Source organism: Aeromicrobium sp. Root472D3 (assembly GCF_001426485.1).
In the GTDB taxonomy this organism is placed as follows: domain Bacteria; phylum Actinomycetota; class Actinomycetes; order Propionibacteriales; family Nocardioidaceae; genus Aeromicrobium.
The window spans coordinates 1,376,424-1,433,310 of record NZ_LMET01000001.1; the positions used below are offsets into that span (position 1 = coordinate 1,376,424).

The window sequence follows — 56,887 nt, forward strand, 5'->3', positions numbered from 1 at the left end:
CGCGTCGACCTGCCCGAGACGGCGACGCAGGCCGAGGTCGAGGACGCGATCGACGGGCTCAACGCCGATCCGGCGTGCACGGGATACATCCTGCAGCTGCCCCTGCCCAAGGGCCTCGACGAGAACGCCGCGATCGGCCGGATCGACCCGCTCAAGGACGCCGACGGCCTGCACCCGACCAACCTGGGGTGGCTCGTGCTGGGTCGCGAGGCCCCGCTGCCCTGCACGCCGCGCGGCATCATCGAGCTGCTGCGGCGCCACGACGTGCCGATCGCGGGACAGCACGTCGTCGTCGTGGGTCGCGGCATCACGGTCGGACGTCCGATGGGCCTCCTGCTGACCCGGCGCAGCGAGAACGCCACCGTCACCCTGTGCCACACCGGCACGACCGATCTCGCCGCCGAGGTGCGCCGTGCCGACATCGTCGTGGCCGCCGCGGGTGTTCCCGGCATCATCTCGGCCGACATGGTCAAGCCGGGTGCCGCGCTCCTCGACGTCGGCGTCAGCCGCGACGAGAACGGCATCGTCGGCGACGTCGACCCCGCCGCCCACGAGGTCGCGGGCTGGATCTCGCCCAACCCCGGCGGCGTGGGCCCCATGACCCGCGCCCTGCTGCTGGCCAACGTCGTCGACACCGCGGAGCGCCTGAACCCGTGAGGGCACCGCGCAGCCGTGGGTCGCAGTTCTACCTGCTGCAGCTCGTCGCGGTCGTCGCGGGTCTCGCGCTCATCGCGCTGGGGCAGTGGCGCCTCGGCGTCGGCGGCATCGGGCTGGCCTTCGTCGCGGGAGCCCTGGCGCGCTCGGTCGTCCCGATCGACCACACCGGCATGCTGCGGGTGCGGGGCAAGGCCTTCGACATCGTGTGGATGACGACGCTGGGCGTGGCCCTGCTGGTGCTGCCCTTCCTGATCCCCAACCAGCCCGGCTGACCCACCGGTCGCGAGTCACCCACGCCCGCTCGCGAGTCACGCACGCCCGCTCGCGAGTCACGCACGCCCGCCGACGAGTCACCGGCGGCGATCCGACAGTGACTCGTCGGTCGGCGTGGGTGACTCGTCGGCGGGCGTGGGCGACTCGTCGGCGATTCGGGTCAGATGAGGCCGAGCTCGGTGACGGCGTCGCGCTCCTCGATGAGCTCCTGCGCCGTGGCGTCCATCTTGGCGCGCGAGAAGTCGTCGATCTCGAGGCCCTGGACGATCTCCCAGTCGCCGTTCGAGGTCGTGACGGGGAACGAGTAGATCAGCCCCTCGGGGACGCCGTAGGAGCCGTCGGACCGGACGGCCATCGACGCCCAGTCGCCCTCGGGCGTGCCGGTCAGCCACGTGCGGGCCGCGTCGATCGTCGCGGACGCCGCGGAGGCCGCCGACGACGCGCCGCGCGCCTCGATGATCGCGGCACCGCGCTGCGCGACGGTCGGGATGAACGTGTCGGCGATCCACGCCTGGTCGCCCACGACCTCGGCGGCGTTCCGGCCACCGACCTCGGCGTGGAAGATGTCGGGGTACTGCGTGGCCGAGTGGTTGCCCCAGATCGTCAGCTTCTTGATGTCGGCGACCTTCGAGCCCGTCTTGGTCGCGAGCTGCGAGATCGCGCGGTTGTGGTCGAGGCGCGTCAGCGCCGAGAACCGCTCCTGCGGGATGTCGGGGGCGTTGTGCATCGCGATCAGCGCGTTGGTGTTGGCCGGGTTGCCGGTCACGCCGATGCGGACGTCGTCGGCCGCGTGGTCGTTGAGCGCCTTGCCCTGACCCGTGAAGATCGCGCCGTTGGCCGACAGCAGGTCGCCGCGCTCCATGCCCTTGGTGCGGGGACGCGCGCCGACGAGCAGCGCGAGGTTGACCCCGTCGAAGATGTGGTTGGCGTCGTCGCCGATCTCGACGGAGTCGAGCGTCGGGAACGCGCAGTCGTCGAGCTCCATGACGACGCCCTCGAGCGACTTGAGCGCCGGGGTGATCTCGAGCAGCCGCAGCTGGATGGGAGTGTCGGGGCCCAGCAGGGCACCGCTCGCGAGGCGGAAGAGGAGGCTGTAGCCGATCTGGCCGGCTGCGCCGGTGACGGCGACCTTGACGGGGGTTGTGCTCATCGTGAGGTGCTCCTTGCAAGACGGGGCGTAGTGACGGGCTTCACTCCCGAAACTAGCGCAGGTCGACCTGTTCGACGCGCCGGGGCGAGCGGGGGCCCACGTGCCAGACCCGTGAGCCGACCGCGACGACCCATCGGCGGGCGCCGCCGCGACGGTCCGTCGCGCGCCGGGCCCGGCGCCGGTACACGCGCTCGACGGCGCGGATCGAGGCGAGGGGCTCGGGCAGCGGCCCGTCGTCGGACGCGAGGAAGTCGACGACGTCGTCGTGCACGCACCCGCGTCGCGGTGTCGTGGCCGCCCACGCGTCGAAGCGGACGACGAGGTCGTCGACGTCGCGCAGCATCGGGACGGCGGCGACGGCCTCGCTGCGGCGCTTCGTGCGCAGCGTCCGGATCGTCAGGTCGGCCGAGCGGGCCTCGAAGCCCTCGGGCACGTCGCCCCGCAGCAGCGCGGCCAGCACGTGCTGCTGCCGCACCCTCAGTGCGTCGCGGGTCATGCCGGCAGCCCGGCCCGGTCGACGGCGTGCTGCAGCCGGTCGAGCTCGTGGCGCACCACCTCGGCCGAGACGTCGGTGTCGCGCTCGAGCAGCACCGGGGGCCCGTCGGGGCCGAGGGTGTCGACGACGTGCGTCACGAGGTCGAGGACGTCGTCGGTCATGTCGTGGGCGTGGGTGTCCCAGTAGACCCCCTCCGGGTCGGTGAAGCCGCCCGCGACGTGCACGTACGCGACGTGGTCGAGGGGCATCCGGTCGAGCAGGTCGCGGGGATCGCCGCCCAGCGCCGAGCAGGTCGCGTGGAGGTTGGCGACGTCGAGCAGGAACAGGCAGCCCGTCGCGTCGGTCAGGGCCGTGAGGAGCTCGGCCTCGTCCATCGTGCTCTCGGGCCAGGCGAGGGTCGCGGCGATGTTCTCGAGCGCGAGCGGCACGGGCAGCCGGTCCTGCGCGGCGCGGACGTTGTCGACCAGCACCGCGAGGGCGTCGGACGTGCGGGCCGCCGGCACGAGGTGGCCCGCCTCGAGGACGTCGGTGTGGACGTCGTCCGGCGCGGGCGCCCCGGCCCTGACGAAGGCGATGTGCTCGCTGACGAGCGGCGCCCCGAGGGCCCGCGCCAGCGACGCCAGGTGGTCGAGGCGTCCGGGGTCGGGCGCGTCGGCCCCCGCGAGCCCGAGGGTCACGCCGTGCGGGACGACCGTGAGCCCGGCCCGCACGGCCTCGGCCAGCGGCTTCGGCAGGGCACCGGGGGTCACGTTCTCGGCGACCACCTCGGAGAACCGCATGCCCGACCGGGTGCGGGCGAGCAGCTCGTGCGCGATCGCCGGCCGCCAGCCGGCGCCCACCCCGAGGCCCGCGACGGGGGAGCGGGGCATCAGCTTCCGCCGCCGCACCCGCCGCCCCCGCACGACGACCCGCCGCCGCACGACGACGACCCGCCACCGCAGGTGGGTCCCGCGTCGTGGCCGCCGCCGGAGGAGTCGCCGCCGAAGTAGGCAGCGCCTCCGCCGGTGGCCCCGTACCCGCCGGCGGAGCGGCGGCGCCTCGACGAGCGGGCCGACGTGTCGCGCGTGAAGAACGCGAACCACACCAGGCCGCCGAGGGCGAGCAGGGCGACGACGACGATCACGGTGATGCCCATGGGAACCTCCAGAACGATGTGGCCCGGGTCCGTCGTCCTCGACGTGACGTGTGAGGTGGATCGTGCCACCTCGCGGGCGTCCGTGGAAGGGGAACCGTCGCCGAGGGGACGGGAGCACACGTCCCCGGGTGAGTTATCTTGATGTCAAAAGATTCTTCGCCCGTCCCGATGGGATCAGTCGGGCATCCACACGTAGGAGCTGCCGCACCCATGGCCAAGATCATCTACACCCACACCGACGAGGCGCCGGCACTGGCGACCTACTCCTTCCTCCCCGTCATCGAGGCCTACGCCTCGACGGCCGGCGTCGAGGTCGAGACCCGCGACATCTCCCTGGCGGGCCGCATCATCGCCCTGTTCGGCGACCGTCTGACCCCCGAGCAGCAGATCGGCGACGCCCTCGCCGAGCTCGGCGAGCTGGCCAAGCAGCCCGAGGCCAACATCATCAAGCTCCCCAACATCAGCGCGTCGGTGCCGCAGCTCAAGGCCGCGATCGCCGAGCTGCAGGCCCAGGGCTACGCCCTGCCCGACTACCCCGACGAGGTGCGCTCCGACGACGACAAGGACGTCCGGGCCCGCTACGACAAGGTCAAGGGCAGCGCGGTCAACCCCGTCCTGCGCGAGGGCAACTCCGACCGTCGCGCGCCGCTGTCGGTCAAGAACTACGCCCGCAAGCACCCCCACTCGATGGGTGCGTGGAGCAGCGACTCGAAGACCGACGTCGCCACGATGGGCGCCGACGACTTCCGGTCGAACGAGAAGTCGGTCGTGATCGACGCCGACACCACGATCTCGATCCAGCACGTCGACGCTGACGGCGCCACGACCGAGCTCAAGGCGCCCTTCCCCGTGCTCGCCGGCGAGATCGTCGACGGCACCGTCATGAGCGCGGCCGCGCTCGACGCCTTCCTGGCCGAGCAGGTCGCCCGCGCCAAGGCCGACGGCGTCCTGTTCTCGGTGCACCTGAAGGCCACCATGATGAAGGTCTCCGACCCGATCATCTTCGGCCACGTCGTCAAGGCGTTCTTTCCGGACGTCTTCGCCCGGTTCGGCGCCGACCTCGACGCCGCGGGCCTCAGCGCCAGCAACGGGCTCGGCGGCATCCTCGCGGGGCTCGACGAGCTCCCGAACGGCGCCGAGATCAAGGCCGCCTTCGAGAAGGGCCTGGCCGACGGCCCGGCGCTCGCGATGGTCGACTCCGACAAGGGCATCACGAACCTGCACGTGCCGAGCGACGTCATCGTCGACGCCTCGATGCCCGCCATGATCCGCACGTCGGGGCACATGTGGGGTCCCGACGGCGCCGAGGCCGACACGCTGGCCGTCATCCCCGACAGCTCGTACGCCGGCGTCTACCAGACCGTCATCGACGACTGCCGCGCCCATGGCGCGTACGACCCCACCACGATGGGCTCGGTGCCCAACGTGGGCCTCATGGCCCAGGCGGCCGAGGAGTACGGCAGCCACGACAAGACGTTCGAGATCGCCTCGGCCGGCACGGTGCAGGTCGTCGACGCGTCCGGCACGGTGCTGATCGAGCACGCGGTCGAGGCCGGCGACATCTGGCGCGCGTGCCAGACCAAGGACGTCCCCGTGCGCGACTGGGTCAAGCTCGCGGTCACCCGCGCCCGCGCCTCCGACACCCCGGCGATCTTCTGGCTCGACGAGACCCGCGCCCACGACGCCAACCTGATCGCCAAGGTCGACGCGTACCTGCCCGAGCACGACACCGACGGCCTCACGATCGAGATCATGTCGCCGGCCGATGCGACGCAGTACTCGATCGACCGCATCCGCAAGGGCGAGGACACGATCTCGGTCACCGGCAACGTGCTGCGCGACTACAACACCGACCTGTTCCCGATCCTCGAGCTCGGCACGAGCGCCAAGATGCTGTCGATCGTCCCGCTGATCAACGGCGGCGGGCTGTTCGAGACGGGTGCCGGCGGCTCGGCGCCCAAGCACGTGCAGCAGCTCGTCAAGGAGGACTACCTGCGCTGGGACAGCCTGGGCGAGTTCCTGGCCCTCGCGTCGAGCTTCGAGCACATGGCGACGACGACGGGCAACGCCCGCGCGCAGATCCTCGCCGACACGCTCGACCGGGCCACCGGCACGTTCCTCGACGAGAACAAGTCGCCGGGCCGCAAGCTCGGCACGATCGACAACCGCGGCAGCCACTTCTACCTGTCGCTGTACTGGGCGCAGGAGCTCGCGCAGCAGACCGAGGACGCCGACCTGGCCGCCGCCTTCGCCGACGTCGCGGGCGAGCTGGCCTCGAACGAGCAGACGATCGTCGACGAGCTGCTCGCCGTCCAGGGCAACCCGGCCGACATCGGGGGCTACTTCCACCCCGACAGCGAGAAGGTCAACGCCGTGATGCGCCCCTCGGGCACGTTCACGTCGGTGCTGGCCGACCTGCAGTCGCGCGTCGTCTGAGACCGCCGCGAAGGCCCCGCTCCCGTCCGGGGGCGGGGCCTTCGTCCGTCCTGAAGTCAGGACTCGTCCCGCGTCATGATGGGCCGCCCGCGCTCTCTTCATCAAGGCCGGACGGATCGACGTGACCGCCGGCTCACGACTCGTGGACGAAGGTGGCCGGTGAAGAAGCTCGTGGGTGCACTCGGGACGGCCGGAGTCGTCCTGACCCTTCTCGTCGGCCCGTCGGCGACCCAGCAGGCCGTCAGCGCCGGCGTGCCGAAGGTCGCCGTGTCGGGCACACCGGCCGTCGGCTCCGACCTCGAGGCCGTGCCGGCCACGTGGGGCACGACGCCCGACGTGCGCACCTACGAGTGGCTGCGCGACGGCGAGGGCGACGTGCTGAGCCGCGCCCAGGACTACGTGCCGTCCGAGGCCGACCTGGGCCATACCCTGGTCGTCGTCGAGCGCGTGCGCTTCGGCGCGACGCAGGACGAGTCGTCGTCGACGCCGGTCGCGATCGCGGGCGCTGCGGCCCCCACCGCTGCCCCCGCGCCGGCCCCGGCCCCGGCGATCGTCCCCGCCGTCAACCAGCGGCGCCCCACGATCAAGGGCACCGCCAAGGTCGGCAAGAAGCTCTCGGTGCGGTCGAAGGGCCGGTGGGTCGCGCCCGGCCACCGGTTCACGTACCAGTGGCTGCGCAACGGCAAGCCGATCAAGAAGGCGTCGAAGACGTCGTACCGGCTGACGACGAAGGACCGCCGCACGAAGATCACGCTGCGGGTCTCGGCGCAGCGGGCGGGCTACCCGACCGTCACCGCGAGGAGCTCGGCGTCCAAGAAGGTCAGGTAGTCGCGCCGACGCCGGTGTGACAGAGCCCGCAGGCTCTCGATGGAAGCATTCGCGGGCCGAGGCACTTGAATGGACGTGTGACTGCTCTCGCCACGCCCTCCCGTCCCCGCACGCGCCACGTGTCGCTGGCGCTGATCGCGCTCGCCCTGGGCGGGTTCGCGATCGGCACGACCGAGTTCATGACGATGGGCCTGCTCGAGGAGATCGCGGACGGCATCGACCGCACGAACGCCGAGACCGGCCACATCATCACGGCCTACGCGTTCGGCGTCGTGGTCGGCGCGCCCGTCATCGTCTCGCTCGGGGCGCGCCTGCCCAAGAAGGAGCTGGCGATCGGGCTGATCCTGGCACTCGGCGTCGGCAACGCCATCACGGCGGTCGCGAGCGGGTACGTGCCGGTCATGGTGGCGCGCTTCGTCGCGGGGCTGCCCCACGGTGCGTACTTCGGCGTCGCGTCGCTGCTCGCGGCGTCCCTCGTGCGTCCCGAGCTGCGCGGCCGCGCGATCAGCTCGGTCATGCTGGGCCTGTCGGTCGCGACGGTCGCGGGCGTGCCGGCCAGCACCCTGCTGGGGCAGACGCTGGGGTGGCGCAGCGCCTACTGGGCGGTGCTGGTCATCGCGATCGCCGCAGCCGCGATGATCGCGGTGTTCGTGCCGCACTCGCCGGCCAACACCGACGCGTCGCTGCGCGGCGAGCTGTCGGCGCTCAAGCGTCCGCAGGTGCTGTTCGCGGTCTCGGCCGGCATGGTCGGCTTCGGTGGCCTGTTCGCGATGTACAGCTACATCGCGCCGATCGTCACGCAGGTCATCGACCTGTCCGACGCGTGGATCGCGGCGTTCACGCTGGCCTTCGGCATCGGCTCGGTGCTGGGGTCGTGGGCGGCCGGGCTGCTGGCCGACTGGGACGTCGAGCGGACGGTCATCGGCGGCTTCGTCGCGACGTCGCTCGTGCTGGTCGCGTTCTACTTCGCCGCGTCGTACGTCGTGCCGGCGCTGGTGCTGGTGCTCGCGGTGGGCGCGCTGGGCTCGATCGTCGCGATCAACCTGCAGATCCGGCTCATGGACGCCGCGGGCGACGCGCAGATGCTGGGCGCGGCCCTCAACCACTCGGCCCTCAACATCGCCAACGGCCTGGGCGCGTTCTTCGGCTCGGTCATCATCTCGGCCGGGTACGGCTACCGCGCGACGAGCTGGGTCGGCGTCGTGCTGGCGACGTTCGGGCTCGCGATCTTCCTGCTCGGCCTCGCGTACCAGCGCCGCACCGCCACCCCTCGCTGATTCCGAGGTGAACCTGGGAATCAGCGGCCGGGGTCAGCTGACGACGGTCTCGGCGCCCGCGCGGGGACGCAGCCACACCTGGGCGCCCTCGTGGAGCTGCAGGGCCGTCGCCTCGGTGCGCGTCACGATGACCTGCACCGGATCGGGGTGCAGGACGTCGTCGGGCGTGACCTCGAGCCGGATCTCGAAGCCGACCCGCGTCCACCGCGTGATGCGCCCCGTCGCGGTCGCGGCGTGCTCGTAGCGGGTGATGTCGATGTCGTGGGGGCGGATCAGGGTGTTGCCGAGGCGGGTGACGGGCCCGAGGAACGACAGCACGAACTCGCTGGCGGGCCGGTCGTACAGGTCGTCGGGCGTGCCGATCTGCTCGATGCGTCCCTCGTTGATGACGACGAGGTTGTCGGACACCTCGAGCGCCTCCTCCTGGTCGTGCGTCACGAACACCGTCGTGACGTGCACCTCGTCGTGCAGGCGACGCAGCCACTCGCGCAGCTCCTTGCGCACCTTGGCGTCGAGGGCGCCGAACGGCTCGTCGAGCAGCAGGACGCTGGGCTCGATCGCGAGCGCGCGGGCCAGGGCCATGCGCTGGCGCTGGCCGCCCGACAGCTGCGACGGCAGGCGGTGCGAGAACTGCTCGAGGTGCACGAGCTCGAGCAGCTCGGCGACCCGTCGCCTGACCTCGTCCTTGGGCTTCTTGCGGATCTCGAGCCCGAAGGCGACGTTCTTCTCGACCGTCATGTGCTTGAACGCCGCGTAGTGCTGGAACACGAAGCCCACGTTGCGCTTCTGCGCCGGCAGGCCGGTCGCGTCGAGGCCCTCGATCTCGATCGTCCCGCTGTCGGACGACTCGAGTCCCGCGATGATGCGCAGCAGCGTCGACTTGCCGCCGCCGCTGGGCCCGAGCAGGGCCGTGAGCTGGCCGCTGGGGATGCTCAGGTCGATGTCCTGCAGGGCGACGAAGTCGCCGAAGTTCTTGCTGACGCCGCGGATCTCAATCCCCATCAGTGTCGTCCTTGGGTCGAAGGATGGTCACGACGACGAGCGCCGCGACCGCGATCAGTGCGAGCAGGAACGACGTCGCGTACGCCGAGCCCTGCTCGAAGTCCTGGTACTTCTGCTCGACGACGAGCGTCGCGGTCTGGGTCTGCTGGGCGACGTTGCCCGACACGATCTTGACGGCGCCGAACTCGCCGAGCGCACGGGCCAGGCTCAGCACGACGCCGTACACGAGCGCCCACTTGATCGAGGGCAGCGTGATGCGCCAGAACGTCTGCCAGGGGCCCGCGCCGAGGCTCGTGGCGGCCTGCTCCTGCTCGGTGCCGATCTCGTGCAGCACCGGGACGATCTCGCGGATCACGAGGGGCAGGCTGACGAAGGCCGTCGCCATGACGATGCCGGGGGTCGCGAAGGCGACCTGCAGGCCGACGTCCTGCAGGGCCGGGCCGAAGGTGCCGTTGGTGCCGCCGTAGGCCAGCAGCAGGGCCAGGCCGACGACGACGGGGGAGACCGACAGCGGCAGGTCGATCAGCGCCGACAGCACCCCGCGACCCGGGAAGTCGTAGCGCACCAGCAGCAGCGAGATGCCGACGCCGAAGACCGTGTTGATCGCGACGGCCCACAGGGCCACGACGACCGTCAGCTGCAGCGCGTCGGTGACGACGGGGTCGGACAGCGCGGTCTGCAGGTTGTCGAGACCGCCCTCGAACGTCTTCTGCACGACGAGCGCGACGGGCCAGATGACGAGCAGGAACAGGTAGGCGACGACGAGCAGGCGGCGCCCGTAGGTGCCGGCCGTCCTCGGCTGGCGCAGACGACTAGCCACGGCGTGCCACCCACTTCGAGACGACCTGCAGCAGGACGATCGCGGCCAGCGCGACGAGCAGCAGGATCGTCGCGACGGAGGCGGCCGCGGCCTCGTTGCCGTTCTCGATGTACGTCAGGATGCGCACCGACGCGACCTCGGTCTTGAGCGGCAGGTTGCCCGACAGCAGCACCAGCGAGCCGTACTCGCTGATGCCGCGGGCGAACGACAGGGCGGCGCCCGCGGTGATGGCGGGCGCGAGGCTCGGCAGGATGATGCGCCGCAGCGTCGTGAACCGGCTGGCGCCGAGCGACGCCGCGGCCTCCTCCACGTCGCGGTCGAGCTCCATCAGCACGGGCTGCACGGTGCGCACGACGAACGGCAGCGTGACGAACAGCAGGGCGAGGAACACCGAGCGCTCGGTGTTCGCGACGTTGACGCCCAGCGGGCTGTCGGGACCGTACAGGCTCAGCAGCACCAGCCCGGCGACGATCGTCGGCAGCGCGAACGGGATGTCGATGACGACCTCGAGCAGCCGCTTGCCCCAGAACTCGTCGCGCACCAGGACCCACGCGATCAGCGTCCCCATCACGACGTTGATCACCGTGACGATCAGCGCCTGCGTGACGGTCAGCCGCAGGGCCGCGGCGGTCTGGGGGTTCGTGAGGGTCTCGCGGAACGTCGTCCATCCGCCGTCGACCGACTGGATCACGACGAGGCACAGCGGGATCAGCACCAGCAGGCTGAACCACGTCAGCGCGATCCCGAGGCCGATGCCCGAGGACCGCGTCAGCGGAGCGCCCGTGCCCCGGGCACGGCGCCTGCGCGCGGTGCCCGGGGCGAGCGAGGAGGAGTCGACCGTCACGAGTTGCCGGAGTCGGCCAGCAGCTTCGTGATGATGCCGTCGTTCTCGTCGAAGAACTTCTTGTTGACGGCCTCCCAGCCACCGAGGTCGTTGTCGATCGTGAAGAGCTTCTCGGGGGCCGGGAACGGGTCGGACTCGTCGTTGGCGCCCTTGACGGTGCCGACGTCGACGCCGTCGACCGACTCGAGCGGACGGAAGCCCTTGGCGACGTACTGCTCCTGGCCCTCCTTGGTCAGCACGAAGTCGAGGAAGGCCTTGGCCTTGGGGTCGGCGTCGGTCGTGACGGCGGCGGGGTTCTCGATCTTGAGCGTGTCGGACGGCACGACGTAGTCGATGTCCTCGCCGTTCTGGCGGGCCAGGATGGCCTCGTTCTCGTACGAGATCAGCACGTCGCCCGTGCCGCCCTGGAAGGCCGTCGTCGCGTCGCGTCCGCTGCCCGGCAGGGCGTCGACGTTGGCGAACACCTTCGCGAGGTAGTCGGAGGCGTCCTGCTCGCTGCCGCCCTGGCCGATGATGTGCTGGTACGCCGCGAGGATGTTCCAGCGCGCGGCGCCCGACGAGCCGGGGTTGGGGGTCACGATGCCGACGCCGGGCTTGGCGAGGTCGTCCCAGCCCGTGATCTTCTTGGGGTTGCCCTTGCGGGTCACCAGCACGACGACGGAGTCGGTCACGATGCCCTTGTTGGCACCGGCGTCCCAGTCGTCGGCGACGAGCCCCGCGTCGACCAGACGGGTCACGTCGGGCGTGATCGAGAAGTGGACGTAGTCGGCCTTCAGGCCGCCCGCGACGGCGCGGCTCTGGTCGCCGGAGGCGCCGTACGACTCCTTCCACGTGACGCCCTTGCCCTCGGACGTCTGGGCGAAGGCCGCCTCGGCGGCGTTGTTGCCGGCCTTGGGGACGGCGAAGCCGACCAGCGAGAGCTGGGTGTCGCCGGCGCCGCCGCTTCCGCTGCCCCCGCCGCAGGCGGACAGCACCGCTGCGCTCAGGGACACGGCGACGGCCGTGGCGATGCTCGTGCGGGAGAAGATCCTCATGGGCGTTCCTCGGGTCCAGGGCGTGCCACCGTGCGCGCTCCGACCCTCAAACTAGGCGAGTGCGAGCGCCGCCCGATCCGATCTCACGATGTGGGACGCTTCGACACATCCTGAGACGTCGACCGGCGGTGGGCCAGGATCTTGTCGATCGCCACGCCGACGATCAGGGCGAAGACGATGGCCGCGGCGGCTCCCAGCAGGGGGTTGTCCCTGACCCACGAGCCCGCCACGACGCCGATGCCGATGTTGTACGCGGCCCATGAGACGGCCGCGAGCACCGCGAGCGGCAGGAAGCGCCGGTACGGGAACCGGGTCGCGCCGGCGGTCACGTTGACCGCGACGCGTCCGACCGGGATGTAGCGGGCCGTCAGGATCAGCGTCGCGGCCCGCTTGTCGAGCTCGTGCTCGGCGCGCTCGATGACCTCGACGGCCTTCGGCTTGCGCAGGATCGCGAACCGGTCGGTGCCCATCTTGCGTCCGATGCCGTACGCGGTGTTGTCGCCGACGAGCGCGCCGGCCACCGCCACGAGCCCCAGCAGCAGGAGGTCGGGGTCGCCGGACGACACCGACACCGCGGCGAGCGCGACCAGCGCCGACTCGCTCGGGACGGGCGGCACGAAGGCGTCGACGGCCACGAAGGCGAAGACGACCAGGTAGACCCACGGGGACCCCGCGAGGTCCAGGATGACGTCGTTGACCCCGTCGAGCATGGGTTCTCCTCCGGCAGGTGCCGGATGGTCCGACGTAGACGACGAGCCTACGAGAACCGGCCAACTGCGCCACTCGTCGCCGTTCACCGCGGGTTCACGCGGCCTGCCTAGGCTCCGGTGCGTGAGCACCGACTTCCTCGCCCCGACCGGCATCGACCTGGCCAAGCTGCACGGCTACACCGTGATCGACGTCGAGGACGACGACCCGGTCCTGCTCGACGACCGCGGCCGGCAGGTCGACACGTGGCGCGAGGGCTACCCGTACGACCACCGTCTCGACGTCCGCGAGTACGAGCTGCAGAAGCGGCTCCTGCAGATCGAGCTGCTGAAGCTGCAGAACTGGATCAAGACCCGCGGCGAGCGGCTCGTCGTGGTGTTCGAGGGGCGCGACGCCGCCGGCAAGGGCGGGACGATCAAGCGGTTCACCGAGCACCTCAACCCTCGTGGCGCACGGGTCGTCGCGCTCGAGAAGCCCAGCGAGCGCGAGTCGTCGCAGTGGTACTTCCAGCGCTACGTGCAGCACCTGCCGGCGGCCGGCGAGATCGTGATGTTCGACCGGTCCTGGTACAACCGGGCGGGGGTCGAGCGGGTCATGGGCTTCTGCTCCGAGGCGCAGTACGGCGAGTTCATGCGTCAGGTGCCGCAGTTCGAGCGGATGCTGGTGGGCGACGGGATCCACCTCGTGAAGTTCTGGTTCTCGGTGTCGTCGGCCGAGCAGCGCACCCGGTTCGCGATCCGCCAGGTCGACCCGGTGCGGCAGTGGAAGCTGTCGCCGATGGACCTGGAGTCGCTCGACAAGTGGGAGTCGTACACCGCGGCCAAGGAGGCGATGTTCACGATGACCGACACCCCGGACGCGCCGTGGACCGTCGTCAAGAGCAACGACAAGAAGCGCGCCCGTGTCGAGGCGATGCGCCACGTGCTGGCGCAGTTCGACTACGACAACAAGGACCGCGAGCTCGTCACGGCCGCGGACCCGCAGGTCGTCGGCCCGGCCGCGGAGATCTTCCGCGACGCCTCCGACTGACGCGGGTCAAGCGGGGCGGGGCGAGGCGGGCTAGTCGAAGACGACGGTGCGCTGGCCGTGCAGCAGCACCCGCGACTCCGCGTGCAGCTGCACGGCCCGTGACAGCGTCTGCGCCTCGACGTCGCGGCCGGCGCGGGCGAGGTCGGCGGGGGAGCGGCGGTGGTCGACCCGCAGGACGCCCTGCTCGATGATCGGACCCTCGTCGAGGTCGGCCGTGACGTAGTGGGCGGTCGCGCCGATCAGCTTGACGCCGCGGTCGTGCGCCTGCTGGTACGGGCGCGCCCCCTTGAAGCTCGGCAGGAAGCTGTGGTGGATGTTGATCGCGCGCCCGTCGAGGCTGCGGCACAGGTCGTCCGACAGGATCTGCATGTAGCGGGCCAGCACCACGAGGTCGACGTCGAGCTGCTCGACCAGCTCGAGAAGACGCGCCTCGGCGGCGGGCTTGTCGGTCGCGGGCACGTGGTGGAACGGGACGTCGTACGACGCCGCGAGCCGTTCGAGGTCGCGGTGGTTCGACACGATCGCGGGGATCTCGATGTTGAGGCCGCCGGCGCTCTGGCGGTACAGCAGGTCGTTGAGGCAGTGGCCCTCCTTCGAGACCATCACCAGGGCGCGCAGGGGCTGCTCGGCCACGACGAGCCGGTACGTCATGGCGTGCTCGGCGGCGATCGGCGCGAAGTCCGCGTGCAGCTCGTCGAGGCCGCGCGGCGTCGCGAAGTCGACGTGCACGCGCAGGAAGAACTCGCGCTCGTCGGCGGGCTGCGTCGTGGTGTCGGTGAACTGCTGGCTGTCGAGCAGGTTGCCGCCCGACTCGACGATCCAGCGGGTCACCGCGTAGACGAGACCGGGGCGGTCGGGGCACGACAGGGTCAGGACGAACGACGAGGGCACCCGCCCACTCTAGAGAGGGCGGGCGCCCGGCTCGCGGCTAGGCGGACGCGTCCGCCGGCTCCGCCTTCTCGTCCGGCGTCTGTGCCGCCGCGCCGCCGTGCCCGGCGTGTGACGGCCTGGCCAGGAACAGCACCAGCACGACGCCGATCACGAAGGCGACGACGGGCAGGTACAGCGTCTGCGACATCGCGTCGGAGAACGCGGTCTGGACGGCCGCGGGCATGGGACCGGAGGCGCCCTGACCGGCCTCGGTGGCCCCCTCGAGCCCGTTGGCGGTCAGCCGGGCCTGGATCAGCGCGGCGATCGCGGCACTGCCGAGGACGGCGCCGATCTGCCGCGTCGTGTTGTAGACGCCGGCGCCCGAGCCGGCCGAGGCCATCGGCAGGTTGCGGGTCGCGGTCGCGCTGAGCGGCGCCCACAGGCAGGCGTTCGAGACGCCGAACAGCGCCATCGGCAGGCACAGCAGCCACACCGGCGTGTCGGGTGAGATCAGCTGCGAGAGCCAGAACATCGCGATCGCGGCGGTGCCGAAGCCGACGACCGTGATGTTGCGCGGGTGCGTGCGGTCGACGAGCTTGCCCACGAACGGCGACAGCACCATCAGGACGACCGCCATCGGCGCCATCAGCAGTGCCGACTCGGTCGGGCTCCAGCCGCGGACGCCCTGCGCGTAGAAGAAGAACGGCAGCGACATCGACGTGATCGCGAGCGAGACCAGCGCGATGCCGGAGTTGCCGAGCGAGAAGTTGCGGTCGCGGAACAGCCCGAGCGGGACGAGCGGCTCCTTGCGGATGCGGCCCTGCCACCACACGAACGTCGCGAACACGACGAGGCCGACCGCGATGAGCAACGGGACGCTGATGACGCCCGTGATGGTGCCCCAGTCGTACTTCTCGCCCTCCTGGATGCCGAACACGACGAGGAAGACGCCGATGCCGCTGAGCGCGACGCCGAGCCAGTCGAAGGAGTGGCTGTGGGTCGGCAGCACCGGCACGAGGCGCACGGCCAGCACGAAGCCGATGATGCCGACGGGGACGTTGACGATGAAGATCCACTCCCAGCCGAGGCTGTCGACCAGCACGCCGCCGAGGATCGGGCCGACGAGCGTCGCGACGCCCGCCGTCGCGCCCCACAGCGCCATGGCTCCGCCGCGCTTGGCGGCCGGGAACGTGCGGGTGATGACGGCCATGGTCTGCGGCGTGATGAGGGCGGCACCGAGGCCCTGCACGACGCGCGCCACGATCAGCATCTCGATCGAGCCGGTCAGGCCGCACCACAGCGAGGCGAGCGTGAAGATCGTGAGCCCCAGCAGGTACATGTTCTTAGGGCCGAAGCGGTCGCCGAGCCGTCCGGTGACGAGCAGCGGCACGGCGTACGCGAGCAGGTAGGCGCTCGTGACCCAGATGACCGAGTTGTAGTCGGTGCCGAGGTCGTCGCGGATCGCGGGCGTCGCGACCGAGACGATCGTGTTGTCGACCAGGATCATGAAGAAGCCGATGACCATGGCCCAGAGGGCGGGCCAGGGGTTGTACGTGGGTGGGAGGTCGGTGCTCAGGGGTGGTCGGGGTGCCATGGGAGGTCCTTGGTCTCGATGCGGGTGATGAGGGTCGTGATCCAGTCGCGCTCGGCCCGTCGGAGGTGCCGGACGTACTCGCCGGCGAGCAGGTAGACCTCCGGCACGCCCCGCTGATGGGCGGCGTCGAGGTACGTGGAGGCGTGGTGGATCTGCTCGTCGAGCGCCGCGACGTACGACCTGAGGTCGTCGGCGACCAGGTCGGCGGGCCCGTTGTGGGCCTCGCCGAGCGCGACGGGGAACTGCGGGAACTCGTTGACGGGCGTGCTGAGCATGTCGCGGATGCGCTCGACCAGCGCCGAGCGTCCGGCGGTCGTGATGGCGTAGGTCGTGCGCTCGGGACGGTTGCCCTCGCGCTCGGTGCCGACGACCTCGACGAGCTCGTGGTCCTCGAGCCGCTCGACCGCGTGGTACAGCGATCCGGGCCGCACCTTGACCAGCTCGTCCTCGTGACGCTCCAGCAGCAGCTGGTACATCTCGTACGGGTGCATGGGGCGCTCGGCCAGCAGCGCGAGCGCCGACAGCGCCAACGGGGTGATGCCCATGGTGCCTCCGTGCTCCATCCGAAATATTCCATGCGGAATATATGGCAGATGGTCGCAGGATGCAACCGAGTCGTCAGCCCCAGATCTGCGCCGCGTACTCCGGGTGGTCGATGAACGGGTTGCGGTTGTGCTGCCAGGCGGCGTCGATGCGGTCGTTGCGACGGACCTCGGCCGCGCTGACCGGATCGGCCGCGCTCCACTGCAGCAGCGTCGAGACGCGTCCGTGGAAGCGCGTCGAGCCGTTGACCGTGTCGTTGAGCTCGAGATCGGCGAAGCCGTCGTCGCCGGAGTAGCGCACCGCCATGTAGAACATCATCCGCGCGACGTCGCCCCGGTAGGCGGCGCGCGGCTCGAAGGAGTCGCCGTCGGTCAGGCAGCCGCTGCACCCCGACACCGCCGACCCACCACCGTCGAAGTCCTTGTTGCCGCGGGTGCTGTTGACCTGCACGTCGGCGGGTCGCAGGTGGTGCAGGTCGGTGCCCGGGCCGGCGCCCGTCCCGAAGTCGCCGTGCGACTGCGCCCACACGTGCTCGCGGTTCCAGTCGCCGACCGATCCACCGTTGCGGTTCTTGGCGATCGACGTGCCCGAGTACATCTCGATGACGTTGGACGGGTTCGACGGGTCCTCGTCGGTGTCCTGCAGGGCCGTCCAGACCTGGCTGTACGACAGCCTCGTCTGGTCGTCGATGATGTCGTGCAGGGCCGACTCGAGCGCGGATCCGGTCTTGCCGGCGGCCGGCGCGTAGTAGTCGTCGGACGCCGCCGTGGCGGGCCCGGACCCGGCGGTGCCGAGGACGACGAGGAACAGGCTGACGAGGGCGAGCGCGAGGGCGCGGCCCCTCCCGAGAGTGAAGGTCATGCTCCGGGATGGTTCCACACCGCGACGGTGCCGCGGACGAACGCGAGATGACGACCCGGTGTCGGGTCAGCGGACGATTTCGTAGCCGTTCAGGTCGTCGAACGAGCCGTCGCCGAGTCGTTCGGCGGCACGCTGCGTGCCGAACAGCGTGAAGCCCGCCGCTCGCGCGACCGCGTTGCTGGCGGGGTTGTCGACAGCGGCGTGCAGGGTCAGGCGCCGGCGGTCGAGGCCGTCGGGGTCGAGGGCGTGGTCGACGACCAGCGTCGTGGCCTCGGTCATGACCCCGCGTCCGCGGGCGTCGGGGTGCAGCCAGTAGCCGATCTCGCCGTGGTCGGCGGCCAGGCCCTGCAGGTCCATGACGGCGACGTTGCCCAGCAGCTCGTCGGTGGCGCGGTCGGCGACGGCCCACGTCGCCTTGGCGCCCGTGGCGGCCTGCCACACGCAGTCGTCGACGTACGCGCGGGCCGTCGCCGTCGAGTAGGGCTGGGGGAGGTTCGACAGGAAGTGCCGGGTGAGCGGGTCGGAGCACGCCTCGGCGATGCGCGGCAGGTCGGCGTCCGTGAACGGCCGCAGCCTGAGCCGCCCGGACTCGAGCACCGTCGCCCCGGCCCACGGCGTCCGCGCGTACGGGGCGTCGCCGAACCGCAGCGACCCCGTCCACGCGTCGATGACGCGCCCGCGCTCGAGCAGCATGCCCGGCGTCGTGCCGTGCAGCGTGAAGCCCGTCGCGTGCGCGACCCGCAGCGACGCCTCGTTGCCGACGTGCGAGCGCCAGTGCACGATCTCGACGCCACCCTCGGTCAGGGCCCAGTCGACGGCCAGGCGCACGGCACGGGCCATGACGCCGCGGCCCCGTGCCCACGGGTGCAGGGCGAAGCCGATGTCGGCGATGGGCTTCTGCCGGATGTCGACGTTGCCGGCGAAGCGCGAGCGCCCGTCGTCGTCGGTGGCCTCGATCGCCCAGCCGCGGTGGGTTCCGTCCTCCCAGCCGCGCGGGATGACGGTGAACGCGAACTGCTCGCTCATGGCGCGGGTGTGCGGATCGGGGATCGCGGTCCAGCGGACCATGTCGGGATCGACGGCCATCTCGAACAGCCCGTCGACGTCCGACGGGACGTGCGCCCGGATCGTGACCTCGCCGTCGCTCAGCACCGGGACGACGAGCGGCCACCTCATGACGTCGAGGCCCGGAACGGGTCGGCCGGGTACACCCCGAGCATCGTGACGTCGGTCGTGAAGAACGCCAGCTCCTCGAGCGCGCGGGCCAGCGGCACGTCGTCGGGGTGTCCGTCGACCTCGGCCAGGAACTGGGTCGCCCCCGTGAACGTGCCGTCGACCATGTAGCTCTCGAGCTTGGTCATGTTGACGCCGTTGGTCGCGAAGCCGCCGAGGGCCTTGTAGAGCGCCGCCGGCAGGTTGCGGACGTTGAAGACGAAGCTCGTCACGACCGGACCGTTGCCCGCGGCCGCGCGCACCGGATCGCGCGACAGCACGACGAAGCGGGTCGTGTTGTGGTCCTCGTCCTCGATGTCGGAGGCCAGCACGTCGAGCCCGTAGATCGTCGCCGCGAGCGGCGGCGAGATCGCGGCCTGCGTGACGTCGCCGGCCTCGGCGATCTCGCGGGCCGCTCCGGCGGTGTCGCCGGAGATGACGGTCCGCAGACCGTGCTGCTTGATGATCTTGCGGCACTGGCCCAGCGCGTGGACGTGGCTGTGCACCGTCCGGATCGTGTCGAGCGAGGCGCCCGGCACCCCCAGCAGGCTGAACTGGATGCGCAGGAAGTGCTCGGCCACGATGTGCAGGCCCGACGTGGGCAGGAAGTGGTGGATGTCGGCGACGCGGCCGGCGATCGAGTTGTCGATCGGGATCATCGCCAGATCGGCGTCACCGCCGCTGACGGCCGCGAAGACGTCCTCGAACGACGCGCACGGCAGGGTCTGCCAGTCGGGGTAGTGCCGCTGGCACACCATGTCGGAGTTGGCGCCGGGCTCGCCCTGGTAGGCGATACGTCGAGAGGTCACCCGCCCAGTCTGGCACCCGTGTCGGGGACCCGGTGGGCACCGTCCGACGCGTGCACGACGAAGACCTCGGGGCGCTTCCACTGGTGCTGCTCGTACCGCACCTCGACGCGCTCGCGCAGGGCCTGGACCTTCTCGGGCGGCACCAGGGCGATCGCGCTGCCGCCGAAGCCGCCGCCCGTCATGCGGGCGCCGAGGGCGCCGGCCTCGAGCGCGGCCTCGACCGCGACGTCGAGCTCGGGGCAGCTGACCTCGAAGTCGTCGCGCAGCGAGGCGTGCGACGCCGTCAGGATCGTGCCGAGCTGGGGCCACGCGCGGCGGCCGATCGCGGTGACGGCCCCGCGGACGCGGGCGGTCTCGGTCAGGACGTGACGGGTGCGCGCCTTGAGCGTCTCGTCGGCCAGCATGACCGTCGCGTCGAGACCGGCCTGCGCGAGCCGCTCCAGGCCCAGCTCGGCGGCGGCCCGCTCGCACTCGTCGCGGCGTGCCGCGTACTCGCCGTCGGCCAGGGCGTGGTGCGCGCCCGTCGCGATGACCGCGAGCACCAGGCCGTCGGCCTCCCAGCCCAGCGCGACGGGCGTCGTGGTGTGCGGCGTGACCGCGGTGTCGATCAGGACGGCCTGCTCGGCGGCGCCGTGCAGCACCGCCAGCTGGTCCATGAGCCCGACCGGTGCGCCGACGTACCCCGCCTCGGCGTGCTGCGCGACGAGCGCGACGTCGTCGGTGCCGAGGCCCAGCGAGAACAGGTCGTCGAGCGCGGACGCGACGCCGCACGTCGTGGCAGCCGACGACGAGAGGCCGGCCCCCGACGGGAGCCGCGACTCGATGACGAGGTCGGCACCCGGGATCGCGTGGCCGCGGTCGGCGAGGCTCCAGACCGTCCCGGCGACGTAGGCGGCCCAGCCGTCGACCTCACCGGGCTGCACCGTCACGGCGAACGAGACCTTGGCGGCCCCGGGGAGGTCGCTCCAGACGTTGACCGTCCCGTCGTCGCGGGCGCGGGCCTTGACCGTCACGGTGCGGTCGATCGCCATCGGCAGGACCGGACCGCCGTTGTAGTCGAGGTGCTCGCCGATCAGGTTCACCCGGCCGGGAACGTCCCACCGGCGCACGTCAGTCACCTGCGTGACACTACCCACCCTCGTCGGGCGTGAAGCGCTGCATCCACCCCTCGGAGGTGCCGGCGCGTCGCGGTGCGGCCACCTCGAGCGGCATCGTCGCGTCCGGGGCGAAGACGAGCAGACGGCGGCGCGTGCCGGGACACATGCGGCCCGGACCCTCGAAGCGGCGCAGGGAGCGGTTCGCCACCGACCAGCCCTCCGTCCACCGGCGGGGACCCGACAGCCGGGCGACGACGTCGAGCGGCTCGGGGCCGTCCCGCGTGACGCGCAGGAGGTACCGGCCCGCGTCGTGGCCTCGCGGCAGCCTCGCCGAGCACTGCAGGCGGACGTCGGTGGTGCCGTGCGCGAGCAGCCACCGGCGCCAGCGACGCGCGGCGACCCCGCCCCACACGCCGACCGCGAGCGTGATGATCGCGGCCGCGGTCGCGAAGAACAGCGGCAGGTCGAGCGCCAGGCCGTGGTTGGGGTTCGACCGGGTGCGGAACTCGCCGGGGGAGTCGGGGTCGTGGACCACGGTGATCGTCGAGCCGGTGGGGTGGTCGGTGGGCGACTCGTCCTCCAGCGTGCCGCCGTACAGCGTCCCGTCGACGGTGTAGCTGACGTAGATGCGGTCGGGGAACTGTCCCCTGCCCGTGTGGACGTCGCCGCCCGTGACCGTCGCGGACGTCTCGACACCGCCCCGCAGGAAGGCGTCGTCGTGGCGGACGACCAGCACCCAGACCACGCCCACGACCAGCAGGACGACGACCGCGCCGACGACCTGCTGCCGCACGCGACGGACGTGGGACCTCCACGCCGCCTGCACGGCGGGCGCGTGCCACGCGGCCGTGTCGACATCGTCCTCGGGGCCGTCGGGCATGCGCACACGGTACGGCTCGGACCGGCTGGCAGAATCGTCCCCATGCCTGCCGACCGTCGACCACGCGTGCTGTCCGGGGCCCAGCCCACGGCCGACTCGTACCACCTGGGCAACTACTTCGGCGCGTTCAAGCAGTGGGTCGCGCTGCAGGACGAGTTCGAGGCGTTCTACTTCGTGCCCGACCTGCACGCCGTCACGGTCGAGTACGACCCGGCCCTGCTGCGCGAGCGCACGTACGTCGCCGCCGCCCAGTTCCTGGCCGCCGGCGTCGACCCCGACCGCAGCGCGCTGTTCGTGCAGAGCCACGTGCCCGAGCACGCCCAGCTCGCGTGGGTGCTGGGCGGCATCACGGGCTTCGGCGAGGCCAGCCGCATGACGCAGTTCAAGGACAAGAGCGTCAAGGGCGGCCAGGACCTGTCGAGCGTCGGCCTGTTCACCTACCCGATCCTGATGGCCGCCGACATCCTGCTGTACCAGGCCGACAAGGTCCCGGTCGGCGAGGACCAGCGCCAGCACGTCGAGCTGACCCGCAACCTCGCGCAGCGCTTCAACCACCGCTTCGGCGAGACGTTCACGGTGCCCGAGCCCCACATCGTCAAGGCGACCGCCAAGATCTACGACCTGCAGGACCCGACGTCGAAGATGAGCGGCTCGAACCAGTCGCACGCGGGTGTCGTCGACCTCACCGACACCCCGAAGCAGGTCGCCAAGAAGCTGCGCTCCGCCGTCACCGACTCCGGCACCGAGATCGCCTTCGACCCCGTCGCGAAGCCCGGCATCTCGAACCTGCTGTCGATCTACTCCGCGCTGACGGGAGACCCCGTCGAGACGGTCGTCGCCGAGTTCGAGGGGCGCCAGTACGGGCACCTGAAGGTCGCCCTGGGAGACCTGCTGGCCGAGTTCGTCGGCGCGTTCGGCGACCGGACGCGCGAGCTGCTCGACGACCGCGGCGAGCTCGACCGCATCCTGGCGCAGGGTGCGACGCAGGCCCGCGAGGTCGCGGCGACGACGCTCGACCTCGTCTACGAGCGGTCGGGCTTCGTGCGGGGCATCCGGCCGTGACGATCATCGGCGTCGCGATCCCCGTCCCCGACCCGTACGGGTCGCTGCTGCGGGAGAAGCGCGCCGAGTTCGGCGACCCCATGGCCGAGACGATCCCGAGCCACGTCACGCTGATGCCGCCCACCGAGGTGGCCGACGGCGAGCTCGACGCCGTCCGGGGCTCGCTCGAGCGGGCCTCCGCGACGCTGCCGGCCTTCCCGATGCGCCTGCGGGGCACGGGCACGTTCCGCCCCGTGTCGCCGGTCGTGTTCGTGGCGGTCAGCCAGGGGATCTCGTACACCGAGATGCTCGCGCAGTGCGTGCGCGACGCGCTCGACAGCCCCGAGCCGCAGTTCCCGTTCCACCCGCACGTGACGGTCGCGCACAACCTCGACGACCGCAGCCTCGACCGCGCGTACGAGGAGCTGGCCGACTTCGAGTGCCGGTTCACGGTCAGCGAGTTCGCGCTGTACCACCACCAGGACGACGCGGGCTGGGTGCCGCAGCAGTCGTTCGCCCTCGGCGCCGACTAGACCAGCTCGAGGTCGCCGTCGCCGTCGCCGACGGTCGTGAGGTGGTCGAGCAGCTCGGTCTTGAATGCCTGTGCCGCCAGCGGCAGCGCCTCCGAGCTGCGGTGGGCCAGGGCGATGACGCGGTCGAGCGGTGGGTGGCCGAGCTGCGACGCCCGCAGCTGCGGCCGCGACGACAGCACCATGCCCGGGACGACGGCGTGCCCGAGACCCGCCTCGACGAACCGCAGGACCGCGCTCATCTCGCCGCCCTCGACCGCGAGCCGCGGCTCGAAGCCGGCCTGGGCGCAGGCGCGCAGCGTCACGTCGCGCAGGTCGTAGCCCTCGCGGAACATCACGAGCGGCAGGTCGCGCAGGTCGGCGACGTCCATCCGCTCCGGCACGTCGGACGCCGAGGGGCTCGCGAGCACCAGCCGCTCCCGCAGCACGGGCGTCGTCTCGATGTCGGGCTCGTCGCTGTGCAGCGGCACGATCAGCAGCGCGACGTCGAGCCGTCCCTGGGCGAGCTCCCGGGTCAGCACGCGGGAGCCGGCCTCCTGCACCTCCAGGTCGATGCCGGGGTGGCGCTCGTGGAACCGGGTGAGCGCCTGGGGCAGCAGGCCGTCGCACAGCGAGGGCGTGGCGCCGAGCCGGACGCGTCCGCGTCGCAGGCTCGCGACCTCGTGGACCGTGCGCTCGGCGCTCTCGACGTCGATCAGGATGCGCTGTGCGTGGGGCAGCAGCGCCTCGCCGGCGCTCGTCAGCTCGATGCCGCCGCGGTGCCGCACGAACAGGGGAGTGCCGAGGGAGTTCTCGAGCACCCGGATCTGCTTGGAGAGCGTCGGCTGCGACACACCGGTCATGTCGGCGGCGCGCGTGAAGTGCCGCGTGCGGGCCACGGCGACGAAGTAGGCGAGCTGGTGGATCTGCACCTCACCAGTCTTGCATAGCCGTTGGCTATGAAGGTTGCCCTCAACAAGACTTAGCGCGAATCGTCGAACCGGCTTACTGTGTGAGCGTGGCAACTATTCAAACTGCGAAGCGACCGTCGGCCAAGCGCTCGACCGTCGCCCTGAAGTACTCGATGGCGGTGTCGGGGCTCATCATGCTGGGCTACCTGCTCGTCCACATGTACGGCAACCTGAAGTTCTTCCAGGGCCGTGAGAAGTTCGACAGCTACCTCGAGGGGCTCGACGACATCCTCTACCCGTACCTGCCTCACGAGGGTGCGCTCTGGATCATCCGGATCGTCCTCACCGCGGCGCTGGTCGTGCACGTCTACGCGGCGGTCACGCTGTGGCGTCGCAACAAGGCGGCGGCGGGCTTCGTGGGCAACACGCGGTACCACACCAAGCAGAACAAGACGGGCGTCCAGCGCAGCTACGCCTCGTTCACGATGCGCTGGGGCGGCATCATCCTGCTGCTGTTCATCATCGGCCACGTCGCGCAGATGCTGCCCAACTGGCTGTCGCCCGGCGGCGCCTCCGACAGCAAGTACGACCGCGTCGTCAACGGCTTCGAGCTGTGGTGGGTCGTCCTGCTCTACACGATCGGCCTCGTCGCGGTGGGCTTCCACCTCGCCCACGGCTTCTGGAGCGCGCTGACCACGCTGGGCCAGAACCACAGCTCGACGCGCAGGTCGTCGCGCCTCACCGCGGTCTCGATCGGGCTGGCCGTCATCATCGCGGGCGGCTTCCTGACCGTCCCGTTCGCCATCTTCTTCTTCGGAGCTGGATCATGACCATCACTGAGCCGTACAAGAACCCGTCCGAGCAGTTCCACGCCCTCGGCGACGACATCCACGACGCCAAGGCGCCCAAGGGTCCGATCGAGAAGCGCTGGGACGACCACAAGTTCAACGCCAAGCTCGTCAACCCGGCCAACCGCCGCAAGATCAGCGTGCTGGTCGTCGGCACGGGTCTCGCGGGCGCCTCGGCCGCCGCGACGCTCGGCGAGGCGGGCTACCACGTCAAGAGCTTCTGCTACCAGGACAGCCCGCGACGCGCGCACTCGATCGCCGCACAGGGCGGCATCAACGCCGCCAAGAACTACCGCAACGACGGCGACAGCATCTACCGCCTGTTCTACGACACGGTCAAGGGCGGCGACTTCCGCGCCCGCGAGTCCAACGTCTACCGCCTCGCGCAGGTGTCGGTGAACATCATCGACCAGTGCGTCGCGCAGGGCGTCCCGTTCGCCCGCGAGTACGGCGGACTGCTCGACAACCGCTCGTTCGGCGGCGTGCAGGTCTCCCGCACGTTCTACGCCCGCGGCCAGACCGGTCAGCAGCTGCTGATCGGCGCGTACCAAGCGCTCGAGCGCCAGATTGCGGCCGGCACGGTCGAGATGAACACGCGTCACGAGATGCTCGAGCTCATCATGGTCGACGACCGGGCGCGCGGCATCGTCGTGCGCGACATGGTCACCGGCGAGATCGAGACCCACACCGCCGACGCGGTCGTGCTGGCCTCGGGCGGCTACGGCAACGTGTTCTTCCTGTCGACCAACGCGATGGGCTGCAACACCACCGCGACGTGGCGCGCGCACCGCAAGGGCGCCTACTTCGCGAACCCCTGCTACACGCAGATCCACCCCACCTGCATCCCCGTGTCGGGCGACTACCAGAGCAAGCTCACGCTGATGAGCGAGTCGCTGCGCAACGACGGCCGCATCTGGGTGCCGGAGAAAATGAACGACGAGCGCCTCGCCAGCGAGATCCCCGAGGACGAGCGCGACTACTACCTCGAGCGCATCTACCCGGCGTTCGGCAACCTGGTGCCGCGCGACATCGCGTCGCGCGCCGCCAAGTACCAGTGCGACGCCGGCAAGGGCGTGGGCCCCGGTGGCCTGGGCGTCTACCTCGACTTCGCCGACGCGATCGAGCGTCTCGGACGTCCGGCCGTCGAGGCCAAGTACGGCAACCTGTTCGACATGTACGCGCAGATCACCGGCGAGGACCCGTACACCGAGCCGATGCGCATCTACCCCGCCGTGCACTACACGATGGGTGGCCTGTGGGTCGACTACGACCTGCAGAGCAACCTGACGGGCCTGTTCGTGGCCGGCGAGGCCAACTTCTCCGAGCACGGCGCCAACCGCCTGGGCGCCTCGGCGCTGATGCAGGGTCTGGCCGACGGCTACTTCGTCCTGCCCTACACGCTGGCCAACTACCTGGCCGACGGCCCGTTCGAGAAGGTCGACGACAGCCACGCCGCGGTCGTCGAGGCCCGGCAGGCCGTCGAGGAGCGCATCACGACGCTGCTGGCGATCAACGGCACCCGCACGGTCGACTCGTACCACAAGGAGCTCGGCCAGATCATGTGGGACTACTGCGGCATGGAGCGCACCGAGGAGGGCCTGACCAAGGCCATCGGCATGATCCGTGACCTCAAGGTCGACTTCTGGGCCAACGTCAAGGTCACGGGCGTCAACGAGGAGCTCAACCAGACCCTCGAGCGCGCCGGTCGCGTCGCCGACTTCTTCGAGCTCGGCGAGCTCATGTGCATCGACGCGCTCAACCGGCGCGAGTCGTGCGGAGGCCACTTCCGCGCGGAGAGCCAGACCGAGGACGGCGAGGCGCTGCGTCACGACGACGAGTTCGCCTACGTCTCGGCCTGGGAGTACGGCGACAAGCAGCCCACGCTGCACAAGGAACCGCTCGAATACGAGTACGTCGAGATGAAGTCGAGGAGCTACAAGTGAACATCACCGTGCGGGTCTGGCGTCAGAAGAACGCCGACGACAAGGGCAAGATGGTCACGTACGGCGTCGAGAACGTCAGCGAGCACATGTCGTTCCTCGAGATGCTCGACGTCCTCAACGAGCAGCTGACGCTGAGCGGCGACGACCCGATCGCCTTCGACCACGACTGCCGCGAGGGCATCTGCGGGGCGTGCGGCGTCGTCATCAACGGACAGGCCCACGGCCCCCAGACGACGACCACGTGCCAGCTGCACATGCGCAGCTTCGAGGACGGTGCCGTCATCGACATCGAGCCGTGGCGCGCGGGCGCGTTCCCGGTCGTCAAGGACCTCGTCGTCGACCGCGGTGCGTTCGACCGCATCATCCAGGCGGGCGGCTTCATCTCGGCGCCCACCGGTTCGGCGCCCGAGGCCAACAACCTGCCGGTGCCGAAGGAGGACGCCGACCACGCGTTCGAGTCGGCGACCTGCATCGGCTGCGGCGCGTGCGTCGCGGCGTGTCCCAACGGCTCGGGCATGCTGTTCACGGCCGCCAAGATCACGCACCTGGGCCTGCTCCCGCAGGGCCAGCCCGAGCGTGACTCGCGCGTCATCGGCATGATCGAGCAGCACGACCACGAGGGCTTCGGCGGCTGCACCAACATCGGTGAGTGCACCTCGTCGTGCCCCAAGGGCATCCCGCTCGACACGATCAGCCGGCTCAACCGCGACCTCCTCGGAGCGCTCGCGAAGGGCAAAGCCTGATTTCTGAGCTCGTCCGTCATCCCGCCCGCGCCGTTCTCGGCGCGGGCGTGATGACGTCCTGAGGCCTAGGCTCGCTGCATGACTTCTGCGCCGACGTCCACGCTCGACGGTTGGGTGGTGTCGTCGTTCACGGGCGGCGGCCTGACCCACGACTGCTACGAGAAGGGCAGCGGGCCCGGGGTCGTGCTGATCCCCGAGATCCCCGGCATGACGCCCGAGGTCCTGGGGCTCGCCGACCACCTCGTCGACCAGGGGTTCACGGTCGTCGTCCCGTCCCCGTTCGGCACGCCCGGCAAGGAGATGTCGGCCGGCTACGTCGCGGGCGTCGTGGCGCGGCTGTGCGTGTCGTCGGAGTTCCGCGCGTTCGCGACCCGCTCGGCCCGGCCCATCAGTGGCTTCCTGCGCGCCGTCGCCCGCGACCTCGACGGGCGCACGCCCGGTCAGGGCGTCGGCGTGATCGGCATGTGCTTCACGGGTGGCTTCGCGCTCGCGGCCGCGGTCGACGACGCGGTGACGGCGCCCGTCATGAGCCAGCCGTCGGTGCCGTTCCCGATCGGCGGCTCGCGACAGGCCGACGTCGGCCTGTCGGACGACGAGCTCGCGACGGTCAAGCGTCGGGTCGCGGACGACGGCCTGTGCGTCATGGGGCTGCGGTTCAGCGAGGACAAGGCGGTCTCGCCGAAGCGCTTCGCGGCGCTGTCGCAGCACCTCGGCGACGCCTTCGAGGTCATCGAGCTCGACTCGTCCGACGGCAACGCCGGCGGCTTCGCCAAGGGTGCCCACTCCGTCCTCACCCACGAGGTGCGCGACGGCAACCCCGCCATGGCCGCCCGCGACCGCGTCGTCGCCTTCCTCCGCGAACGCCTCACCCCCACCCGCTGACCCCGCCCCGCGGTGACGAGGGGGTTGCTGCCCCTCGGCGAGGGGGTTGTGGCCCTTCGCGAGGGCGGTGACCCTCTCCTCGAAGGGCGGTAACCCCCTCCCCGGCGTGGTTATTGGTTAGCGTAGGTAATTTGTTATGCTAACGATGTGCCCACCCACGCCCACCAGCTCGCGCGGGCGGTCGCGCGCCTGAACCGCCGCCTCCGCCAGGAGCGCGACACCGACCTCACGCCCACCCAGCTCTCCGTGCTCGGGGCGATCTGCCAGCTCGGCGAGGCGACGCCCGGCGCGATCGCGGCGCTCGAGCGGGTGCAGCCCCCGTCGATCACCCGCACGCTGGCCTCGCTCGTCGAGGCCGGCATGGCGATCCGCACCCCGCACCCCGACGACGGCCGGCAGGTGCTGATGTCGGTGTCCGAGCGGGGCGACGCGGTGCTCGCCGAGGAGCGCGACCGGCGCGACCTGTGGCTGTCGCACGCCCTGGACGAGCTCACGCCCGCGGAGCGCCGCACCCTGGAGGAGGCGGCGGTCCTGCTCGAGCGCCTGTCCGCCCGGTGAGCCCCACGTTCAGCGCCCTCGCGGTGCGCAACTACCGCATCTACATCCTCGGCGCGATCGTCTCCAACACCGGCACCTGGATGCAGCGGATCGGCCAGGACTGGCTCGTCCTGCAGCTGACCGACAGCGGCACGGCGCTCGGCATCACGACGGGCCTGCAGCTGCTGCCGGCCCTGCTGTTCTCGCCCATCGCGGGCGTCGTGGCCGACCGCGTGCCCAAGCGGACGGTGCTGCGCTGCACGCAGGTCGCGATGGCGCTGCCGGCGCTGCTGCTGGGCATCCTCGCGGTGACCGGCGTCGTCGAGGTGTGGCACGTGTACGTCCTGGCCTTCGTCTTCGGCATCGGCACGGCCTTCGACGCCCCGGCCCGCCAGTCGTTCGTCGTCGAGATCGTCGGCCCGAAGGACCTCTCGAACGCCGTCGGCCTCAACTCGGCGTCCTTCAACCTCGCCCGCATGATCGGCCCCGCCGTCGCGGGCCTGCTGATCGCGGCACTCGGGTCGGGGGTGCGGGCCGCCGGCTGGGTCATCCTGGTCAACGCGGTCAGCTACCTCGCGGTGCTGACGTCGCTGCAGCTGCTCGACCCGACGCGCCTGACGCCGTCGACCGTCACCGGCACCCGCCAGCACGCCGTCCGCGACGGCATCGCGTACGTGCGGTCGCGGCCCGACCTCGTCCTGATCCTGACGTGCGTGTTCTTCGTCGGCACCTTCGGCATGAACTTCCAGATGACCAGCGCGCTGATGGCGACCCAGGTCTTCGGCAAGGGGGCGGGGGAGTACGGCCTGCTCGCGTCCATCATGGCCGTCGGATCGCTCGCGGGGGCCCTGATGGCGGCGCGCCGCGGACGTCCGCGCCTGCGCTTCGTCGTGCTCGCGGGAGCGGCCTTCAGCGTCACCGAGATCGTCGCGGGCCTGATGCCGACCTACGCGACGTTCGCCGCGGTGCTGCCGGTCCTCGGCCTCTGCGCGCTCACGATGGTGACGTCGGCCAACGCCACGATCCAGCTGACGTCGAGCCCCATGATGCGCGGGCGGGTCGCTGCGCTGTACCTGATGGTCTTCATGGGCGGGACACCCGTCGGCGCGCCGTTGATCGGCTGGGTCGGCGAGACGTTCGGCGCCCGGTGGATGCTGCTCGGCGGTGGCGGCGTGACGCTGGTGGGGATCGGGCTGGCGACGGCGTGGTACTTCCACACGCAGGACGCGCAGCGCGAGGAGTTGCGCCAGAACCTGCGCGACCTACGGTGGAGGCATGCACGTCGAGCGGACCTTCACGGTGTCCAGATCCACTGAGGACGTCTTCGACTACCTCAGCGACTTCGAGAACACCAACGAGTGGGATCCCGGGACCGTCGAGACCCGTCGCACCAGCGGCGACGGCGGCATCGGGACGACCTACTCCAACCGGTCGTCGTTCGCGGGTCGCGAGGTCGAGCTGACGTACACGACGATCGGGTACGACCGTCCGACGTTCTTCTCGGCGCGCGGCACCAACGCGCAGTCGACCGCGACCGACTCGATGACGTTCACGCGCGACGGCGACCGCACGCAGATCCACTACCGCGCCGACTTCCAGTTCCGCGGCATCGTCAAGTACCTCGCCCCGCTCGTGCTGCGGCGCAAGCTCGACGCGCTGGCCGACGAGACGATCGAGCACATCCGCGCGTCGCTCGAGCGCGGCGACCCCGCCGCCTGACTCAGGCGCGTGCCCCCGGCGGCAGCGTCAGCACCTCGGCCCCGTCGGTCGTGATGGCGATCGTGTGCTCGCTGTGCGCCGTGCGGCATCCCGTCGCGCTGCGCAGGGTCCACCCGTCGGCGTCCGTCACGAGCTCGTCGGTGTCGACCATGGCCCACGGCTCGAGGGCCAGCAGGAGCCCCGGACGCAGGCGGTAGCCGCGCCCCGGGCGTCCGGCGTTGGCGACGTGCGGGTCCTGGTGCATCGTCGTCCCGATGCCGTGGCCGCCGAACTCGAGGTTGACGGGGTAGCCCTCGTCCTGCAGCACCGTGCCGATCGCGTGCGACAGGTCGCCGACACGGGCTCCTGGACGGGCGGCGGCGATGCCCGCGGCGAGCGCCCGCTCGGTGGCCGCGATCAGGTGGACGCTGCCGGGCGGTCGCGCCGTCCCGACGACGAAGCTGATGGCCGAGTCGGCCGCGATGCCGTCGAGCGTCACGGCGAGGTCGAGCGTCAGCAGGTCGCCGTCCGCGAGCGTCCGGTCGTGGGGGAGCCCGTGCAGCACGGCGTCGTTGACGGCGGTGCAGACGTGGTGGCCGAAGGGTCCGCGACCGAACGACGGGGCGTAGTCGACGTAGCACGAGACCGCGCCGGCCCGGTCGATCATCGAGCGCGCCCAGTCGTCGATCTCGAGCAGGTTGGTGCCCACGTCGACGCGCTCGCGCAGCGTCTGCAGGACGTGCCCCACCAGGGCGCCGGCGGCGCGGGCGCGTGGCATCTGGGCCGGGCTCATGATCTCGATCATCGGTGGAACCTCTCGTTGACCAATAACTATACCGGCCATGTCATCCCGGTACTATCATCGGCACCATGGTCAGGCTCCCGCTCACCCCCGCCGAGATCGACCGCGGCCGTCGTCTCGGTGCGATGCTGAGGCAGGCGCGCGGCGACCGGTCGATGCTCGACGTGGCCCTCGACGCCCGCGTGTCGCCCGAGACGCTGCGCAAGATCGAGACCGGTCGCATCGCCACACCGGCGTTCCCGACGATCGCGGCGATCGCCGACGTCCTGGGCCTGTCGCTCGACGACGTGTGGGCCGAGATCACCCGTCCCGAGCGGGGAAGCGCGTCCCACGGGCCGACGGGTCGGGACGCCCCCGCGCGATCAGGGCTAACCTGAGGGAATGTCCACGTCCCTCGTCGAGTCGCTCGCCCGTTCCATCGACGTGGTCACGCCCGACCTGATCGAGGTCCGGCGCGACCTGCACTCCTCGCCCGAGCTGTCGTGGCACGAGGAGCGGACGACCGACGTCGTCGCGATGTGGATGGACAAGCTCGGCATCTCCTACGAGCGCTTCGAGGGCACGGGCCTGATGGCCGAGATCGGCCCCGACGAGGGCCCGATCGTCGCGCTGCGCGCCGACCTGGACGCCCTCCCGGTCGTCGAGACGTCGCAGGACCCCTGGAAGTCGACGGTCCCCGGCGTCTCGCACTCGTGCGGGCACGACGTCCACGTGTCGGCCCTGCTGGGCGCCGCGGTGGCCCTGGCGCACGCCCACGCCGAGCACGGGCTGCCCGTGCGCGTGCGGCTGCTGTTCCAGCCCGCCGAGGAGGTCATGCCCGGCGGCGCGCTGCGCCTGCTGGCGGCCGGGGCGCTCAAGGGCGTCTCGCGCATCTTCGCGCTGCACTGCGACCCGTCGCTCGACGTCGGTCAGGTCGGCCTGCGCGAGGGGCCCATCACCGGGGCGTCCGACCACATCACGGTGCACCTCAGCGGTCGCGGCGGCCACACGTCCCGCCCGCACCTGACCGAGGACCTGACCTACGCGCTCGGCAGCCTGCTGACGCAGCTGCCGGCCGTGCTGTCGCGGCGGTTCGACCCCCGCGCGGGCGCGAGCATGGTGTGGGGGCAGATCCGGTCCGGCAACGCCGCCAACGTCATCCCGTCGACCGGCGAGCTCAGCGGCACCCTGCGGATGCTCGACGCCGCCGCGTGGCACCAGGCCGAGCACCTCGTGCGCGGTCTCATCAGCGACATCATCGAGCCGTTCGGCGTCAGCGCCGACGTCACGTACGTCCGGGGCGTCCCGCCCGTCGTCAACGACTTCGGGGCCACCGAGATCCTGCGCCGCGCGGTCTCGCAGGCGGTCGGCCCCGGTGGGGTCGCGTCGACCGCGCAGAGCCTCGGCGGCGAGGACTTCGCGTGGTACGTCGAGGCCGTCCCCGGCTCGATGGGACGCCTCGGCACCCGCACCCCCGACGGGCCGACGTACGACCTGCACCAGGGCAACCTGCGGGTCGACGAGCGCGCCATCGCGGTCGGCGCCAAGGTGCTCGCGATCGCCGCCGTCAGCTGACGCACCTCGCACACCACCCGTTCGCCAGGCAGGCCGCTTGCGGCCGACCGTGAGGGAGCGCCAGCGACCGAGGCGAGGGTTGGGTGGGTCGCCTCGCTTCGCTCACGCCGCTCGTTCCTCGCGGCTGGCGACCGGTGTCGGCTGGCGAGCGGGTTCGAGGGCTCGCTGTCGCCGCGAGGTGAAGATACGGTTACAGCGCCCGGCAATCGCTCCGAGGCCCTCCCGCACGACCCACCCGGACACTAGGGTCGGTCACGAGTGCCGGGCTCCCCGGCTCCGTACCGAGGAGGAATTTTGCGTCGATTGACCAGGCTTTCCGCTGTTGCCGCCGTGGCCACGCTCGCTCTCGCGGGCTGTGGAGGGGGCAGCGACAGCGAGGGTGGCGGAGGCGACAAGCCCGCTGCCAGCGACGACGTCTGCAAGACCGCCGACGGCGACGGCCCGAAGATCGGCCTGGCGTACGACGTGGGCGGACGCGGCGACCAGTCGTTCAACGACTCGGCGTACGCCGGCATGGAGAAGGCCGTCAGCGACTTCGACGCCACGTGCATCGAGGGCGAGGCGACCGACGGCGAGGCCGAGTCGGCCCGCGAGGACCGTCTGCGCAACATGGCAGAGAGCGGCGCCACCGCGATCGTCGGCGTCGGATTCGCCTACAGCGAGTCGGTCAACGCCGTGGCCCCCGACTTCCCCGAGGTCAACTTCGCCGTCATCGACGGCTTCGACCCCGACGACACGGCCAACGACAACGTCGCCTACCTCGGCTTCGCCGAGGAGCAGGGCTCCTTCCTCGTGGGCGTCGCCGCCGCCGAGAAGAGCCAGTCCGGCACGATCGGCTTCGTCGGTGGCGTCAACAACGAGCTGATCCAGAAGTTCGAGGCCGGCTACACCGCGGGCGCCAAGGCCGCCAAGCCCGACATCAAGGTCGAGGTCCAGTACATCCAGGAGTCGGACCTGTCCGGCTTCGGCGACCCGGCCGGCGGCAAGGCCGCCGCGACGGGCGAGTTCGACAAGGGCGCCGACGTGGTCTACCACGCGGCCGGTGGCTCGGGCTCGGGCGTCTTCGACGCCGCTGTCGAGGCCGGCGAGGGCAACTGGGCGATCGGTGTCGACTCCGACCAGTACCTGACCGCGACCGCCGAGCAGAAGCCGTTCATCCTGACGTCGATGCTCAAGCGCGTCGACACGGCGACGTACAACTTCGCCAAGTCGATCGACGAGGGCAAGCCGCTGGTCAGCTACACGGTCTACGACCTCAAGCAGGACGGCGTCGGCTACTCGTCGGCCAACGAGTCGGCGATCACCGATCTGACGACCAGCATCGACGAGTACAAGGCCAAGATCATCTCCGGAGAGATCACGGTCCCGACCAAGCCGTAACGGCTCGGTCGACACCATCGACGACGACGAACCTGGGCTGGCGCGGTAGCGTTCAGCCCAGGTTCGCCGTTGTCCGGCCACCGGCAGGCGTCCACCTCGGGTGGGCGGCCGGTCGCCAACGTCAGTCTCAGAACGCAAGTACGTAGGGAGTATCCGTGCCGTCTGCCGTCGATGCAGTGCAGCTGCGGGGAATCGGCAAACGATTCCCGGGTGTCGTCGCCAACCATGACGTCGACGTCACGATCCGACCGGGCACGGTCCACGCCCTGATCGGCGAGAACGGTGCCGGCAAGTCGACGCTCATGAAGATCCTGTACGGGGTCCAGCGTCCCGACGACGGCACGATCGCGATCGAGGGCGAGCAGGTCGTCCTCAAGTCGCCGACCGAGGCCATCGAGGTCGGCGTCGGCATGGTCTTCCAGCACTTCATGCTGGCCGACAACCTGACGGTGCTCGAGAACATGGTGCTCGGCGCCGAGAAGCTGCACGGCATCGGCGACGGCGCGCGCACCGAGATCCGCCGCATCTCCGACCGCTTCGGCTTCGACCTCGACCCCGACGTGCTGGTCGAGCGCCTCGGGGTCGCGGCCCGTCAGCGGCTCGAGATCGCCAAGGTGCTGTACCGCGGTGCCCGCATCATCATCCTCGACGAGCCGACGGCCGTGCTCGTCCCGCAGGAGGTCGACGCCCTGTTCGAGAACCTGCGCGAGCTCACCAGCGCCGGCAACTCGGTGCTGTTCATCTCGCACAAGCTCGACGAGGTGCTCGCGATCGCCGACGACATCACGGTCATGCGGCGCGGCACGACGGTCGGCACAGCCGATCCCGCGACCGCGACCAAGCAGGAGCTCGCCGAGCTGATGGTCGGCTCCGAGCTGCCGTCGCCCGAGACCGAGGAGTCGACGGTCACCGACACGGTGCAGCTGTCGCTGTCCGACGTCACCCTGACCGACGAGTTCGGACGCAACCTGCTCAGCGACCTGTCGCTGACGATCCGCCGCGGCGAGGTGCTGGGCATCGCGGGCGTCGAGGGCAACGGGCAGGCCGAGCTGGTCGAGACGATCATGGGCATGCGCATCCCCACCGCCGGACGCATCATGCTCGGCGACGAGGACGTCACGCACTGGCACACGCGCCGCCTGCGCGAGGCCGGCATCGGCTACATCCCCGAGGACCGTCACCGTCACGGGCTGCTGCTCGACGCGCCCCTGTGGGAGAACCGGATCCTCGGCCACCAGACGCGCCCGCCGAGCTCGAAGGGCATGTTCATCAACCGGCGGGGCGCGCGCAAGGACACCGAGCGCATCGTCGCCGACTACGACGTCCGCGCACCCGGCATCGACACGCCGTCGCGCGCCCTGTCGGGCGGCAACCAGCAGAAGCTCATCGTCGGACGCGAGATGAGCGGCGACCCCGTCCTGCTCATCGCGTCGCACCCCACGCGCGGTGTCGACGTCGGCGCGCAGGCCGCGATCTGGGACCACATCAAGCGGGCCCGTCGCGCGGGCCTGGCGGTGCTGCTGATCTCGGCCGACCTCGACGAGCTGATCGGCCTGTCCGACACGATCCAGGTGATCCTGCGCGGCCGCTTCGTCGGCACGTTCGACCCGGCCAAGGTCACGCCGCAGGATCTCGGAACCGCCATGACCGGAGGTGCGGCATGACCGGCCGCCTGAAGTCCGTCGCGCTGGCGCTGCTCGCGCCGGCGATCGCGATCGTCCTGAGCATCCTCGTGACGACGCTGGTCATCGCCGCCGTCGGCAGCTCGCCGGGCGAGTTCTGGTCGACGATGTTCGAGGTGCCCAAGCCGCGCCTGCGCGTCGACATCGTCAACCAGACCGCCATGATCTACATCGCCGCGGTCGCCGCGGCGATCGGCTTCCGCATGGGCCTGTTCAACATCGGCCTCGAGGGCCAGTACACGATCGCGTCGTTCGCGGCCGCCTCGTTCGCGGGAGCGGCCTACCTGGGCGGCTTCGCGAACGTCATCGCCTCGCTGGCCGTCGCGATGCTCGTGGGTGCCGCCTGGTCGGGCATCGCCGGCCTCCTCAAGACGACCCGAGGCGTCAGCGAGGTCATCTCGACGATCATGCTCAACGCGATCGCCGTGACGCTCGTCGGCTACTTCCTGAACAACTACGGGGTCAAGGAGGGCAACACGGTCCACACCAAGAACCTCGAGCCCTCCTCGACGCTCGGCGGATTCTCGCCGTTCGAGGACCGCGACGGCGAGATCTGGGCGCTGTCGATCGTCGCGCTGCTGCTCGGCATCGGCTTCTGGGTGCTGCTCAACAAGACGCGCTTCGGCTTCGACCTGCGCGCCAGCGGGCAGTCCGAGAGCGCCGCACTGGCCAGCGGCATCAACCCCAAGCGGATGATCCTGATCTCGATGATGCTGTCGGGGGCCGTCGCCGGCCTGATCTGGATGCCCGCGCTGTTCGGCGGTGCCCGCAACTACGGCACGTCGTTCCAGGTCGGTCTCGGCTTCCTCGGCATCGCCGTGGCCCTCCTGGGCCGCAACCGTCCCGTCGGCATGCTGTTCGGCGCGCTGCTGTTCGCGTTCTTGTCGGTCAAGTCCAACGACCTCACGTTCGGCACCGACGTCTCGCCGAGCATCGTCCAGATCACCCAGGGAGTCGCCGTGCTCGCGGTCGTCGTCACGTACGAGGTGGTGCGCCGCTGGCGCACGCGCCTCGAGCAGCGAGCCGTCAGCCGTGAGCTGACCGGCACGACGGCAGGAGCGACCTCATGAGCGCGACCACGGCGACCACGGGGCGCAAGCGGACGATCGTCGAGCGGCTGACGACGAGCTGGCTGTACATCGGCCTGATCGGCATCGGCGTCGTCTCGTTCGTCCGCATCATCACCGACACCGACGACCTGACCGGGGCGGGCACGATCCGCGCCGCGATCATCGCGACGTGCCCGATCCTCGCGGCGGCGCTGGGCGGCCTGTGGGCCGAGCGGGCCGGTGTCGTCAACATCGGCCTCGAGGGCCAGATGATCCTCGGCACGTGGGGCGCGGCGTTCTTCACGTACCACTACGGCCCGTGGGTCGGCATCCTCGGCGCGGCCCTGCTGGGCCTGATCGGTGGGCTCCTGCACGCCGTCGCGACCGTCACGTTCGGCGTCGACCACATCGTCTCGGGCGTCGCGATCAACCTGATCGGCGCGGGTGCCGCGACGTACCTCGCCGAGGCGATCTTCCCCGACTACGAGGGAGGCGGTCCCCGCCAGCTCAACGGGCTGGAGGCGCCGGCGCAGATCACGATCCCCGGCGTGTCCGACCTCGCGAATTCGATCGCCGACCGGCACTGGTTCGTCGTGTCCGACATCGCCTCGGTCGTCCAGGCCCTGACGACCAACATCTCGACGCTGAGCCTGCTGATCTTCGCGCTCGTGATCGTCTCGGCCCTGGTGCTGTGGCGCACGTCGTTCGGCCTGCGACTGCGCTCGTGCGGCGAGAACCCCCAGGCCGCCGAGACCCTCGGCATCAACGTGTACCTGTACAAGTACGTCGCGGTGCTGGTGTCGGGCGCCCTGGCCGGCATCGGCGGCGGCTTCCTGGCGCTCGTCGCCTCGAGCGGCTTCAGCAACGGCCAGACGGGTGGCCGCGGCTACATCGGCCTGGCGGCCATGATCTTCGGCAACTGGCGTCCCGGTGGGCTCCTGGCGGGTGCGCTGACGTTCGGCTACACCGACTCGCTGCGCCTGCGCGACACCCAGTCGGTGCACTCGCTGCTGCTGCTCGTCGCGATCGGCCTGCTGGCCTTCGCGGCGTGGCGCGCCTACAAGAGGCAGGTCACGGGGGCGCTGGTCGTCGCCGGCGCCGGCGTGCTCGTGATGGCCTGGTTCCTGCTCACCGACAGCGTCCCGCGCGAGTTCACGGTCATGACGCCCTACGTCACGACGATGTTCGTGCTGGCGCTCGGATCACAACGTCTCCGCATGCCCGCGGCCGACGGCAAGCCCTATCGACGAGGAAGTGCCGGCTGATGGCGCTGGGCATCAACGGACCGGACGACCCCATCGACTGGGCGTCGCTGACGAAGTACGCGACCGAGGTCATGGGCCGCGCCTACGCGCCGTACTCGAACTACAAGGTCGGCGTCGCGGGTCTCGTCGACGACGGACGGGTCGTGCTGGGCTGCAACGTCGAGAACGCCGCCTACGGCGTGGCGCTGTGCGCCGAGTGCGGCATGGTCTCGGCGCTGCACTCCACCGGCGGCGGACGTCTCGTCGCGGTCGCCTGCGTCGACTCGCGCGGCGCTGCCCTCATGCCGTGCGGCCGCTGCCGCCAGCTGCTGTGGGAGAACGGCGGGCCCGACATGCAGCTCATGACGCCGTCGGGCGTCCGCACCATGACCGAGGTGCTGCCGGACGCCTTCGGCGCCGACGACCTGGGCACGGTGTGACCCGCTACGCCGTGCAGCTCGACCCCGGCTCGCCCGCGTTCATCGCCGATCCCTACCCGGTGCTCGCCGCGCTGCGCGACAACGGGCCGGTGCTGTGGCACGAGCCGATGGGCACGTGGCTCGCGACGACGCACGACTCCGTCAGCCAGGTGCTGCGCAACCGCTCGTTCGGCCGGCTCTGGACCGACTGGGAGCCCGCGTCGCAGATGGAGCCGTTCAACGCGCTGCACCGCAACCAGATGATGGAAAACGAGCCGCCGACCCACACGCGTCTGCGTCGTCTCGTGGCGGCGGCCTTCGGGCGCGGGCACGTCGAGCGCATGCGGCCCCGCATCGAGTCGCTGGCCGCGTCGATGGTCGACGACCTGCCGAGCGGTCCGGGCGACACGTTCGACCTGCTCGGCGACTACGCCGAGCCGATGCCGGTCTACGTCATCGCCGACCTGCTCGGCGTCCCGCGCGACGACCACGCGAAGCTGCGCGACTGGTCGCAGGCGATCGTCCACATGTACGAGCCGGGCGTCGGCGCGCTCACGAAGGCCGCTGCGATCGACGCGAGCACGGCGTTCTCCGACTACGTGCGCGGCGTCGTCGAGCAGCGCCGCTCGTCGCCCGGCGACGACCTGATCACCGATCTCATCCAGGCGCGCGACGACGGCTCGAAGCTGAGCGACGACGAGCTCGTGGCCTCGGTCGTCCTGCTGCTCAACGCGGGGCACGAGGCGTCCGTCAACGTCTTCGGCAACGGCTTCCACGCGCTGCTCGAGCACCCCGACCAGATGGCGCGGCTCGTCTCGGGAGAGGTCTCCGTCGAGACGGCGCTCGAGGAGCTCATCCGCTTCGACGCGCCGCTCCAGCTGTTCGAGCGCACCGCGACCGCCGACGTCGAGGTGTCGGGCCAGCTGATCCGCACGGGGCAGAAGATCGCCTGCCTGATGGGATCGGCCAACCGCGACGCCGCGGCCTTCGACGAGCCCGACGTGTTCGACGTCGGTCGCGACCCCAACCCCCACGTCGGCTTCGGCATGGGGCTCCACTTCTGCCTGGGCGCCCCTCTGGCCCGCCTCGAGCTGCAGATCAGCATCCGCGCCCTGCTCGACCGGTTCCCCGGGCTGCGGCTCGCGGGGGAGTCGCCGCGACGCCCGACCTGGGTGCTGCGCGGCTACGAGAGCATCCCCGTCTCCACCTGACCCCGGAGGTCCCCATGACGACAGGTCCCACCCGCACCGAAGCCTTCGACGCCGTCGAGGTCATCGCCGCCAAGCGCGACCGCCACGAGCTGACCGACCCGCAGATCGACTGGGTCGTCGACGCCTACACCCGCGGGGTCGTGGCCGACGAGCAGATGGCCGCGCTCGCGATGGCGATCCTGCTGAACGGGATGGACCGCCGCGAGATCAGCCGCTGGACGCACGCCATGATCGACAGCGGCGAGCGGATGGACTTCTCGTCGCTGTCGTGGCCGACGTCCGACAAGCACTCGACCGGGGGAGTGGGCGACAAGATCACGCTGCCGCTGGCCCCCCTCGTCGCGGCGTGCGGCGTGGCCGTGCCGCAGCTGTCCGGACGCGGCCTCGGCCACACGGGGGGCACCCTCGACAAGCTCGAGGCCATCCCCGGCTGGCGAGCGGCGCTGACGAACGACGAGATGATGGCGCAGCTCGAGGACGTCGGCGCCGTGATCTGCGCCGCCGGCGCCGGTCTGGCCCCGGCCGACAAGAAGCTCTACGCGCTGCGCGACGTCACCGGCACGGTCGAGGCGATCCCGCTGATCGCCAGCTCGATCATGAGCAAGAAGATCGCCGAGGGCACCGGGTCGCTGGTGCTCGACGTCAAGGCCGGCTCGGGTGCGTTCATGAAGGACCTCGACCAGGCGCGCGAGCTCGCCGAGACCATGGTGGCGCTCGGCACCGACGCCGGCGTGCGCACCGTCGCGCTGCTGACCGACATGTCGACCCCGCTCGGCCTGACCGCCGGCAACGCGTGCGAGGTCGCCGAGTCGGTCGAGGTGCTGGCAGGCGGCGGACCCGCCGACGTCGTCGAGCTCACCGTCGCGCTGGCGCGCGAGATGCTGACGGCGGCCGGCCGCGACGACAAGGATCCCGCCGACGTCCTGGCGTCCGGCGCCGCGATGGACGTCTGGAAGCGGATGATCTCGGCCCAGGGCGGCGACCCGGACGCCGCGCTGCCGACGGCCAAGGAGACGCACGTCGTGACGGCCCCGGCGTCGGGCACGCTCGACCGGCTCGACGCGCTCAGCGTCGGCGTCGCGGCGTGGCGACTCGGTGCGGGCCGCTCACGTCCCGGCGAGCAGGTGCAGGCCGCCGCGGGCGTCGTGATGCACGCCAAGCCGGGCGACGCCGTGACGGCCGGGCAGCCCCTGCTGACGCTGCACACCGACACGCCCGAGCGCTTCGACCGCGCGATCGCGGCGCTGGAGGGTGGCTACGACATCGGCGCCGCGGGTGGGTCGACCACGAGTGTCGTCATCGACCGGATTGGGTAGGTTCACCCGATGCGCATGTTCAACAACCGCACCGAGATCGCCGCGGCCGCCGGCGACGAGCTGGGCGTCAGCGAGTGGGTCGGCATCACGCAGGACCGCATCGACATGTTCGCCGACGCGACGGGCGACCGTCAGTGGATCCACGTCGACGCCGAGCGGGCCGCCGACGGACCCTTCGGCGCCACGATCGCCCACGGCTACCTGACGCTGTCGCTGATCCCGTTCCTGGGCGCGCAGGTGTTCGCCTTCGCCGGCGACATGGCCCGGGTCAACTACGGGCTCAACAAGGTCCGCTTCGTCGCGCCCGTCACGGTGGGCTCCAAGCTGCGCAGCCGCGTCGCGATGCTCGACGTCACCGACATCGAGAAGGGCCAGCAGGTCACGCTGCAGCACACGATCGAGATCCGCGGCGGCGACAAGCCGGCCTGCGTCGCGGAGACCGTCACCCTGCTGATGAACGCGTGACCATGACACGATGAGGGGGTGACTGCCACCCCCGAACAGATCAAGAAGGCCCCCAAGGTCGCCCTGCACGAGCACCTCGACGGAGGCGTCCGCCCCGCCACGATCGTCGAGATCGCCGACGAGATCGGGCACGACCTGCCCGCCGAGGGCGCCGAGGCGCTGGGCGTGTGGTTCGAGGAGGCGTCGAGCTCGGGCTCGCTGGTGCGCTACCTCGAGACGTTCGTGCACACCGTCGCGGTCATGCAGCGCCCCGAGGACCTCGCCCGCGTCGCGCGGGAGTCGGTCGTCGACCTGGCGACCGACGGGTGCGTCTACGCCGAGCTGCGGTGGGCGCCCGAGCAGCACCAGTCGGCCGGGCTCTCGCTGCGCGAGGCCGTCGAGGCCGTGCAGGCCGGCATCGACGCCGGACGCGAGGAGGCCGCAGGCCTCGGCCACCCCATCGTCGTGGGTCAGCTGCTGACGGCGATGCGGCACGCCAAGCGGGGCATGGAGATCGCCGAGATCGCGGTCGAGTACCGCACGCGCGGGGTCGCCGGGTTCGACATCGCCGGCGCCGAGGACGGCTTCCCGCCGATCCTGCACCTCGAGGCCTTCGAGTTCCTGCGGCGCGAGAACGCGCACTTCACGATCCACGCCGGCGAGGCGTTCGGGCTGCCGTCGATCTGGCAGGCGATCCAGCGCTGCGGCGCCGAGCGGCTCGGTCACGGTGTCCGCATCGTCGACGACATCGACTGGGACGCGCCGGGCGGCCCGGTGCTGGGCGACCTGGCCGCGTACATCCGCGACCGTCGCATCCCGCTCGAGATGTGCCCGTCGTCGAACCTGCAGACCGGTGCCGTCGCCGGCATGGAGACGATCGCCGACCACCCGATCGGCCGGCTCAAGGACCTCGGCTTCCGCGTCACGGTCAACTGCGACAACCGGCTCATGAGCGGGACGTCGATGAGTCGCGAGTTCCAGCTGCTGGCCGACGCCTTCGACTACTCGCTCGACGACGTCCGCTGGTTCACGATCAACGCGATGAAGAGCGCCTTCCTGCCGTTCGACCAGCGCCTCGCGCTGATCAACGACGTCATCAAGCCCGGCTACGCGGCCCTCGCCTGACCCCCACCCGCCGACGAGTCACGTGGGCCCGCCGAGGAGTCACTCACGGCCGGCGTGAGTGACTCCTCGTTCGGTCTGGGTGACTCGCGGGCGGGCCTGAGTGACTCGTCGGCGATCAGGCGGCGCGGGTGGCCGGGCTCGCGTCGGCGTCCTCGAGGGCGTGCGCGAGGATGTCGGCGACGTCCGCGACCGGCCGCACGTCGAGCTCGGCCAGCACCTCGTCGGGCACGTCGGCCAGGTCGACCTCGTTGCGCGCCGGGATGAAGACGGTCCTCAGGCCCGCGCGCTGCGCCGCCATGAGCTTCTGCTTGACGCCGCCGATCGGCAGCACCCGCCCGTTGAGCGTCACCTCGCCCGTCATGCCGACGTCGGCCCGCACCTGACGACCCAGCGCCAGCGACGTCAGGGCCGTGACCATCGTGACGCCGGCCGACGGACCGTCCTTCGGCACCGCCCCCGCGGGCACGTGGAGGTGGATCGACCGCTCGAGCGTCGCCGGGTCGATGCCGAGCTGCGCCGCGTGCGACCGGACGTACGTCAGCGCGATCTGCGCCGACTCCTTCATGACGTCGCCGAGCTGGCCCGTGATCGCGAGCGACCGCTCGCCGTCGTAGGCGCTGGCCTCGATGAACAGCACGTCGCCGCCGAGGCCCGTGACCGCGAGCCCCGTCGAGACGCCGGGCACCGCCGTGCGCTCCTCGACCTCCGGGACGAACCGCGGGCGCCCGACGAAGTCGACCAGCGTGTGCTCGTCGACGACCACCGGTCGGGCGACATCGGGGTCGGCGAGCCGGGTCGCGACCTTGCGGAACACCTTCGCCAGCAGCCGCTCCATCTGGCGCACGCCCGCCTCGCGGGTGTGCGAGGCGGCGATGACGCGCAGCGCCTCGTCGGTGACGGTCACCTCGTCGGCGGTCAGGGCCGCCCGCTCGAGCTGGCGCGGTGCGAGGTGCTGCCGTGCGATCTGCACCTTGTCGTCCTCGGTGTAGCCGTCGAGCTGGACGAGCTCCATGCGGTCGAGCAGGGCCTCGGGGATCTGCTCGACGACGTTGGCGGTGGCCAGGAACAGGACGTCGGACAGGTCGAGGTCGAGATCGAGGTAGTGGTCGCGGAACGTGTGGTTCTGCGCCGGGTCGAGCACCTCGAGCAGCGCCGCGGCCGGGTCGCCCCGGTAGTCGGCGCCGACCTTGTCGATCTCGTCGAGCAGCACGACGGGGTTCATCGATCCGGCCTCGGCGATCGCGCGCACCAGGCGTCCGGGCAGGGCCCCGACGTACGTGCGGCGGTGGCCGCGGATCTCGGCCTCGTCGCGGACGCCGCCGAGGGCGACCCGGACGAAGTCGCGTCCGAGGGCCCGCGCGACGCTCTCGCCCAGCGACGTCTTGCCGACGCCGGGAGGGCCGACGAGCGCCATGACGGCACCCGACCCGCGTCCGCCGACGACCTCGAGGCCGCGCTCGCGCCGGCGCGCACGCACCGCGAGGTACTCCACGATCCGGTCCTTGACGTCGTCGAGCCCGTGGTGGTCGGCGTCGAGGACGGCGCGTGCCGCGACGAGGTCGTCGTGGTCCTCGGTGCGGACGCCCCACGGCAGCTCGAGCACGGTGTCGAGCCAGGTGCGGATGTAGCCCGACTCGGGGTTCTGGTCGCTGCCCCGCTCGAGCTTGTCGACCTCGCGCAGCGCGGCCTTGCGGACGTCGTCGGGCAGATCGGCCTGCTCGACCCGTGCGCGGTAGTCGACGGCCCCCTCGGGCTCGCCCTCGCCGAGCTCCTTGCGGATCGCGGCGAGCTGCTGGCGCAGGACGAACTCGCGCTGGCTCTTGTCGATGCTCTCCTGCACCGACTCGGAGATCTTCTCGGTCACGTCGGCCTCGGCGAGGTAGTCGCGCGCCCAGCCGATCAGCGCCGTCAGCCGCTCGCCGACGTCCTCGGTCTCGAGGAGCCGCCGCTTCTGCTCGTTCTCGAGGTACGACGCGTAGCCCGCGGTGTCGGCGAGCTCGCCGGGGTCGCTGAGGCGCTGCACGGAGTCGACGACCTGCCACGCGTTGCGCTTCTGCAGGATCGCGACGAGCAGCCCCTTGTACTCCGCGGCGAGGTCGAGGACCGCCTCGGACGGCTCGGGGTCGTCGATCGGCTCGGCCTCGACCCACAGCGCCGCCCCGGGTCCGGTCACGCCGCCCTGGATGTGGGCGCGCCGACCTGCCCGCAGGACCGCCCCCGGTCCGCCGCCGGGCAGCCGGCCGACCTGCTGGATCGTGGCGATGACGCCGTGGGTCGCGTAGCGGTCCTCGAGGCGCGGGGCCACGAGGAGCCGGTCGTCGTTGCTGGTGCGGGCGGCGTCGACGGCGGCGCGGGCCGCGTCGTCGAGCTCGATCGGGACGACCATCCCGGGGAGGACGACGACGTCCTCCAGGGCCAGGACGGGGAACTGCTGCAGTGCGCTCATGATGGTCTCCTCAGACGTGAGTCTGATGGGCTCAACCTTGCGCGGGGTTGCCGTGTTCCGCCGGAGGGCGGGTGTTCGCTGACGGCGGACGGTCAGCCCGCGAGCAGGGCACGGGCGCGGCGCGGCGACATCGGCGTGCAGCCGTGCGCGACGGCCTCGGCGACGATGCGGGGCTCGTCCTGCATCAGCCGCCAGCCCCGGCGCACGAGCACCCAGGGCGCCTTGCGCCCCTCGCGCAGGTCGCGGAACAGGCGCAGCCCGAACGTCACGACCCGGTGGCGGTGCAGGCAGATCGCCGCGTCGAGCAGGCCGGCCTCGCGGCACGCGTCGACGATGACGGGGGCGAAGAGGCCCTCGGCGATGAAGCGTCCCGACGGGGCGCTCAGCAGCTGCGAGCCGGTGCGCCGGCTCGCCGCGATGTCGTAGACCGGCACCTCGGCGGCGCCCGACGCGCACAGCTCGGCGATCGCGCCGACGGCGGCGACGGCGTCCCACGAGTCGGGGTGGTCCCAGTCGACGATCCCGAGGCTCGACCGCGGCATGCCGGGGGCGTCGACGTCGCGGTAGAAGTCGTCGAGTCGCAGCACCGACCAGCCCAGGCGGGCGGCGAGGTGCGACTTGCCCGAGCCGGACGGCCCGGCGACGATCACGACTCCGGAGGATGCGGCCACCCGTCGAGGATAGTCGTGCTCGCGATCGTCCCCGGTCGGTCCCTAGGATGGCGACATGCCCACGAACGTCACCGCCGCCGAGATCGCCGCGACCATCGACCACGCCATCCTCAAGCCCGAGCTCACGCGCGCCGAGGTCGACGAGCAGCTGGCCCTGGTGGCGCGCTACGGCGTGTTCAGCGCGTGCGTCCGGCCGAGCGACGTGTCGCACGCGTACGAGGTGCTGGCGGGCAGCGGCGTCGCGGTGTGCGCCGTGATCGGTTTCCCGCACGGCACGACCAGCACGCAGGCGAAGGTGGCGGAGGCGGTGCAGGCCCTCGACGACGGTGCCGTCGAGCTCGACATGGTGCTCAACATCGGACGTCTGCGCAGCGGACTGGTCGACGACGTCGAGGCCGACATCCGCGCCGTCGTGCAGGCGGCCGGCGAGCACGTCGTCAAGGTCATCCTCGAGACCGCGTACCTGGGCGACGACGAGATCGTCGCGGGCTGCGAGGCGGCCGAGCGGGCGGGCGCCGCCTTCGTCAAGACCTCGACGGGATTCGCCGGGGGAGGGGCCACGGTCGAGCACCTGACGCTCATGCGGGCCACGGTCGGCGACGCCGTGCAGGTCAAGGCCTCCGGTGGCGTGCGCGGGCTCGACACGCTGCTCGAGATGCGCGACCTCGGGGTCACGCGGTTCGGCACCAGCGCGACCGCCACGATCCTCGACGACGCGGCCGCCCGCGAGACCGGGTCGGCGTCGTCGGGGGCCACCGACGAGAGCTCGTACTGAACTTCACCGTTTTGTCATGTTGCGTCCTCATGACGACCGTTGACTTCTCGGGCTCGCCGAGATGTGCTGTGCTCACGACTTCCTGAGACGTCCTCAGGTGGGCACACCATCGGGGGTGAGCCGCGCAGCCGCTGCCCCTGCCTTCTCGGAGAGGTACCTGCGTGAGACTCAAGTCCCGCCGCCTGCTGACCGTCGCGACCGCGACGCTGCTGAGCGCACCGCTGCTGGCCGTCACACCGGCCAGCGCCGCCGACGACGTCACGATCAACCTGATCGGCATCAACGACTTCCACGGCCGCATCGACGCCAACACCGTGAAGTTCGCGGGCACGGTCGAGCAGCTGAGGGCGGAGGCGCCGAACGGCTCGCTGCTGATCTCGGCCGGTGACAACGTGAGCGCCTCGCTGTTCACGTCGTCGGTGCAGAAGGACATCCCGACGATCGACGTCCTCAACGCGCTCGACCTCGACGCGTCCGCGGCGGGCAACCACGAGTTCGACCAGGGGGCCGACGACCTGACCGGCCGGCTCTCGTCCGCCGCGAACTTCCCGTTCCTGTCGGCCAACACCTTCAAGGCCGACAAGACGCCGCTGCTGAAGAAGTACGAGACGTTCACGGTCAACGGCGTCGACGTCGCCGTCGTGGGGGCCGTCACCGAGGAGACCCCGTCCCTCGTGAGCCCCGCCGGCATCCAGGGCCTGACGTTCGCCGATCCCGTCGACTCGATCAACGACACCGTCGACGAGCTGGAGGCGCTCCCGGCCGCGCAGAAGCCCGACGTCATCGTGGCCTCGATCCACGAGGGCGCGCCCGACGGCGCCAAGACGCTCGAGCAGAACGCCGCCGCCAGCCCCGTGTTCAAGGAGGTCGTCGAGAAGACCGATCCCCGGGTCGACGCGATCTTCATGGGCCACACGCACCAGGCGTACGCGTACGACGCGCCGATCCCCGGCCAGACCGGCACGACCCGCCCGATCCTGCAGACCGGCAACTACGGCACCAACGTCGGCCAGATCAAGCTCACCGTGAACCCCGAGACGGGCGCGGTCGTGAGCTACACCAAGAAGAACCAGGCCCGCACGACCGTCGCCGACGACGCGCTCGTCGCCCAGTACCCGCGGGTCAAGGCCGTCAAGACCGTCGCCGACGCCGCGATCGCGTACGCCGCGACGATCGGCAACCAGAAGGTCGGCTCGCAGACCGGCGACCTGACGCGTGCGTACAACGGCACGACCGAGGACCGCGGGTCGGAGTCCAACCTCAGCAACCTGATCGCCGAGTCGCTGCGGGTCAGCGTCGGCAAGACGCCCGCGGGCGCCGACATCGGCCTGAACAACCCCGGTGGCGTGCGCGCCGACCTGCTCTTCGCGAAGGGCTCCTCGTCGGCCGACGCCGACGGCACGATCCTGTTCGGCGAGGCGCTCGGAGTCCTGACGTTCGCCAACCAGCTCAGCACCGTGACCCTCACCGGAGGGGTGCTGAAGGAGGTGCTGGAGCAGCAGTGGCAGCGCAACGCCGACGGCACCGTCCCGACGCGCGCGTACCTGCAGCTGGGCCTGTCGAAGAACATGTCGTACACGTTCGACGCGAGCCGCGCCGAGGGCGACCGCATCACGTCCGTCACGATCGACGGCAAGCGGGTGACCGCCGACCAGACGATCAAGGTCGCCGTGCCGTCGTTCCTGACGTCGGGCGGCGACAACTTCCGCGCGTTCACGAAGGGCACGGCAGCCGACAGCGGCCTGGTCGACTACACGGGCTTCAACGACTACATCGCCGCGAACAGCCCGATCACGCCGGACTTCTCCCGCCACTCGGTCGAGGTGCGCGGCGTGCAGGCGTCGTACAAGGCCGGCGGCCAGGTCTCGGTGTCGCTGCCGAAGCTCGACCTCACCTCGCTGAACAGCCCGAGGAACACGACCGTCACGGCGTCGGTGACCTCCGGCGGCACCACCACCGCGGTCGGCGACTTCCCGGTCACGGCCGGCGCGGCGACCGTCACGTTCGCCCTGCCCGCCGGTGTGGTCGGCGACGCCACGCTGACGCTGAAGGCCGCACCGACCGGCACGTCCGTCACGATCCCGCTGACGGTCGAGAAGCTGACGACCACGACGACCGCCACGGCTCCGGCCAGGGCCAAGACGGGCACGACGTTCACGGTCGAGGCGACGGTCGACGGCGAGACCGACGCGGTCCCGACCGGCACGGTCTCGGTCAAGGACGGCGACACCGTGCTGGCCACCGGCCCGGTCACGGACGGCCAGGCCTCGGTCGAGGTCAACGCCAGCAGGCTGTCGGCCGACGAGCACGCGCTGACCGTCGCCTACTCGGGCGACGCGACGCACGCGGCGTCGACCGCCGACGCCGGCACGATCGACATCGTCAAGGGTGGCTCGGGCTTCGGCGCGGTCGCGGCCACGGGCACCTACGGCCGCACGAGCCAGGTGTCGGTCACGGCCGACCCCGAGGCGTCCGGACTGGTCTACGTGGCCGACGGTGGACGGACGGTCGGCCTGGGCTTCCTGGTCAAGGGCAAGGGCACCGTCGCGATCGACGGCACGGCCCTGACGCCCGGCACCTACGCCCTCGACGTGTTCTTCAACGGCGACGAGAAGTTCGACCCCACGAGCACGACGGCGTCGATCACGATCGCCAAGGGCAGCACGTCGGTCCGCAAGGCCAAGGTCAGCCCGACCACGATCGTCCGCAACCGCACCAAGCCGTTCGTGACCGTCTCGGTGAGGGGTGACGGATTCACGGTCGACGGTGGCAAGGTCACGCTCCGCCAGGGCGGCAAGAGCTACTCCGGCGCGGTCAGGGACGGCAAGGCCCGCATCCGCCTCGGAAAGTTCACGACGTCGGGCTCGAAGAAGAAGGTCACCGCGACGTACTCCGGCAACGGTGTCGCGAACGGCTCCTCGAGCAGCTTCACGGTCAAGGTCGCCAAGAAGTAGTCGCACCACGTGTCCCCGGGGCGGTCGTCGACCGCCCCGGGGCCCGTCCCGCACGTCCGCACGCCCTTCCGCACGTCCATCTGCACGAGAACCCGGGGAACTCATGAAGAAGTCGAACGTCACGCGATGGGCGGCCGTCGCGGCCGTCTCCGTCGCCTCACTCGTCGCCATCCCGGCGGCACCGGCCACGGCGAACACGGCCGGCACCGACGTCGTGATCAGCGAGGTCTACCTGAACGGTGGATCGGCCGGAGCGAGCTACACCAACAAGTTCGTCGAGCTCTACAACCCGACGGCCGCCGCGATCGACGTCAGCGGGTGGTCGGTCCAGTACAAGTCGAGCGCCGGCACCTCGATCACCGCGGCCAACACCGTCGCCCTCGGCGACCACCACATCGAGCCCGGCAAGACCCTGCTGATCCAGGCGCAGGGCAACGGCACGACCACCACGGCCCTGCCGACCCCCGACGTCGTCAGCACCAGCCTCAACCCGAGCGGCAGCGCGGGCGGCGTGCTCGCGCTGTCGAGGTCGACGGCGGCCCTGACCGCCACGACCCCGGCCGCGATGCTGGCCGACCCGAACCTGGTCGACCTGATCGGCTACGGCACCGGCAACACGTTCGAGAAGACGGCGGAGCCCGCCGGTGGCTACACCGTCACGACGTCGCTGGCGCGCGCGGCGAACGGCGCCGACACCGACGACAACGCCACCGACTTCGCCCCGTCCTCGCCGCCCACGCCCCAGGCGTGCGGCACGGCCTGCGACGGGTCGGGGACCGGTGAGCCGGAGCCGCCGGCCGACCCCGTCGCGGCGACGATCGCCGAGATCCAGGGCACCGGCGCGGCCAGCCCGCTCGCCGGCAAGACGGTCACGACACGTGGCGTCGTGACCGCGGTGTACTCGACCGGCGGGTTCAACGGCGGCTACATCCAGACCGCCGGCACCGGTGGCGCCCTCGACCTCGCGACGCACCAGGCGTCCGACGGGCTCTTCGTGTTCGACGCGGCCTTCGCCGCGGGCGTCCGCACGGGCGACTTCGTCGAGGTCACGGGTGCCGTCTCGGAGTTCAACGGGCTGACCGAGCTGACGACGTCGACCGGAAGGTTCCGGACGCTCACCGAGACCGCGGCACCCGTCGTCCCCGCGTCCGTCGCGTTCCCGCTGTCGGAGACGCAGCGCGAGTCGCTCGAGGGGATGCTGCTGCTGCCGACCGGCGACATGACGGTCACGAACAACTACACGACCAACCAGTACGCCGAGATCGGCCTGGCCGACGGCACCGAGCCGCTGCAGACCCCGACCAACGTCGTCCTGCCGGGCGAGCCCGCCCGCAAGCTGCTGGCCGAGAACAAGCAGCGCCTGGTCAACCTCGACGACGGCTCGTCGGTCAACTACCTGTCGGCGTCCGGGTCGGGCACCCCGATCCCGTGGCTGCGCCCCGGCAACGAGGTGCGGGTCGGCGCGGACGTCACCTTCGTCGACCCGGTGGTCCTCGACTGGCGCAACAGCGTCTGGAAGCTGCAGCCCACGCAGCACCTGACCGCGACGGGCAAGGAGCCCGTGACGTTCAGCTCGACCCGTACGGCCACGCCCGAGCCGGTCGGCGGCGACGTGCGCATCGGCACGTTCAACGTCCTGAACTACTTCCCGACGACGGCTGCCGACTTCGTGGCGGCCGGGCTGGGCACCTGCTCGACGTACAAGGACCGCGAGGGCGAACCCGTCACCGCCGACACCTGCAGCAACAACGGCCCGCGCGGAGCGGCCGACCAGGGAGACCTCGAGCGTCAGCAGACCAAGATCGTCACGGCCATCAACACGCTCGACGCCGACGTCGTCTCGCTCGAGGAGATCGAGAACTCACGGTCGGTCGACCCGTCGGCCAACCGTGACAGGGCCCTGGGCACGCTGGTCGCGGCCCTCAACGCCGACGCGGGCGAGGAGCGCTGGGCCTTCGTGCCCTCGCCGGCCCAGACGCCGGCCAAGGAGGACGTCATCCGGACGGCGTTCATCTACCAGCCGAAGGTCGTCACGACCGTCGGTGCCTCGTCGATCTTGGTCGGCAGCGACGCCTTCAGCAACGCCCGGCCGCCGCTGGCGCAGGCGTTCAGGAAGACCGGTGGGCCCGACACGTCGACGTTCGCGGTCATCGTCAACCACTTCAAGTCCAAGGGCAGCGGCTCGCGGCCCGAGGACGACGACCAGGGTGACGGCCAGGGGGCGTCCAACTACTCGCGCACGCTGCAGGCCGCGGCGCTGGTCGACTTCGCCGACGGCTTCGGCACGGCAGCCGGCACGGACAAGATCTTCCTGACGGGCGACTTCAACGCCTACGACAAGGAGGAGCCGGTGCAGATCATCGAGAAGGCCGGCTACACCAACGTCACAGCCGCCAGGACCGACAAGGAGACGTACCAGTTCGACGGCATGGTGGGCTCGCTCGACCACGTCTTCGCCTCCCCGGCCGCGTACGAGCGGGTCACGGGCGCCGACGTGTGGAACATCAACGCCTACGAGGCGCTGGCTCGCGAGTACAGCCGCTACAACTACAACGCGACGCTGCTGTGGGAGCCGACGCCGTACCGGGCGAGCGACCACGATCCCGAGCTGGTCGGCGTCGACCTCGACACCGACCTCGACGTCACCACCACGACGGCGGACGCCCCGGCGTCCATTCGGTCGGGCAGCGACCTGACCGTCACGGTGGGCGTCGAGGGCGGCGGGACGCCCGGCGGCACCGTGACGGTGACGGAGGGCGCGAAGCAGCTCGGCACCGGCACGCTCGCCGACGGCTCGGCGCAGGTCGTCGTCGCCGCTCTGCCGGTCGGCTCGCACACCCTCGAGGTGGCCTATGGCGGCGACGCGACGCACGCCGGCTCGCGCACGACGATCGAGGTGCAGGTGCTGAAGGCGACGTCCGGGCTCACGGCCTCGGCCGGTCCGGCGACGTACGGGACCAGCTCGACGCTGACCGTGACGGGTGCGCCCGGCGCGACCGGACTCGTGTACGTCGAGGCGGGCGGCGAGGTCGTCGGCCTCGGCACGCTGCTCGGCGGATCCGCGACGGTCAGGCTGTCGAGCACCCTGCCGGTCGGCACGGTCGCACTGAGGGTGTTCTACGCGGGCGACGGATCGTACGACCCGACGTCGACGACCACGAGCGTGACGGTCGCCAAGGCGGCGACGACGACGCGCAAGGTCTCGGTCAGCCCCACGAAGATCGTCCGCCAGCGCACCAAGGCGTTCGTCGAGCTGCGTGTCAGGGCCGACGGCTTCACGGTCGACGGCGGCACCGTCACGGTGCGCGCCAGCGGGAAGACGTCGACCGGGACGGTCCGCGACGGGAAGGTGCGCGTGCGCCTCGGCACGTTCACGACGTCCGGCGCGCGCAAGAAGGTCACCGCGACCTTCTCGGGCAACGGCGTCGCGAAGGGCTCCTCGACGAGCTTCACCGTGAAGGTCCGCAGGAGGTAGTGCCCACGGCATGACGGGAGCCCGGTCGGCCAGGTGCCGACCGGGCTCTCGTCGTCCGTGGTCGGATGGACGCATGACCTCGATCCTCGTCGTCGCCGCGACCGTCCTGACGGGCCTGTCGGCGGGCCTGTTCGCGACCTTCGGCTACGCCGTCATGCCCGGTCTGCGCCGCACCGACGACGCGGTCTTCGTGCAGGCCATGCGCGCGGTCAACGTCGCGATCCTCAATCCGGTCTTCGCGGTCGTCTTCGGGGGAGCGTTCGTGGTGTCCGTCGCGGCCGTCGTCGCGTCGTGGGGCACCTCCGCGGCGCCGTGGCTGCTGGCGTCGACGCTGCTGTACGTCGTCGGGGCGTTCGTCGTGACCGGCGTCGTCAACGTGCCGTTGAACGATGCCCTGGCCGAGGGGGACGAGGTGCGGTCGCTGCGGGCCGCGTTCGAGCGCCGGTGGGTCGCGTCCAACCACGTGCGGTCGGCGCTGACCACCGTCGCCCTGGTGTGCGCCGCCATCGGCGCGACGCACGTCTAGGCGGTCGGCCGGCGTCGCAACGCCGTGACGAGCGCCAGCGTCCCGGCCGCGACGACCAGGACGAGGGCGATGCCGGCGACCGCGATCCCGAGCACGACGTAGCGCGTCAGGCGCGGGTTGTCGGCCGTGCCGATCACGAGATCGGACGCGGTGGTGCACGTCAGCGTGTGTCGGGACCCCGGGGCGCCGCTGACGACGCCCACGCGCTCCCACGAGCGCCGGCCGTCGGTGATCGAAACGGCGCCCAGGGTCGCCGAGAACGAGTCGCGCCCGCTGCCGGCCTCCTCGGTGCTGCAGTACACGGAGTTCGAGGAGGGACTCGCCCAGATCGCGAGCGGGCGGTCGCCCACCGTGACGGTCGACCGCGTCGGATCGGCGACGGGCTCGATGTCGTACCCCGCGAGGGCGCGCGACACGACGAGCCCGAACACCGCGCCGAGGGCCACCGCCAGCACGACGAGCCCCGCGGCGACGGCGTAGCGGCGCTTCGCCGTGCCCACGCTAGATGCCCAGCGTGGCCGCGAGATCGGTCTTGATCGCGGCGATCTGCTCGTCGGCCGTGCGACGCGCGACGTCGATCGAGTCGGTCACCGGCACGACGACCTCGATGTAGCACTTGAGCTTGGGCTCGGTGCCGGACGGACGCGCGATGATGCGCGCCCCGCCGTCGAGGCCCAGCCGGATGCCATCGGTGGGCGGCAACCCGTGGTACCCCTCGGCGAGGTCGTCGACGGAGGTGACGTCGAGCCCGCCGAGCACGGTCGGCGGCGACGTGCGCAGGACGTCCATGGCCCGGCTGATGATCGACAGGTCGTCGACGCGCACCGACAGCTGGCTCGTGCCGTGCAGGCCGTGCTCGCGGTAGATGTCGTCGAGCCGGTCGATCAGCGTCCGCCCGTCGGCCTTGAGCTGCGCGGCCATCTCGAGCACCGTGACGATCGCCGAGACGCCGTCCTTGTCGCGGGCGATGTCGGGGGCGACGCTGTAGCCGAGCGCCTCCTCGTAGCCGAAGACCAGCGTCGGGATCTTGCCGAGCCACTTGAAGCCCGTCAGGGTCTGCTCCCACGGCTGCCCGAACGCGGCGGCCTGACGGCCCAGGAGGTCGGACGACACGATCGACGAGCCGTACGTGCCCTCGACGCCGCGACGCAGCAGGAAGTCGGCCAGCAGGACGCCGACCTGGTCGCCGGTCAGCATGCGGTACGACTCGCCCTCGCGGACGCCGACGGCGCACCGGTCGGCGTCGGGGTCGTTGGCGACGATGACGTCGGCACCGACCTCGGACGCGAGCTTGAGCGCGAGGTCCATCGCGCCGGGCTCCTCGGGGTTCGGGAACACGACGGTCGGGAAGTCGGGGTCGGGGTCGCCCTGCTCGCGGACGACGTGCAGCGGCGGGAAGCCCGCCTTCGCGACGGCCTCGACGAGCGTGTCGCGGCCGACGCCGTGCATCGGGGTGTAGACCGCGACGACCTCGCGCGGGCCGTCGCCGGGCAGCGCGACGACGGCGTCGACGTACGCCGTCGCGACGTCGTCGCCCAGCGTCTCGTACCCGTCGCTGCGAGGCATCTCGTCGACCCGGCCGACCGCGTCGATCGCGTCGGAGATGTCGGCGTCGGCGGGCGGCACGATCTGGCTCGAGTCCTCGAGGTAGACCTTGTAGCCGTTGTCCTGCGGCGGGTTGTGCGAGGCGGTGACCATGACGCCGGCGCTGCACCCGAGGTGGCGGATCGCGAACGCCAGCACCGGGGTCGGCAGGTGCGTCGGCAGCAGGAGGGCGTGGACCCCGGCGCCCTCCATGATCTCGGCGGTGTCGCGCGCGAACACGTCGGAGTTGTGGCGGGCGTCGTAGCCGACCACGACGCTGGGACGCTCGCCGGCGCCCGACGCCTGCTCGAGCAGGTAGGCCGCGAGACCGGCCGCGGCCTGGGCGACGATGACGCGGTTCATCCGGTTGGGGCCCGCTCCGAGCGCACCGCGCAGGCCCGCCGTGCCGAACTGGAGCCGCTCGGAGAACCGGTCCTGCAGCGCGTCGGTGTCGTCCGCGTCGATCAGCGCCTGCAGCTCGTCGCGGGTGACGGGGTCGGGGTCCTGGCTCAGCCAGTCGTGGGCTCGGGCGATGAGGTCGGTGTCGGTGGTCACGGTGGGTCCCTTCAGAAGGCGGATCGGACGTAGGCGGACGTCACGTGCGGTCCGCCGACGAAGGTGTCCTCCACGTCGTCCTCGGGGCGGGCGACGATCGAGTCGGCGTGGCGCTCGGCGTCGTCCCGGGGGTCGAAGCCGATCGCGCGGCCGGGCTCGAGGTCCCACCAGCCCCGGGTGTTGGCGCTGATGCCGTTGACGACGGTGTACCCGGGATCGGGGTGCGTGATCGCGGCGTCGACCATGCGGACGGTGTCGGCGGGCGACAGCCACGTCGAGAGCTGGCGGACGGTCTCGGGGGCGTCGGCGAACGTGCCGATGCGCATCGCCACGGCCCCGATAGCGAACCGGTCGACGTACAGGCTCAGCAGCGCCTCGCCGGCGACCTTGGCGACACCGTAGAAGGTGTCGGGGCGGGGACGGACGGACGTCGTGAGGGGCGCGTCGTGCGGCGTGCGGCCGACGGCGTGGTTGCTGCTGGCGTACGCGATGCGCCGGACGTCGTGGCGCACCATCGCCTCGAGCAGGTGGGCCGTGGTGTGCGCGTGCGAGGCGAGCGCGGCGGGCAGCGAGTCCTCGTCGGGGTTGCCGGCCAGGTGCACGACGGCGTCGACGCCCCGCACCGCGGCGTCGACCGTCTCGGCGTCGAGGCAGTCGCCGACGACCCAGTCGTGCTCGTAGCCCGGGACGGGAACGGGTGCCAGGTCGAGACCCCGCAGGTCGTGCCCGAGGTCGGGCAGCCCGAGGCCGAGGGCGCGGCCGATCGAGCCGCCGGCCCCCGTGACCAGGACCTTCATCAGATGCGCGGCAGGATGTCGCCGAGGAGTGCGCCCATGCGCGTCGCCGCGGCCCTGCCGGCCTCGAGCACCTCTTCGTGGTTGAGGGGCTCGCCGGTCATGCCGGCGGCGGCGTTGGTGACCAGCGAGATGCCGAGGACCTCCAGCCCGGCGGCGCGCGCGGCGATGGCCTCGAGCGTCGTCGACATGCCCACGAGGTCGCCGCCGATCG

Annotated in this window: 55 protein-coding genes (2 of these 55 only partly in view); 30 read left to right on the top strand and 25 right to left on the bottom strand. The window is 71.2% G+C overall.

The window, feature by feature from the left end:
* Together ASD10_RS06795 and ASD10_RS06800 are read left to right on the top strand one after the other, a co-directional pair.
* Positions 1 to 657, top strand: the 3' portion of a protein-coding gene (locus ASD10_RS06795) for a bifunctional methylenetetrahydrofolate dehydrogenase/methenyltetrahydrofolate cyclohydrolase (protein ID WP_056606499.1). It extends 195 nt beyond the left edge of the window; only the last 657 of its 852 coding nucleotides appear in the window; the start codon falls outside the window, past its left edge; the stop codon is at positions 655 to 657.
* The gene (locus ASD10_RS06800; protein WP_056606502.1) at positions 654 to 929 is read left to right on the top strand and encodes a DUF3017 domain-containing protein; all 276 of its coding nucleotides are present in this window, start codon (positions 654 to 656) and stop codon (positions 927 to 929) included. The genes ASD10_RS06795 and ASD10_RS06800 overlap by 4 nt, the downstream gene beginning before the upstream one ends.
* Before the next feature lie 161 nt (positions 930 to 1,090).
* On the opposite strand, the gene ASD10_RS06805 is transcribed toward ASD10_RS06800, so the two are convergent.
* The 4 genes from ASD10_RS06805 to ASD10_RS06820 are packed head-to-tail and all read right to left on the bottom strand — an operon-like array spanning position 1,091 to position 3,711.
* Positions 1,091 to 2,080, bottom strand: coding sequence for a malate dehydrogenase (locus tag ASD10_RS06805; RefSeq protein WP_056606505.1), 990 nt, complete (start codon positions 2,078 to 2,080; stop codon positions 1,091 to 1,093).
* Between the two features lie 52 nt (positions 2,081 to 2,132).
* Complete coding sequence (locus ASD10_RS06810; RefSeq protein WP_056606508.1) at positions 2,133 to 2,576, bottom strand: hypothetical protein; 444 nt, start codon at positions 2,574 to 2,576, stop codon at positions 2,133 to 2,135.
* Positions 2,573 to 3,445 (bottom strand): DUF692 domain-containing protein, encoded by an 873-nt coding sequence (locus tag ASD10_RS06815; RefSeq protein WP_056609957.1) that lies wholly within the window; start codon positions 3,443 to 3,445, stop codon positions 2,573 to 2,575. Before ASD10_RS06815 ends, ASD10_RS06810 begins: the two co-directional genes overlap by 4 nt.
* Entirely contained in the window at positions 3,445 to 3,711 is a 267-nt protein-coding gene (locus ASD10_RS06820; RefSeq protein ID WP_082556067.1) for a hypothetical protein, read from the bottom strand. Before ASD10_RS06820 ends, ASD10_RS06815 begins: the two co-directional genes overlap by 1 nt.
* 210 nt (positions 3,712 to 3,921) lie before the next feature.
* On the opposite strand from ASD10_RS06820, the gene ASD10_RS06825 reads away from it, so the two are divergent.
* The 3 genes from ASD10_RS06825 (at position 3,922) to ASD10_RS06835 (ending at position 8,252) form a co-directional block, all read left to right on the top strand.
* Entirely contained in the window at positions 3,922 to 6,147 is a 2,226-nt protein-coding gene (locus ASD10_RS06825; protein ID WP_056606510.1) for an NADP-dependent isocitrate dehydrogenase, read from the top strand.
* A gap of 159 nt (positions 6,148 to 6,306) precedes the next feature.
* Complete coding sequence (locus ASD10_RS06830) at positions 6,307 to 6,975, top strand: hypothetical protein (RefSeq protein WP_056606513.1); 669 nt, start codon at positions 6,307 to 6,309, stop codon at positions 6,973 to 6,975.
* 77 nt (positions 6,976 to 7,052) lie between these two features.
* Entirely contained in the window at positions 7,053 to 8,252 is a 1,200-nt protein-coding gene (locus ASD10_RS06835; protein WP_056606516.1) for an MFS transporter, read from the top strand.
* Between the two features lie 33 nt (positions 8,253 to 8,285).
* Here the strand turns inward: ASD10_RS06835 and ASD10_RS06840 are convergent, their stop codons facing one another.
* The 5 genes from ASD10_RS06840 to ASD10_RS06860 all read right to left on the bottom strand — a co-directional run bounded on the left by ASD10_RS06840 (position 8,286) and on the right by ASD10_RS06860 (position 12,662).
* Positions 8,286 to 9,254, bottom strand: coding sequence for a sulfate/molybdate ABC transporter ATP-binding protein (locus tag ASD10_RS06840; protein ID WP_056606519.1), 969 nt, complete (start codon positions 9,252 to 9,254; stop codon positions 8,286 to 8,288).
* Positions 9,244 to 10,074 (bottom strand): sulfate ABC transporter permease, encoded by an 831-nt coding sequence (locus ASD10_RS06845; RefSeq protein ID WP_056606522.1) that lies wholly within the window; start codon positions 10,072 to 10,074, stop codon positions 9,244 to 9,246. The genes ASD10_RS06840 and ASD10_RS06845 overlap by 11 nt, the downstream gene beginning before the upstream one ends.
* Positions 10,067 to 10,918: a sulfate ABC transporter permease subunit CysT gene (gene cysT, locus ASD10_RS06850; protein ID WP_056606525.1), complete on the bottom strand. Its 852-nt coding sequence runs from the start codon at positions 10,916 to 10,918 to the stop codon at positions 10,067 to 10,069. The genes ASD10_RS06845 and cysT overlap by 8 nt, the downstream gene beginning before the upstream one ends.
* Positions 10,915 to 11,952 (bottom strand): sulfate ABC transporter substrate-binding protein, encoded by a 1,038-nt coding sequence (locus ASD10_RS06855; RefSeq protein WP_056606528.1) that lies wholly within the window; start codon positions 11,950 to 11,952, stop codon positions 10,915 to 10,917. The genes cysT and ASD10_RS06855 overlap by 4 nt, the downstream gene beginning before the upstream one ends.
* A gap of 83 nt (positions 11,953 to 12,035) precedes the next feature.
* Positions 12,036 to 12,662 (bottom strand): DedA family protein, encoded by a 627-nt coding sequence (locus ASD10_RS06860; RefSeq protein ID WP_056606531.1) that lies wholly within the window; start codon positions 12,660 to 12,662, stop codon positions 12,036 to 12,038.
* 121 nt (positions 12,663 to 12,783) lie between these two features.
* Here ASD10_RS06860 and ppk2 point away from each other — a divergent pair, with 121 nt between their 5' ends.
* Positions 12,784 to 13,689: a polyphosphate kinase 2 gene (ppk2, locus tag ASD10_RS06865; RefSeq protein ID WP_369797548.1), complete on the top strand. Its 906-nt coding sequence runs from the start codon at positions 12,784 to 12,786 to the stop codon at positions 13,687 to 13,689.
* Between the two features lie 30 nt (positions 13,690 to 13,719).
* On the opposite strand, the gene purU is transcribed toward ppk2, so the two are convergent.
* From purU to ASD10_RS19010, 8 genes are all read right to left on the bottom strand, one after another.
* Positions 13,720 to 14,580, bottom strand: a complete 861-nt coding sequence (purU, locus tag ASD10_RS06870; protein WP_056606534.1) for a formyltetrahydrofolate deformylase — start codon at positions 14,578 to 14,580, stop codon at positions 13,720 to 13,722.
* Between the two features lie 37 nt (positions 14,581 to 14,617).
* Positions 14,618 to 16,153 (bottom strand): MFS transporter, encoded by a 1,536-nt coding sequence (locus ASD10_RS06875; protein ID WP_056606537.1) that lies wholly within the window; start codon positions 16,151 to 16,153, stop codon positions 14,618 to 14,620.
* Complete coding sequence (locus ASD10_RS06880; protein ID WP_056606540.1) at positions 16,132 to 16,716, bottom strand: PadR family transcriptional regulator; 585 nt, start codon at positions 16,714 to 16,716, stop codon at positions 16,132 to 16,134. The genes ASD10_RS06875 and ASD10_RS06880 overlap by 22 nt, the downstream gene beginning before the upstream one ends.
* A gap of 55 nt (positions 16,717 to 16,771) precedes the next feature.
* Positions 16,772 to 17,557: an endonuclease I family protein gene (locus ASD10_RS06885; protein WP_056606543.1), complete on the bottom strand. Its 786-nt coding sequence runs from the start codon at positions 17,555 to 17,557 to the stop codon at positions 16,772 to 16,774.
* Positions 17,558 to 17,623: 66 nt separating this feature from the next.
* Entirely contained in the window at positions 17,624 to 18,733 is a 1,110-nt protein-coding gene (locus ASD10_RS06890) for a GNAT family N-acetyltransferase (RefSeq protein ID WP_056606547.1), read from the bottom strand.
* Positions 18,730 to 19,578, bottom strand: coding sequence for a prephenate dehydratase (locus ASD10_RS06895; protein ID WP_056606550.1), 849 nt, complete (start codon positions 19,576 to 19,578; stop codon positions 18,730 to 18,732). The genes ASD10_RS06890 and ASD10_RS06895 overlap by 4 nt, the downstream gene beginning before the upstream one ends.
* Positions 19,575 to 20,696 (bottom strand): galactokinase, encoded by a 1,122-nt coding sequence (gene galK, locus ASD10_RS19005; protein WP_162248826.1) that lies wholly within the window; start codon positions 20,694 to 20,696, stop codon positions 19,575 to 19,577. Before galK ends, ASD10_RS06895 begins: the two co-directional genes overlap by 4 nt.
* Before the next feature lie 10 nt (positions 20,697 to 20,706).
* A complete protein-coding gene (locus ASD10_RS19010) occupies positions 20,707 to 21,555 on the bottom strand; it encodes a DUF3592 domain-containing protein (protein WP_056606556.1) in 849 nt (282 codons plus the stop codon).
* A 42-nt stretch (positions 21,556 to 21,597) separates the two neighbouring features.
* On the opposite strand from ASD10_RS19010, the gene trpS reads away from it, so the two are divergent.
* Together trpS and ASD10_RS06915 are read left to right on the top strand one after the other, a co-directional pair.
* Positions 21,598 to 22,617 (top strand): tryptophan--tRNA ligase, encoded by a 1,020-nt coding sequence (gene trpS / locus ASD10_RS06910; protein ID WP_056606559.1) that lies wholly within the window; start codon positions 21,598 to 21,600, stop codon positions 22,615 to 22,617.
* A complete protein-coding gene (locus ASD10_RS06915) occupies positions 22,614 to 23,129 on the top strand; it encodes a 2'-5' RNA ligase family protein (RefSeq protein WP_056606562.1) in 516 nt (171 codons plus the stop codon). The genes trpS and ASD10_RS06915 overlap by 4 nt, the downstream gene beginning before the upstream one ends.
* On the opposite strand, the gene ASD10_RS06920 is transcribed toward ASD10_RS06915, so the two are convergent.
* Positions 23,126 to 24,037, bottom strand: coding sequence for a LysR family transcriptional regulator (locus tag ASD10_RS06920; RefSeq protein WP_056606567.1), 912 nt, complete (start codon positions 24,035 to 24,037; stop codon positions 23,126 to 23,128). The two genes, ASD10_RS06915 and ASD10_RS06920, sit on opposite strands and share 4 nt — an antisense overlap.
* 86 nt (positions 24,038 to 24,123) lie before the next feature.
* Here ASD10_RS06920 and ASD10_RS06925 point away from each other — a divergent pair, with 86 nt between their 5' ends.
* The 7 genes from ASD10_RS06925 to ASD10_RS06955 all read left to right on the top strand — a co-directional run bounded on the left by ASD10_RS06925 (position 24,124) and on the right by ASD10_RS06955 (position 30,688).
* Positions 24,124 to 24,846, top strand: a complete 723-nt coding sequence (locus ASD10_RS06925; protein WP_235501776.1) for a succinate dehydrogenase cytochrome b subunit — start codon at positions 24,124 to 24,126, stop codon at positions 24,844 to 24,846.
* Complete coding sequence (locus ASD10_RS06930; RefSeq protein WP_056606573.1) at positions 24,843 to 26,807, top strand: fumarate reductase/succinate dehydrogenase flavoprotein subunit; 1,965 nt, start codon at positions 24,843 to 24,845, stop codon at positions 26,805 to 26,807. Before ASD10_RS06925 ends, ASD10_RS06930 begins: the two co-directional genes overlap by 4 nt.
* A complete protein-coding gene (locus tag ASD10_RS06935) occupies positions 26,804 to 27,550 on the top strand; it encodes a succinate dehydrogenase/fumarate reductase iron-sulfur subunit (protein ID WP_056606575.1) in 747 nt (248 codons plus the stop codon). The genes ASD10_RS06930 and ASD10_RS06935 overlap by 4 nt, the downstream gene beginning before the upstream one ends.
* Before the next feature lie 78 nt (positions 27,551 to 27,628).
* Complete coding sequence (locus ASD10_RS06940; RefSeq protein WP_056606577.1) at positions 27,629 to 28,432, top strand: dienelactone hydrolase family protein; 804 nt, start codon at positions 27,629 to 27,631, stop codon at positions 28,430 to 28,432.
* Between the two features lie 147 nt (positions 28,433 to 28,579).
* Positions 28,580 to 28,990: a MarR family winged helix-turn-helix transcriptional regulator gene (locus ASD10_RS06945; protein ID WP_056606580.1), complete on the top strand. Its 411-nt coding sequence runs from the start codon at positions 28,580 to 28,582 to the stop codon at positions 28,988 to 28,990.
* Positions 28,987 to 30,285 (top strand): MFS transporter, encoded by a 1,299-nt coding sequence (locus ASD10_RS06950; protein WP_056606583.1) that lies wholly within the window; start codon positions 28,987 to 28,989, stop codon positions 30,283 to 30,285. Before ASD10_RS06945 ends, ASD10_RS06950 begins: the two co-directional genes overlap by 4 nt.
* Complete coding sequence (locus ASD10_RS06955; RefSeq protein ID WP_200938142.1) at positions 30,269 to 30,688, top strand: SRPBCC family protein; 420 nt, start codon at positions 30,269 to 30,271, stop codon at positions 30,686 to 30,688. The genes ASD10_RS06950 and ASD10_RS06955 overlap by 17 nt, the downstream gene beginning before the upstream one ends.
* 1 nt (position 30,689) lies before the next feature.
* Here the strand turns inward: ASD10_RS06955 and map are convergent, their stop codons facing one another.
* Positions 30,690 to 31,472 (bottom strand): type I methionyl aminopeptidase, encoded by a 783-nt coding sequence (map, locus tag ASD10_RS06960; RefSeq protein WP_056606589.1) that lies wholly within the window; start codon positions 31,470 to 31,472, stop codon positions 30,690 to 30,692.
* Positions 31,473 to 31,537: 65 nt separating this feature from the next.
* Between map and ASD10_RS06965 the strand changes: the two genes are divergently transcribed.
* The 11 genes from ASD10_RS06965 (at position 31,538) to ASD10_RS07015 (ending at position 42,893) form a co-directional block, all read left to right on the top strand.
* Positions 31,538 to 31,846, top strand: coding sequence for a helix-turn-helix transcriptional regulator (locus ASD10_RS06965; protein ID WP_056606592.1), 309 nt, complete (start codon positions 31,538 to 31,540; stop codon positions 31,844 to 31,846).
* A 4-nt stretch (positions 31,847 to 31,850) separates the two neighbouring features.
* Positions 31,851 to 33,023: an amidohydrolase gene (locus ASD10_RS06970; protein ID WP_056606595.1), complete on the top strand. Its 1,173-nt coding sequence runs from the start codon at positions 31,851 to 31,853 to the stop codon at positions 33,021 to 33,023.
* 330 nt (positions 33,024 to 33,353) lie between these two features.
* The gene (locus ASD10_RS06975) at positions 33,354 to 34,403 is read left to right on the top strand and encodes a BMP family protein (RefSeq protein WP_235501777.1); all 1,050 of its coding nucleotides are present in this window, start codon (positions 33,354 to 33,356) and stop codon (positions 34,401 to 34,403) included.
* 155 nt (positions 34,404 to 34,558) lie between these two features.
* Positions 34,559 to 36,067, top strand: coding sequence for an ABC transporter ATP-binding protein (locus ASD10_RS06980; RefSeq protein WP_200938144.1), 1,509 nt, complete (start codon positions 34,559 to 34,561; stop codon positions 36,065 to 36,067).
* Positions 36,064 to 37,155: an ABC transporter permease gene (locus ASD10_RS06985; RefSeq protein ID WP_056606604.1), complete on the top strand. Its 1,092-nt coding sequence runs from the start codon at positions 36,064 to 36,066 to the stop codon at positions 37,153 to 37,155. Before ASD10_RS06980 ends, ASD10_RS06985 begins: the two co-directional genes overlap by 4 nt.
* Positions 37,152 to 38,399, top strand: a complete 1,248-nt coding sequence (locus ASD10_RS06990; protein WP_056606607.1) for an ABC transporter permease — start codon at positions 37,152 to 37,154, stop codon at positions 38,397 to 38,399. Before ASD10_RS06985 ends, ASD10_RS06990 begins: the two co-directional genes overlap by 4 nt.
* Positions 38,399 to 38,818 carry a cytidine deaminase gene (locus ASD10_RS06995; protein ID WP_056606610.1) on the top strand — a complete coding sequence of 140 codons (420 nt, stop codon included), beginning with the start codon at positions 38,399 to 38,401 and terminating at the stop codon, positions 38,816 to 38,818. Before ASD10_RS06990 ends, ASD10_RS06995 begins: the two co-directional genes overlap by 1 nt.
* Positions 38,815 to 40,008, top strand: a complete 1,194-nt coding sequence (locus tag ASD10_RS07000; RefSeq protein WP_200938146.1) for a cytochrome P450 — start codon at positions 38,815 to 38,817, stop codon at positions 40,006 to 40,008. The genes ASD10_RS06995 and ASD10_RS07000 overlap by 4 nt, the downstream gene beginning before the upstream one ends.
* A 14-nt stretch (positions 40,009 to 40,022) precedes the next feature.
* Complete coding sequence (locus ASD10_RS07005; protein WP_056606613.1) at positions 40,023 to 41,324, top strand: thymidine phosphorylase; 1,302 nt, start codon at positions 40,023 to 40,025, stop codon at positions 41,322 to 41,324.
* A 9-nt stretch (positions 41,325 to 41,333) separates the two neighbouring features.
* A complete protein-coding gene (locus ASD10_RS07010; protein WP_056606615.1) occupies positions 41,334 to 41,789 on the top strand; it encodes a MaoC family dehydratase in 456 nt (151 codons plus the stop codon).
* 18 nt (positions 41,790 to 41,807) lie between these two features.
* On the top strand, positions 41,808 to 42,893 hold the full coding sequence (locus ASD10_RS07015) for an adenosine deaminase (RefSeq protein ID WP_056606619.1): 1,086 nt from the start codon (positions 41,808 to 41,810) through the stop codon (positions 42,891 to 42,893).
* A gap of 115 nt (positions 42,894 to 43,008) precedes the next feature.
* Here ASD10_RS07015 and lon read toward each other — a convergent pair whose 3' ends face one another.
* Entirely contained in the window at positions 43,009 to 45,339 is a 2,331-nt protein-coding gene (lon, locus tag ASD10_RS07020; protein ID WP_056606622.1) for an endopeptidase La, read from the bottom strand.
* A gap of 92 nt (positions 45,340 to 45,431) precedes the next feature.
* Positions 45,432 to 46,010 (bottom strand): uridine kinase, encoded by a 579-nt coding sequence (locus ASD10_RS07025; RefSeq protein ID WP_157432483.1) that lies wholly within the window; start codon positions 46,008 to 46,010, stop codon positions 45,432 to 45,434.
* A gap of 55 nt (positions 46,011 to 46,065) precedes the next feature.
* Here ASD10_RS07025 and deoC point away from each other — a divergent pair, with 55 nt between their 5' ends.
* The 4 genes from deoC (at position 46,066) to ASD10_RS07045 (ending at position 53,740) form a co-directional block, all read left to right on the top strand.
* Complete coding sequence (deoC, locus tag ASD10_RS07030; RefSeq protein WP_056606625.1) at positions 46,066 to 46,785, top strand: deoxyribose-phosphate aldolase; 720 nt, start codon at positions 46,066 to 46,068, stop codon at positions 46,783 to 46,785.
* Positions 46,786 to 46,946: 161 nt separating this feature from the next.
* Positions 46,947 to 49,739 (top strand): 5'-nucleotidase C-terminal domain-containing protein, encoded by a 2,793-nt coding sequence (locus ASD10_RS07035; RefSeq protein ID WP_056606629.1) that lies wholly within the window; start codon positions 46,947 to 46,949, stop codon positions 49,737 to 49,739.
* A gap of 103 nt (positions 49,740 to 49,842) precedes the next feature.
* On the top strand, positions 49,843 to 53,214 hold the full coding sequence (locus ASD10_RS07040; RefSeq protein ID WP_056606632.1) for an ExeM/NucH family extracellular endonuclease: 3,372 nt from the start codon (positions 49,843 to 49,845) through the stop codon (positions 53,212 to 53,214).
* Between the two features lie 73 nt (positions 53,215 to 53,287).
* Positions 53,288 to 53,740, top strand: a complete 453-nt coding sequence (locus ASD10_RS07045; protein ID WP_056606636.1) for a DUF1772 domain-containing protein — start codon at positions 53,288 to 53,290, stop codon at positions 53,738 to 53,740.
* On the opposite strand, the gene ASD10_RS07050 is transcribed toward ASD10_RS07045, so the two are convergent.
* The 4 genes in view from ASD10_RS07050 to ASD10_RS07065 are tightly spaced (at most 11 nt apart) and all read right to left on the bottom strand, a layout consistent with a single transcriptional unit that may run on beyond the window.
* Complete coding sequence (locus ASD10_RS07050; protein ID WP_056606639.1) at positions 53,737 to 54,240, bottom strand: hypothetical protein; 504 nt, start codon at positions 54,238 to 54,240, stop codon at positions 53,737 to 53,739. The two genes, ASD10_RS07045 and ASD10_RS07050, sit on opposite strands and share 4 nt — an antisense overlap.
* 1 nt (position 54,241) lies before the next feature.
* Positions 54,242 to 55,879 carry a phospho-sugar mutase gene (locus ASD10_RS07055; RefSeq protein WP_056606642.1) on the bottom strand — a complete coding sequence of 546 codons (1,638 nt, stop codon included), beginning with the start codon at positions 55,877 to 55,879 and terminating at the stop codon, positions 54,242 to 54,244.
* An 11-nt stretch (positions 55,880 to 55,890) separates the two neighbouring features.
* Positions 55,891 to 56,676, bottom strand: a complete 786-nt coding sequence (locus tag ASD10_RS07060; RefSeq protein WP_056606645.1) for an NAD(P)-dependent oxidoreductase — start codon at positions 56,674 to 56,676, stop codon at positions 55,891 to 55,893.
* Positions 56,676 to 56,887, bottom strand: partial view of a purine-nucleoside phosphorylase gene (locus ASD10_RS07065; RefSeq protein WP_056606649.1) — the 3' end only. Its footprint extends 580 nt past the window's final position; the window shows 212 of its 792 coding nt (coding positions 581-792); its start codon lies off the right edge, out of view — the gene reads right to left on this strand; its stop codon occupies positions 56,676 to 56,678. Before ASD10_RS07065 ends, ASD10_RS07060 begins: the two co-directional genes overlap by 1 nt.

What these genes read in the sequence shown, in the direction of transcription:
- ASD10_RS06820 (WP_082556067.1), bottom strand. Translation starts at nt 3,711, where the DNA reads ATGGGCATCACCGTGATCGTCGTCGTCGCCCTGCTCGCCCTCGGCGGC.
- ASD10_RS06885 (WP_056606543.1), bottom strand. Translation starts at nt 17,557, where the DNA reads ATGACCTTCACTCTCGGGAGGGGCCGCGCCCTCGCGCTCGCCCTCGTC.
- trpS (WP_056606559.1), top strand. Translation starts at nt 21,598, where the DNA reads ATGCCTGCCGACCGTCGACCACGCGTGCTGTCCGGGGCCCAGCCCACG.
- ASD10_RS07040 (WP_056606632.1), top strand. Translation starts at nt 49,843, where the DNA reads ATGAAGAAGTCGAACGTCACGCGATGGGCGGCCGTCGCGGCCGTCTCC.
- ASD10_RS06840 (WP_056606519.1), bottom strand. Translation starts at nt 9,254, where the DNA reads ATGGGGATTGAGATCCGCGGCGTCAGCAAGAACTTCGGCGACTTCGTC.
- ASD10_RS06875 (WP_056606537.1), bottom strand. Translation starts at nt 16,153, where the DNA reads ATGGCACCCCGACCACCCCTGAGCACCGACCTCCCACCCACGTACAAC.
- ASD10_RS06995 (WP_056606610.1), top strand. Translation starts at nt 38,399, where the DNA reads ATGGCGCTGGGCATCAACGGACCGGACGACCCCATCGACTGGGCGTCG.
- deoC (WP_056606625.1), top strand. Translation starts at nt 46,066, where the DNA reads ATGCCCACGAACGTCACCGCCGCCGAGATCGCCGCGACCATCGACCAC.
- ASD10_RS06860 (WP_056606531.1), bottom strand. Translation starts at nt 12,662, where the DNA reads ATGCTCGACGGGGTCAACGACGTCATCCTGGACCTCGCGGGGTCCCCG.
- ASD10_RS07010 (WP_056606615.1), top strand. Translation starts at nt 41,334, where the DNA reads ATGCGCATGTTCAACAACCGCACCGAGATCGCCGCGGCCGCCGGCGAC.
- ASD10_RS06985 (WP_056606604.1), top strand. Translation starts at nt 36,064, where the DNA reads ATGACCGGCCGCCTGAAGTCCGTCGCGCTGGCGCTGCTCGCGCCGGCG.
- ASD10_RS06890 (WP_056606547.1), bottom strand. Translation starts at nt 18,733, where the DNA reads ATGAGGTGGCCGCTCGTCGTCCCGGTGCTGAGCGACGGCGAGGTCACG.
- ASD10_RS06810 (WP_056606508.1), bottom strand. Translation starts at nt 2,576, where the DNA reads ATGACCCGCGACGCACTGAGGGTGCGGCAGCAGCACGTGCTGGCCGCG.
- ASD10_RS06930 (WP_056606573.1), top strand. Translation starts at nt 24,843, where the DNA reads ATGACCATCACTGAGCCGTACAAGAACCCGTCCGAGCAGTTCCACGCC.
- ASD10_RS06825 (WP_056606510.1), top strand. Translation starts at nt 3,922, where the DNA reads ATGGCCAAGATCATCTACACCCACACCGACGAGGCGCCGGCACTGGCG.
- ASD10_RS07045 (WP_056606636.1), top strand. Translation starts at nt 53,288, where the DNA reads ATGACCTCGATCCTCGTCGTCGCCGCGACCGTCCTGACGGGCCTGTCG.
- ASD10_RS06940 (WP_056606577.1), top strand. Translation starts at nt 27,629, where the DNA reads ATGACTTCTGCGCCGACGTCCACGCTCGACGGTTGGGTGGTGTCGTCG.
- ASD10_RS06815 (WP_056609957.1), bottom strand. Translation starts at nt 3,445, where the DNA reads ATGCCCCGCTCCCCCGTCGCGGGCCTCGGGGTGGGCGCCGGCTGGCGG.
- ASD10_RS06805 (WP_056606505.1), bottom strand. Translation starts at nt 2,080, where the DNA reads ATGAGCACAACCCCCGTCAAGGTCGCCGTCACCGGCGCAGCCGGCCAG.
- ASD10_RS06880 (WP_056606540.1), bottom strand. Translation starts at nt 16,716, where the DNA reads ATGGAGCACGGAGGCACCATGGGCATCACCCCGTTGGCGCTGTCGGCG.
- map (WP_056606589.1), bottom strand. Translation starts at nt 31,472, where the DNA reads ATGATCGAGATCATGAGCCCGGCCCAGATGCCACGCGCCCGCGCCGCC.
- ASD10_RS07005 (WP_056606613.1), top strand. Translation starts at nt 40,023, where the DNA reads ATGACGACAGGTCCCACCCGCACCGAAGCCTTCGACGCCGTCGAGGTC.
- ASD10_RS06855 (WP_056606528.1), bottom strand. Translation starts at nt 11,952, where the DNA reads ATGAGGATCTTCTCCCGCACGAGCATCGCCACGGCCGTCGCCGTGTCC.
- lon (WP_056606622.1), bottom strand. Translation starts at nt 45,339, where the DNA reads ATGAGCGCACTGCAGCAGTTCCCCGTCCTGGCCCTGGAGGACGTCGTC.
- ASD10_RS19010 (WP_056606556.1), bottom strand. Translation starts at nt 21,555, where the DNA reads ATGCCCGACGGCCCCGAGGACGATGTCGACACGGCCGCGTGGCACGCG.
- ASD10_RS06990 (WP_056606607.1), top strand. Translation starts at nt 37,152, where the DNA reads ATGAGCGCGACCACGGCGACCACGGGGCGCAAGCGGACGATCGTCGAG.
- ASD10_RS06965 (WP_056606592.1), top strand. Translation starts at nt 31,538, where the DNA reads ATGGTCAGGCTCCCGCTCACCCCCGCCGAGATCGACCGCGGCCGTCGT.
- ASD10_RS06970 (WP_056606595.1), top strand. Translation starts at nt 31,851, where the DNA reads ATGTCCACGTCCCTCGTCGAGTCGCTCGCCCGTTCCATCGACGTGGTC.
- ASD10_RS07060 (WP_056606645.1), bottom strand. Translation starts at nt 56,676, where the DNA reads ATGAAGGTCCTGGTCACGGGGGCCGGCGGCTCGATCGGCCGCGCCCTC.